Annotated in this window: 54 protein-coding genes (1 of these 54 only partly in view); 28 read left to right on the top strand and 26 right to left on the bottom strand. The window is 69.3% G+C overall.

Translation table 11 applies throughout. From position 1 onward, the window contains the following. Positions 1-281 carry the 3' portion of a redox-sensitive transcriptional activator SoxR gene (gene soxR / locus AB0K12_RS45220; RefSeq protein ID WP_364574970.1) on the top strand. Its footprint begins 229 nt before the window's first position, so only the last 281 of its 510 coding nucleotides appear in the window; the start codon falls outside the window, past its left edge; it ends in the stop codon at positions 279-281. A gap of 93 nt (positions 282-374) precedes the next feature. On the opposite strand, the gene AB0K12_RS45215 is transcribed toward soxR, so the two are convergent. Continuing rightward, positions 375-509: a hypothetical protein gene (locus AB0K12_RS45215; protein ID WP_364574968.1), complete on the bottom strand. Its 135-nt coding sequence runs from the start codon at positions 507-509 to the stop codon at positions 375-377. 271 nt (positions 510-780) lie between these two features. Between AB0K12_RS45215 and AB0K12_RS45210 the strand changes: the two genes are divergently transcribed. Beyond that, positions 781-1,278, top strand: coding sequence for a hypothetical protein (locus AB0K12_RS45210; RefSeq protein WP_364574966.1), 498 nt, complete (start codon positions 781-783; stop codon positions 1,276-1,278). Between the two features lie 258 nt (positions 1,279-1,536). Here AB0K12_RS45210 and AB0K12_RS45205 read toward each other — a convergent pair whose 3' ends face one another. Both AB0K12_RS45205 and AB0K12_RS45200 read right to left on the bottom strand, forming a co-directional pair. Then, on the bottom strand, positions 1,537-2,508 hold the full coding sequence (locus AB0K12_RS45205; RefSeq protein ID WP_364575024.1) for an IS256 family transposase: 972 nt from the start codon (positions 2,506-2,508) through the stop codon (positions 1,537-1,539). A gap of 391 nt (positions 2,509-2,899) precedes the next feature. Further along, positions 2,900-3,415, bottom strand: a complete 516-nt coding sequence (locus tag AB0K12_RS45200; RefSeq protein ID WP_364574964.1) for a hypothetical protein — start codon at positions 3,413-3,415, stop codon at positions 2,900-2,902. A gap of 221 nt (positions 3,416-3,636) precedes the next feature. Between AB0K12_RS45200 and AB0K12_RS45195 the strand changes: the two genes are divergently transcribed. Beyond that, complete coding sequence (locus AB0K12_RS45195) at positions 3,637-4,320, top strand: DUF6461 domain-containing protein (protein ID WP_364574962.1); 684 nt, start codon at positions 3,637-3,639, stop codon at positions 4,318-4,320. 285 nt (positions 4,321-4,605) lie between these two features. Beyond that, positions 4,606-4,758 (top strand): hypothetical protein, encoded by a 153-nt coding sequence (locus AB0K12_RS45190; RefSeq protein ID WP_364574960.1) that lies wholly within the window; start codon positions 4,606-4,608, stop codon positions 4,756-4,758. Between the two features lie 318 nt (positions 4,759-5,076). Here AB0K12_RS45190 and AB0K12_RS45185 read toward each other — a convergent pair whose 3' ends face one another. The 7 genes from AB0K12_RS45185 to AB0K12_RS45155 all read right to left on the bottom strand — a co-directional run bounded on the left by AB0K12_RS45185 (position 5,077) and on the right by AB0K12_RS45155 (position 13,464). Continuing rightward, positions 5,077-5,943: a mycofactocin-coupled SDR family oxidoreductase gene (locus AB0K12_RS45185; protein WP_364574958.1), complete on the bottom strand. Its 867-nt coding sequence runs from the start codon at positions 5,941-5,943 to the stop codon at positions 5,077-5,079. A gap of 283 nt (positions 5,944-6,226) precedes the next feature. Then, positions 6,227-6,517, bottom strand: a complete 291-nt coding sequence (locus tag AB0K12_RS45180) for a hypothetical protein (protein ID WP_364574956.1) — start codon at positions 6,515-6,517, stop codon at positions 6,227-6,229. After that, complete coding sequence (locus AB0K12_RS45175) at positions 6,514-7,722, bottom strand: NAD(P)/FAD-dependent oxidoreductase (RefSeq protein ID WP_364574954.1); 1,209 nt, start codon at positions 7,720-7,722, stop codon at positions 6,514-6,516. Before AB0K12_RS45175 ends, AB0K12_RS45180 begins: the two co-directional genes overlap by 4 nt. 37 nt (positions 7,723-7,759) lie before the next feature. Next, positions 7,760-8,635, bottom strand: coding sequence for an alpha/beta hydrolase (locus AB0K12_RS45170; protein ID WP_364574952.1), 876 nt, complete (start codon positions 8,633-8,635; stop codon positions 7,760-7,762). A gap of 24 nt (positions 8,636-8,659) precedes the next feature. Further along, positions 8,660-10,024, bottom strand: a complete 1,365-nt coding sequence (locus AB0K12_RS45165; RefSeq protein ID WP_364574950.1) for an MFS transporter — start codon at positions 10,022-10,024, stop codon at positions 8,660-8,662. A gap of 257 nt (positions 10,025-10,281) precedes the next feature. Further along, positions 10,282-11,835 carry a mycofactocin system GMC family oxidoreductase MftG gene (gene mftG, locus AB0K12_RS45160; RefSeq protein ID WP_364574948.1) on the bottom strand — a complete coding sequence of 518 codons (1,554 nt, stop codon included), beginning with the start codon at positions 11,833-11,835 and terminating at the stop codon, positions 10,282-10,284. Between the two features lie 48 nt (positions 11,836-11,883). After that, the gene (locus AB0K12_RS45155; protein ID WP_364574946.1) at positions 11,884-13,464 is read right to left on the bottom strand and encodes an acyl-CoA synthetase; all 1,581 of its coding nucleotides are present in this window, start codon (positions 13,462-13,464) and stop codon (positions 11,884-11,886) included. Positions 13,465-13,788: 324 nt separating this feature from the next. Between AB0K12_RS45155 and AB0K12_RS45150 the strand changes: the two genes are divergently transcribed. The 12 genes from AB0K12_RS45150 (at position 13,789) to AB0K12_RS45095 (ending at position 24,971) form a co-directional block, all read left to right on the top strand. After that, positions 13,789-14,934, top strand: coding sequence for an NDMA-dependent alcohol dehydrogenase (locus tag AB0K12_RS45150; RefSeq protein ID WP_364574944.1), 1,146 nt, complete (start codon positions 13,789-13,791; stop codon positions 14,932-14,934). Positions 14,935-15,151: 217 nt separating this feature from the next. Beyond that, the gene (locus AB0K12_RS45145) at positions 15,152-16,369 is read left to right on the top strand and encodes an FAD-dependent monooxygenase (RefSeq protein WP_364574942.1); all 1,218 of its coding nucleotides are present in this window, start codon (positions 15,152-15,154) and stop codon (positions 16,367-16,369) included. A 118-nt stretch (positions 16,370-16,487) separates the two neighbouring features. Then, the gene (locus tag AB0K12_RS45140) at positions 16,488-17,039 is read left to right on the top strand and encodes a flavin reductase family protein (protein ID WP_364574940.1); all 552 of its coding nucleotides are present in this window, start codon (positions 16,488-16,490) and stop codon (positions 17,037-17,039) included. Between the two features lie 33 nt (positions 17,040-17,072). Further along, positions 17,073-18,161, top strand: a complete 1,089-nt coding sequence (locus AB0K12_RS45135; RefSeq protein WP_364574938.1) for an LLM class flavin-dependent oxidoreductase — start codon at positions 17,073-17,075, stop codon at positions 18,159-18,161. Positions 18,162-18,203: 42 nt separating this feature from the next. Next, positions 18,204-18,545 (top strand): cupin domain-containing protein, encoded by a 342-nt coding sequence (locus AB0K12_RS45130; protein WP_364574936.1) that lies wholly within the window; start codon positions 18,204-18,206, stop codon positions 18,543-18,545. Between the two features lie 46 nt (positions 18,546-18,591). Beyond that, positions 18,592-19,356, top strand: a complete 765-nt coding sequence (locus tag AB0K12_RS45125; protein ID WP_364574934.1) for a glucose 1-dehydrogenase — start codon at positions 18,592-18,594, stop codon at positions 19,354-19,356. Between the two features lie 247 nt (positions 19,357-19,603). Next, positions 19,604-19,723, top strand: coding sequence for a mycofactocin precursor MftA (mftA, locus tag AB0K12_RS45120; protein ID WP_364574932.1), 120 nt, complete (start codon positions 19,604-19,606; stop codon positions 19,721-19,723). Between the two features lie 18 nt (positions 19,724-19,741). Further along, on the top strand, positions 19,742-21,253 hold the full coding sequence (mftC, locus tag AB0K12_RS45115; protein WP_364574930.1) for a mycofactocin radical SAM maturase: 1,512 nt from the start codon (positions 19,742-19,744) through the stop codon (positions 21,251-21,253). Next, positions 21,253-22,422 carry a pre-mycofactocin synthase MftD gene (mftD, locus tag AB0K12_RS45110; protein ID WP_364574928.1) on the top strand — a complete coding sequence of 390 codons (1,170 nt, stop codon included), beginning with the start codon at positions 21,253-21,255 and terminating at the stop codon, positions 22,420-22,422. Before mftC ends, mftD begins: the two co-directional genes overlap by 1 nt. 1 nt (position 22,423) lies before the next feature. Then, positions 22,424-23,158 (top strand): mycofactocin biosynthesis peptidyl-dipeptidase MftE, encoded by a 735-nt coding sequence (mftE, locus tag AB0K12_RS45105; RefSeq protein ID WP_364574926.1) that lies wholly within the window; start codon positions 22,424-22,426, stop codon positions 23,156-23,158. After that, complete coding sequence (gene mftF, locus AB0K12_RS45100; protein WP_364574924.1) at positions 23,155-24,606, top strand: mycofactocin biosynthesis glycosyltransferase MftF; 1,452 nt, start codon at positions 23,155-23,157, stop codon at positions 24,604-24,606. The genes mftE and mftF overlap by 4 nt, the downstream gene beginning before the upstream one ends. Beyond that, positions 24,603-24,971, top strand: a complete 369-nt coding sequence (locus tag AB0K12_RS45095) for a response regulator transcription factor (protein WP_364574922.1) — start codon at positions 24,603-24,605, stop codon at positions 24,969-24,971. Before mftF ends, AB0K12_RS45095 begins: the two co-directional genes overlap by 4 nt. A gap of 29 nt (positions 24,972-25,000) precedes the next feature. On the opposite strand, the gene AB0K12_RS45090 is transcribed toward AB0K12_RS45095, so the two are convergent. Continuing rightward, on the bottom strand, positions 25,001-26,311 hold the full coding sequence (locus AB0K12_RS45090; protein ID WP_364574920.1) for an aminotransferase class III-fold pyridoxal phosphate-dependent enzyme: 1,311 nt from the start codon (positions 26,309-26,311) through the stop codon (positions 25,001-25,003). A 116-nt stretch (positions 26,312-26,427) separates the two neighbouring features. After that, positions 26,428-27,375: a helix-turn-helix domain-containing protein gene (locus AB0K12_RS45085; RefSeq protein ID WP_364574918.1), complete on the bottom strand. Its 948-nt coding sequence runs from the start codon at positions 27,373-27,375 to the stop codon at positions 26,428-26,430. 230 nt (positions 27,376-27,605) lie between these two features. On the opposite strand from AB0K12_RS45085, the gene AB0K12_RS45080 reads away from it, so the two are divergent. From AB0K12_RS45080 to AB0K12_RS45065, 4 genes are all read left to right on the top strand, one after another. Further along, positions 27,606-28,226 (top strand): TetR family transcriptional regulator, encoded by a 621-nt coding sequence (locus tag AB0K12_RS45080; RefSeq protein WP_364574916.1) that lies wholly within the window; start codon positions 27,606-27,608, stop codon positions 28,224-28,226. Positions 28,227-28,324: 98 nt separating this feature from the next. Then, a complete protein-coding gene (locus tag AB0K12_RS45075; protein ID WP_364574914.1) occupies positions 28,325-29,860 on the top strand; it encodes an MFS transporter in 1,536 nt (511 codons plus the stop codon). Then, entirely contained in the window at positions 29,844-30,413 is a 570-nt protein-coding gene (locus tag AB0K12_RS45070; protein ID WP_185107600.1) for a TetR/AcrR family transcriptional regulator, read from the top strand. Before AB0K12_RS45075 ends, AB0K12_RS45070 begins: the two co-directional genes overlap by 17 nt. Before the next feature lie 310 nt (positions 30,414-30,723). Beyond that, positions 30,724-30,894, top strand: coding sequence for a hypothetical protein (locus AB0K12_RS45065; RefSeq protein ID WP_364574911.1), 171 nt, complete (start codon positions 30,724-30,726; stop codon positions 30,892-30,894). Between the two features lie 25 nt (positions 30,895-30,919). Here the strand turns inward: AB0K12_RS45065 and AB0K12_RS45060 are convergent, their stop codons facing one another. Beyond that, positions 30,920-32,473, bottom strand: a complete 1,554-nt coding sequence (locus AB0K12_RS45060) for an APC family permease (RefSeq protein ID WP_364574909.1) — start codon at positions 32,471-32,473, stop codon at positions 30,920-30,922. Between the two features lie 281 nt (positions 32,474-32,754). On the opposite strand from AB0K12_RS45060, the gene AB0K12_RS45055 reads away from it, so the two are divergent. Together AB0K12_RS45055 and AB0K12_RS45050 are read left to right on the top strand one after the other, a co-directional pair. Next, on the top strand, positions 32,755-32,892 hold the full coding sequence (locus AB0K12_RS45055) for a hypothetical protein (RefSeq protein ID WP_364574907.1): 138 nt from the start codon (positions 32,755-32,757) through the stop codon (positions 32,890-32,892). Further along, entirely contained in the window at positions 32,893-33,159 is a 267-nt protein-coding gene (locus tag AB0K12_RS45050; protein WP_364574905.1) for a hypothetical protein, read from the top strand. Positions 33,160-33,450: 291 nt separating this feature from the next. Here AB0K12_RS45050 and AB0K12_RS45045 read toward each other — a convergent pair whose 3' ends face one another. From AB0K12_RS45045 to AB0K12_RS44995, 11 genes are all read right to left on the bottom strand, one after another. Beyond that, positions 33,451-34,941 carry an aldehyde dehydrogenase family protein gene (locus tag AB0K12_RS45045; RefSeq protein ID WP_364574903.1) on the bottom strand — a complete coding sequence of 497 codons (1,491 nt, stop codon included), beginning with the start codon at positions 34,939-34,941 and terminating at the stop codon, positions 33,451-33,453. A gap of 254 nt (positions 34,942-35,195) precedes the next feature. After that, positions 35,196-36,281 (bottom strand): LLM class flavin-dependent oxidoreductase, encoded by a 1,086-nt coding sequence (locus AB0K12_RS45040; protein WP_364574901.1) that lies wholly within the window; start codon positions 36,279-36,281, stop codon positions 35,196-35,198. Positions 36,282-37,206: 925 nt separating this feature from the next. Continuing rightward, a complete protein-coding gene (locus tag AB0K12_RS45035; RefSeq protein ID WP_364574899.1) occupies positions 37,207-38,085 on the bottom strand; it encodes a 2-hydroxy-3-oxopropionate reductase in 879 nt (292 codons plus the stop codon). 79 nt (positions 38,086-38,164) lie between these two features. After that, positions 38,165-38,974 carry a TIM barrel protein gene (locus AB0K12_RS45030; protein WP_364574897.1) on the bottom strand — a complete coding sequence of 270 codons (810 nt, stop codon included), beginning with the start codon at positions 38,972-38,974 and terminating at the stop codon, positions 38,165-38,167. After that, positions 38,971-39,693 carry a GntR family transcriptional regulator gene (locus AB0K12_RS45025; RefSeq protein ID WP_364574895.1) on the bottom strand — a complete coding sequence of 241 codons (723 nt, stop codon included), beginning with the start codon at positions 39,691-39,693 and terminating at the stop codon, positions 38,971-38,973. Before AB0K12_RS45025 ends, AB0K12_RS45030 begins: the two co-directional genes overlap by 4 nt. Before the next feature lie 50 nt (positions 39,694-39,743). Then, the gene (locus AB0K12_RS45020; protein ID WP_364574893.1) at positions 39,744-40,670 is read right to left on the bottom strand and encodes a D-2-hydroxyacid dehydrogenase; all 927 of its coding nucleotides are present in this window, start codon (positions 40,668-40,670) and stop codon (positions 39,744-39,746) included. Beyond that, entirely contained in the window at positions 40,667-41,554 is an 888-nt protein-coding gene (locus tag AB0K12_RS45015) for a carbohydrate ABC transporter permease (protein WP_364574891.1), read from the bottom strand. The genes AB0K12_RS45020 and AB0K12_RS45015 overlap by 4 nt, the downstream gene beginning before the upstream one ends. Beyond that, a complete protein-coding gene (locus AB0K12_RS45010) occupies positions 41,554-42,438 on the bottom strand; it encodes a sugar ABC transporter permease (protein ID WP_364574889.1) in 885 nt (294 codons plus the stop codon). Before AB0K12_RS45010 ends, AB0K12_RS45015 begins: the two co-directional genes overlap by 1 nt. A gap of 8 nt (positions 42,439-42,446) precedes the next feature. Continuing rightward, positions 42,447-43,736 carry an ABC transporter substrate-binding protein gene (locus tag AB0K12_RS45005; protein ID WP_364574887.1) on the bottom strand — a complete coding sequence of 430 codons (1,290 nt, stop codon included), beginning with the start codon at positions 43,734-43,736 and terminating at the stop codon, positions 42,447-42,449. Between the two features lie 86 nt (positions 43,737-43,822). Continuing rightward, positions 43,823-45,706, bottom strand: coding sequence for an alpha-amylase family protein (locus AB0K12_RS45000; protein ID WP_364574885.1), 1,884 nt, complete (start codon positions 45,704-45,706; stop codon positions 43,823-43,825). Beyond that, positions 45,703-47,781: an alpha-amylase family protein gene (locus tag AB0K12_RS44995; protein WP_364574883.1), complete on the bottom strand. Its 2,079-nt coding sequence runs from the start codon at positions 47,779-47,781 to the stop codon at positions 45,703-45,705. Before AB0K12_RS44995 ends, AB0K12_RS45000 begins: the two co-directional genes overlap by 4 nt. Positions 47,782-47,871: 90 nt before the next feature. Here AB0K12_RS44995 and AB0K12_RS44990 point away from each other — a divergent pair, with 90 nt between their 5' ends. Next, the gene (locus AB0K12_RS44990) at positions 47,872-48,027 is read left to right on the top strand and encodes a hypothetical protein (protein ID WP_364574881.1); all 156 of its coding nucleotides are present in this window, start codon (positions 47,872-47,874) and stop codon (positions 48,025-48,027) included. Between the two features lie 308 nt (positions 48,028-48,335). Here the strand turns inward: AB0K12_RS44990 and AB0K12_RS44985 are convergent, their stop codons facing one another. Further along, entirely contained in the window at positions 48,336-49,466 is a 1,131-nt protein-coding gene (locus AB0K12_RS44985) for an NAD(P)/FAD-dependent oxidoreductase (protein WP_364574879.1), read from the bottom strand. A 131-nt stretch (positions 49,467-49,597) separates the two neighbouring features. Here AB0K12_RS44985 and AB0K12_RS44980 point away from each other — a divergent pair, with 131 nt between their 5' ends. Then, positions 49,598-50,296: a helix-turn-helix domain-containing protein gene (locus AB0K12_RS44980; RefSeq protein WP_364574877.1), complete on the top strand. Its 699-nt coding sequence runs from the start codon at positions 49,598-49,600 to the stop codon at positions 50,294-50,296. Between the two features lie 49 nt (positions 50,297-50,345). Continuing rightward, positions 50,346-51,869: an FAD-dependent monooxygenase gene (locus tag AB0K12_RS44975; protein WP_364574875.1), complete on the top strand. Its 1,524-nt coding sequence runs from the start codon at positions 50,346-50,348 to the stop codon at positions 51,867-51,869. 131 nt (positions 51,870-52,000) lie between these two features. Here the strand turns inward: AB0K12_RS44975 and AB0K12_RS44970 are convergent, their stop codons facing one another. After that, positions 52,001-52,591, bottom strand: coding sequence for a helix-turn-helix domain-containing protein (locus AB0K12_RS44970; RefSeq protein WP_364574873.1), 591 nt, complete (start codon positions 52,589-52,591; stop codon positions 52,001-52,003). 279 nt (positions 52,592-52,870) lie between these two features. Here AB0K12_RS44970 and AB0K12_RS44965 point away from each other — a divergent pair, with 279 nt between their 5' ends. From AB0K12_RS44965 to AB0K12_RS44955, 3 genes are all read left to right on the top strand, one after another. Further along, the gene (locus tag AB0K12_RS44965; RefSeq protein WP_364574871.1) at positions 52,871-54,070 is read left to right on the top strand and encodes a GDSL-type esterase/lipase family protein; all 1,200 of its coding nucleotides are present in this window, start codon (positions 52,871-52,873) and stop codon (positions 54,068-54,070) included. 56 nt (positions 54,071-54,126) lie between these two features. Next, the gene (locus AB0K12_RS44960) at positions 54,127-55,344 is read left to right on the top strand and encodes a pectin acetylesterase-family hydrolase (protein WP_364574869.1); all 1,218 of its coding nucleotides are present in this window, start codon (positions 54,127-54,129) and stop codon (positions 55,342-55,344) included. A 276-nt stretch (positions 55,345-55,620) separates the two neighbouring features. Continuing rightward, positions 55,621-56,496 (top strand): serine hydrolase domain-containing protein, encoded by an 876-nt coding sequence (locus AB0K12_RS44955; RefSeq protein ID WP_364574867.1) that lies wholly within the window; start codon positions 55,621-55,623, stop codon positions 56,494-56,496. The last annotated feature ends 81 nt before the right edge of the window (positions 56,497-56,577 follow it).

Below are 56,577 nucleotides of genomic sequence, written 5' to 3'. Positions count from 1 at the left end.
TCCCCACCGATCGCGCCCCCGCCCACAAGGACTGGCAGCGCGTTTCCCGTACGTGGAAGAAGCAACTCGAGGAACGCCGTCGAGCCATCGAGAAGCTCGAACACGAGCTCACCGGCTGTATCGGCTGCGGTTGCCTGTCGATGAAGGCCTGCCTGCTGCTCAACCCCGACGACGCACTGCGTGACCACGGCCCTGGACCGGTGCGGCTCCAGGAGCCGGCCGCGCCCCCACCCGGCGACCTGACGGGACGTTCCTCAGACGGACGGAGCACCCGACGATAGACAATGTCCGGCCGATCCCTTACGCCTTGAACAATTCCTGGTACGTGCCGGGAACGCGGCCGAACAGCCGGGATCTGCGCCCTGGGCGTCACGTCAGCCGGGGATGCCGGTCAGCCGGCGCAGCGTGAACGGCTCGGCCAGGATCTCCTCCAGCACCGCCGCGACGTGTGTGAAGTGCGGTAGCGAGAAATGATGGTCCAGCGCCGCGGCGTCGGCCCAATCCTCCACGCAGACCCTGCGGATGGCTCGACGGCGGTGCCACCCCATGGACTCAGTAAGATCGCAACCCGCATATTGCAGCATGAGGATGGGCCGTCGCCAGCGAAGCAGGCAGTCCGTGAGGGTGATCAGGATTCGGGAAGGCCCACGCCGCCTTGGCCGAGCTGATCATTGCGCCTGGGCGGCCTATCCGGCGGGCGACTTGGTGGGCACCGAGCTCCATCCCTGCCGCTGGATGGAACGACGTTGACAGCCGGGACAGGGGAGAACGAGAGAGACTATGGGCTGGTGGGATGTGAAAGACGATGCGGAACGGGAACAGTGGCAGTTTGTGCCGCTGGTGGGCGTCGGACCGCTGAGATTCGGGATGAGCCACACCGACGTGGCACGGGCGCTCGGCAGGTCCCCGGAGGATCTGCGGCGACGCAGCAGTGCGCTCGATGTGAAGCACGAGGGAGTGCAGCTGTATTTCGACGTTCAGGAGCTCTTGGCTGGTGTCGCGATCGACATGCGGACCGGTCCGCAGGTGACTCTCGACGGCACTGAGCTGGTGGCGCGGGTGCCATCAGTCATGGAGAAATGGCTGGAGAACTACCTCACCGCGAAGGCACTGCCCTTCTACTACGCGGGCAATTACGAGCCCGGATCAGTGGACCTCGGGTTCATCCTGCGCGTACAACGTGCCGACGACCGACTCCTGACCCGCCCGCTCTTCCTCAACGAGGCATGGGCCGACGACATCGAGCGGATACCGCGGAACGAGTGGGCGATCCACTGACAACGATGGACCTGTGATCTCGAGTGCGGCCGGGCGCGCCCCGAGCGGCTCAACGCCGCCCACCACATCCGGCCACGTCCGCATGTGGGAAACGATCATTCTCCCTTCGGGAAGCGATCTTCCCCACCCCTCTTTCATCCCAGGCCAGCCCTATTCGTGAACACCCCAGGACTGAAGTTGACGGGATCCCGTCCGATCTTGGTGATCGGATGGGATCGGGAGTGTCAACTTAACGGCTGATCTTGGTTGTTGAAGTGGTCAGAGGTTGGCAGGGGTGAGGCGGCCTTCGAAGGCGATCTGGAAGGCGTTCAAGGGCGCTTTCCAGCGCATGGTCCATCTCTTGCGGCCCTGCCCGGTGGGATCGAGGCTCATCAGGGCCATGAACACGTTGAGAGCACGGGCGATCTTGTCCCAGTCCTGCCGGGCGGCGTAGCGGAACGAGTTGCGCAGCAGATGGATCACGCAGGTCTGCACGATCGTGCGAGGCCAGACCGTCTCCACCGCTTGCGGCAGGCCCTTGAGCCCGTCGCAGACCAGCATGAGCACATCGTCCACGCCGCGGTTCTTCAGCTCGGTCAGCACCGCCAGCCAATGCTTGGCGCCCTCGCCGCCGTCGCCGGCCCAGATGCCCAGGATGTCACGGTGCCCCTCGACGGTGACCGCCATCACCAGATAGATGGGCCGGTTGGCGACGTGACCGTCCCTGATCTCCACGTTGATCGCGTCCACGAACAGGACCGGGTACACGCGATCGAGCGGCCGGTTCTGCCATTCGGCCATGCCGTCCATGACCTTGTCGGTGATGGTGGAGATGGTCTGCTTGGACACGTTCGCCCCGTACACCTCGGCCAGGTGGGCGGAGATCTCCCCATGGGTGAGCCCCTTGGCCGACAGGGACAGGACCATCTCATCCACGCCGGACAGCCGGCGCTGCCGCTTGCGCACCAGCTGCGGCTCGAAGGTGCCCGCCACATCACGCGGTACCCGCACCTCGACCGGGCCGACGTCGGTCACCACGGTCTTGGTGCGGCTGCCGTTGCGGCTGTTGCCGCTGTTCTTCCCGGCCGGATCGTGCCGGTCATAGCCGAGGTGATCGGTGATCTCGCCTTCCAGGGCCGACTCCAGCACCCGCTTGGTCAGCTGCTGCAGCAGCCCGCCCTCACCGGTCAGCTGCAGCCCCTCACTACGGGCCCGGGCCACGAGCATCGAGATCAGCTGCTCGTCCGTCATCGATCGGTCCGGCTCGGCAGGCAGTTCGTTCATGGACAGCGACTCCACGGCGGGCTCGGACATCAAGCGTCACTTCCTTGATCATCAGATCCGCCGTTAGTTTTACAGTCCCCGGTCCGGCTGTGGCCGGACACCATCTCGGCGCCCCGGCGACGGCGCCGAGCGCCGTGATGACCTCGATGGCATGGTCGAGCCTTCCCTCCGCCGCTCCCAGAACCCGGAGCATCTGGGCAGAAGCAGCCGTGGCTCGACAGCCTCCTATCGCGTTACGCTCCGAAGGCGCGAGCCTTCAAAGAGTTAGGACTGTTGGGCGCTCACGCAACCCGGTGCCGTCGAGCTGCAACTCGGCGGCACCACTGTTTGACCCAGTCGCCGGACCGGCAAGCCGTACTCAGCTCGTGGCGGCGCTCCCTTCGCCGGTGAACCCGTTCACCCCGGCCGCGATCGTGAACAGACCCTGCTCCCGCTCGGCCAGCCAGCCATCGTCCACCAGCCGCTTGAGCCGCGCGCGCATCCCCTCCACCTGACCGCGGACATCCTGCTGCCCCAGCGCCCGCACCACATCCCGCGCCCGCATCGGAACTGGCCAGCAAGACCACCGCGTCCTTGCCCAACCCCGCAGAACCGGACGCTCCTGGGGAACCTCCGCGTGCCCGGAAGCTCCCGGCGTGGTGTCGCCCGCACCATGAGGATGGCTGTCGGCGGCCGCCCCGGCCTCCCCCACAGCCGACTCGTCGGCCGCCTCCAGCGCGGTCAGCTCCTCACGCGCGATGGACAGCCGTTCCAGACGACGCTCCGCCACGGCCAGCCGCTCCTGCAGCTCCTCCATCTGCCCAGACAGCTCCGCCCATTGCTGCCGCGGGGACTCCTCGGCCCGCTCCAGCTTGGCCAGCAGTGACGTCACCATCGCCTCCCTCGCGGCAATCCCAGACCATCACCATCACTCAACGCATGGCTGCAACTCCAAACTGTAGGCGGCAATGGCATCGCTGACCCCCAAGACTGCAAGATCCCTTACTGAGCCCGCAGAGTCAGCAGAAAGCTCCAGGCACAGATCGCCTGGCCGGTTCCGTCGCGCCTCTGAGATGATCTCCACCATCCGTTCCCGCCGAGCAAAGGGGCCCCTGCTTGAACCCCGGACACCCGCCGACTGCCGACCTGCGCGAGCACTACCGGCAACTGATGAACAGCACGCAGTGGCTCGGCGTAGGCATGTGCTGGACGGTGGTAGCGCCCGACGACGGGCAGGCACTCACGTTGGACCAGGTCGCCACCCGGCTCGCCGGGAACACGCCCTACCGGCTGCACAAGCCGGCGACGCTCAACGCCGTCGGGCCGCCCGAACGCGACGCCTACCCCCTGTTCGTTGACGGGTTCGGCTCGGCCACCGTTCTCTTCGAATCGGACTACCTCGGGACAAGCCCCGCCGTGCTCCGGCGGCTCAGCGAGAGAGCGCGCGTCTACAGCGTCTGGTGGAACGTCAACGCCAACAACCAGCTGAGCTTCGCGGCCGGAGGCGAGCACGTCCTGGCGATCGACGCGCTCTTCCCCGGGCGGCAGGAACACCATGCCGGCCTGACTCAATGGCCCGAGCTGCAGGCGATGACGGACTTCTTCGCCGCACCCGCGTCCGAGGACCCCGACGAGGACGAGGAAGAGGATGAGGACGACCTCGACGACCGCGCCGACTACGACTGGAGGGCCGCCTGCCTCGCAGTCATCGACCGCACCACCGGAGCGCGGCTGACCAGCGAGTGGCTGGAACAGCCGCATCCCTATGTGACGGTCCGCATGCCCGACGCGACCCGCTGACCCCTGAACGGTCAGCACCCGAGCTGCGTACGCGGGAAACGATCATTCTCTTTGCGGGAAGCGATCTTCTCAACCCCTCTTGCGCCCCAGGCCAGCTCTACTCGTGAACACCCCTACCGGGACCGGTTGGAAGCTGCGGTCTCTCAGCTGAGATCGCAGCCCGTCGAGGAAGACCTCGACTCCCTGCCCGGCTTCGATGGAGCGTGCGGTTCTCCCGTCCACTCCGGCCGTGCGGGCCCCCTTGTTCCCCCGGACTCGATCCCACGCCACCAGTAGGAAGGCGGGGTGAGCCACGAGGTTGAACAGATCGTCGAAACTGCGCTGAGCGTCATCGCCGGCCCAACGGTGCAGCTTGGTCTGGATCTCCAGTACCCGGTGTTCGGCCTTCATCAAGACCCATGGAATGTCCTGAAGATCTTGATGGATGAGTCGGCCTGAGCTGGCTCGCCCGCTTGTCATGGGCTGATCCCCTCGTCGGCATGGGCATCTGCCGCTGCAGTTCCTGCCCGGCCAGGGCCCCGACGAGCTCGGCCTGACCGGCCACGAGACCATCACCATCACCGGCCTCACCGGACCGGACATCCCCCCGACCCTGACCGTGACCGCCGACGCCACCACCTTCGACGTCCGGCCCCGCCTCGACACGCCGCGCGAGGCCGCCTACTGCCGGCACGGCGGCATCATGCCCTACGTACTGCGTCACCTGCTTGCAGGCTGAGCCTGGATGCCGGGGGTGAGGGAGCATCCGTCCGTGCGTCAATCCTCGATGGACGGTATGACCGCGCCCAGGTTGGTCCGCGAGAGGACGGAATGGCCCGCATCCACGAAGAAGTGCTGGCCTGTGACATAGGCGGCCAGGTCCGAGTTCAGGAAGAGCGCCACTTTGGCAGTCGACTCCGGCTGCATCATGGGCATCGGCAGTGCGTTGAAGTAGTAGCCGGCCTGATGCATGTGCTCGACGGTCCCGCCCTCGTGGCCGGCGTAGCGGTCCAGCATGCCCTGCCATGAGGTCATCTCGCTGGCGATGAAGCCGGGTTTGATCGCGTTGCAACGGATGCCGAAGGGCGCGACCTCCACCGCCACGTTCTTCATCAGGCCGATGACACCGGCTTTCGCGGCCGTGTAGTGCGCGATGCCGGGATCGGGGTCGTCGGAGTTGGACGAGGCGGTGATGACGATGGAGCCGCTCTTCCGTTCGATCATGTGGGGCAGGACAGCCTTGACCGAGCGCCATACTCCCGTGAGGTTGACGTCGATCATGTCCTGCCAGATCTCGTCGTCCAGCTCCCAGACTTTCCCCTCGGTGAGGATGCCCGCGTTGGCGATGAGGCAGTCGATCTTCCCGAACTCGGCGATGCCTTGGGCGACGGCGTCGTCCAGCGCCTGCTGAGAACGCACGTCCGCGACGACCGGCAGAGCACGCCGGCCCAGGTCCTCGACGAGGCGAACCGTCTCAGCGAGGTCTTCCTTTCCCGCCAGGCCGTACGGCACCGTCCTGATGGGAGCGTCGATGTCCGTGAGGATGACGTCCGCGCCCTCCCGCGCCGACGCGAGAGCGTGGGCGCGGCCCTGTCCGCGGCCTCCGCCGGTGATGAACACCACTTTGCCGTCCAGCAGGCCCATGAGCGTCTCCTTATACGTGAAGTTGGGGCACACCTACTTTCCTGGGCCATCAGCGCGGCCCCATAGGAAATCCGCGCCATGCCATCGCCGCGCGATGCCACCTCACACACGATCAGCGGACTCGCTGACCGAAGCCTGCCGTTCGGAGCGAAGAGTGCCCCGTTGAACTCGGCGCCCCGAACGGCAGGTGATCGATCGGAGGCTGCGGACTCCGATCGACGTCATGGTGGGACCCACGGCTGACCGAGCGAGTCGGAAAGCCGGCCTCCCGTGCGGTGTTCCGTCAGACTCGCAAGGCCCGCTCGTCCCGGCCGTACGCGGCCGGGTCGAAGGGCGCGCACTCGTCCCGGAAGCGGTGGGCGAAGTCCGGCCAGGACAGCGTCGCCCGACCGTTGCGGGGGTCGAGGTACCAGCTGCTGCATCCGCCCCGGATGATCACTGTTTCTGCGGCCACCTCGTCCAGGCGCCTCGCGAAGGCGTTCTCGATCTCGGAAGAGACCTCCAGGACCAGCCCGTCGTGCGCGGAGCGCCAGTCCAGGGCCGCGAGAAGGTGGTCGATCTGGGACTCGATCATGTAGATGACCGAGTTGTGGCCCAGGCTCGTCCCCGGCCCGTTGAGCAGGAAGAGATTGGGAAAGCCGGCGGTGGCGATCGAGTTGTAGGCCTGCATCCCGTTCGACCAGTGGTCGGCGAGGGACCGCCCTGCACGTCCGAAGATCCGGTACGACGACCGAGGTCGTAGGTCTCGAAGCCGGTCGCGACGACCAGGACGTCGAGCTCGAACCCCTGTCCGGAGGCGCTGAACGCCGTCGAACCCGCCACCCGTTCCAGGGCTGCCGCTTCGAGGTGCACGTTGGGCCGCTGGATGGCCGGATAGTAGTCGTCGGACAGCAGGATCCGCTTGCAGCCGATCGTGTAGTCGGGGGTGAGCTTCGCGCGCAGCCCAGGGTCGGGGACCTGCTTCTCGAGGTGGCTCAACGCCTGCCACGTGGCCTCCGCGAGGAAGTCGCCGATGAGACGGCGGGCGGCGAAGCGGGAGTCGTTGTACCAGAACAGCATTTCCCGCATCTCCTCGACCGTGCGCTGATCACGGCGGAAGAGATTCTTCTCCGCTTCGGAGAAGTCGCGGTCCCGGCGCGGCTGGATGTAGGGCGCCGAACGCTGGAACACGACGAGCCGCTCGGCGATCTCCGCGAGCTGTGGAACGATCTGGATCGCCGAGGCTCCGGTCCCCACCACGCCGATGCGCTTTCCGTCCAGCGGGAAGTCGTGGTTCCAGCGGGCGGAGTGGAACAACTCGCCCGTGAAGGTGTCGAGGCCCGGGACCTCGGGCAGCTTGACGTCCGTCAGGTGTCCTGTCGCGGCGACCAGGACGTCACCGTGGAACTCGCCCTGCGGCGTCCGGACCGTCCAGCGGTGGTCGGTCTCGCTCCAGCGGGCCTCGAGCATGTCCGCGCCGAAGCGCAGGTGCGGCTCCAGGCCTTCTTCCCGGGCGGCCGTGCGCAGGTAGTCCCAGATCTCCTGGCCGGGCGCGAACATCCGCGACCAGTCGGGGTTGGTCCGGAAGGAGTAGGAGTAGAGCGGCGAGGGAACGTCACATGCGACACCCGGGTAGGTGTTGTCCCGCCACGATCCGCCGACGTCATCGGCGCGTTCCAGGATGACGAACGAGGTCTCGCCGCGCCGGCGGAGCTGGATGCCGAGGCCGAGGCCGGAGAAGCCGGCGCCGACGATGATCACTGAAACGTTGCGCAACGCGTCTGGGGTGGAGGTGGGCACGTCAGGCTCCTTCGAGGAGAAGTACGGAGGGATGCGGTCAGGGGCGACGGGCCGGCAGGGTCGCGCCCGCGGGATACTCGTTCGGGTCGGCGTTGAACGCGGCGATCAGGTGGACCAGTTCGGCGGGCCGCTCGACGACCATCGCGTGACCGGAGGTGATCTCGGTATATCGGGCGTCCGCGATGGCGCCGAAGAGCCGCTTGGACTGCCTGAACGGCGTCATCAAGTCGTCCGTGCCGGCCACGATGAGGGTGGGACAGGTGATCTTCGGCGCGATCTCCGTGAGATCCACGTGCCGATTGATCTCCATCTGGGCCGCCATGACGTCGTCCGTACGGAAGCTCGAGACGAGAGCTTCGATCTCGCCCTCGCTCAACATCGCCAGGAGAGGTGCGCTGAAGGCGCAGAAGGCCTGGTAGCGCCGGAGCGCTTCGGCGTCCGACTGCCGCAGGGCCCGCCAGACATCGTTGCGTAGTTTCTGCTGCGCGTCGGTCTTCAACCAGCCGGCCATCAGGACCAGTCCGCCCACCAGGTCCGGTCGGGTGCCGGCGGCTGTGGCGGCGACCACCGCACCGAGCGAGTAGCCGGCGAGGGTCACGGGGCGGTCGGGTAGGACCTTCTCGATCACCGCCTGGACCTGCTCCGCCATCCGGGCCGTTCCTTCCTCCGGCGGGCCCTGCGGGGTGGCCAGGTCCACCGCCACCACTCTCTGCCTGGCCGCCAGCATGGGGAACAGGAAGCCGAAGTGGCTGCGGGTGCTGCCGCCGGTTCCGTGGACGAGCACGATCGGAGGAAGATCGCCGCGCTCCTCGGCCGAATCGAAGAAGTTCACCTCAAGGTCGTGGAGGTGAAGTGAACCGTGGTTCTCGTTGACGCCTCCGGCGGTCGCCGCAAGCGTGTTGGCCGTTGACATGGCTCTCCTTACCGGGGTTCATGGTCACGTTCTGTTAGGGGAGGTCCTGACGAGCGCGGCCGCCGCGGCGGCTGCGACGAAGAAGACGGCTCCGAGCAGGAAGATCTCGTTGTAGACGCCCTCGACCGGCACCTCGATCGGCCCCGTACCGGTGACGACCGTCTTGATGTCGCTCACCATCAGAGCCCCCACGACCGCCGCCCCGACGGCTCCGCCGTTGGTGCGGGTGATCGAGTTGATCGAGTTCGCGACTCCGGTCTCTTCGGGCCGCACATGCGCGACGAGCAGCACCGGCATCGAGGCGTAGGCGGCGGCGATGGCGAGGTCGCCGATCACGATGGCGATCACGACGTCGGCGGTCGCGTCATGCCTGAAGGTGAGCATGAGCATGGCCCCGAGACCGGCGAGGCCGCCCGACACCAGAACGATTTTTGGGCCGAATCGCTGGACCAGCGAGCCGAGGACGGGACCGGCCAGGATGGCGGCGATGGCGCCCGGCAGCATGTAGACGAACGCCGTCCTGAGGCCGTCCGCGGCGAAGCCGTATCCCGAGCCGGCCGGCGCCTGTACGAAGTAGGTGGCGCCCATGTAGAGGACCAGCATGGCGAGGCCGACGCAGAAGCCGGCGGCGTTCGCCGCCAGCACGGGGCCGTTCTTGAGCATGCCGACGGCGACCAGGGGGTGCGGCGATCGGGCCTGACGCCATACGAAGGCGCTGAGTGCGAACGCCGCAATGCCGAAGAGCCCGAGCACGGGGGCGGCCGAGGCCCAGCCCCAGCGTTCTCCTTGGGAGATCGGCAGCAGCAGCGCCGAGAGGCCGAGCGCCAGCAACGCGGCGCCTGCGTAGTCCACCCGTCCGCCCGGGCCCCGCCGTCGTGGAAGCCGCGTGGCGAGCAGCAGGACGAGGCAGCACAGCAGCACGCTGAGCCAGAAGATGCGGCGGTAGTCCGCGCCGTTCAGTGTCAGCAGCCCGCCCGCGACGAGGGCGAGACATCCGCCGACGCTCATCGCGGACGCGGTGATGGCCATCGAGCCGGCCAGCCGGTGCGAGGGCATCTCCCGGTGGAGGACGCTCATGGCGAGCGGGAAGAGACCGAGGCTCACGCCTTGGAGCGCCCGCGCCAGGATCAGCAGTCCCACGCTGTGGGTGAGGGCTCCGAGCAGGCTGCCGGCCAGTGTCACGGTCAGCACGCCGACGAAGGCCACCTTGTGGCCGTAGACGTCCCCCAGCCTGCCCATCAAGGGGGTCATGGCGGACGCACTCAGCAGGACGACGGTGGTCGCCCACGCCACCGTGGCGGGCGAGGTGTTCAGCTGGGCGGCCATCAGCGGCAGGGCCGGTACCACGGTGCTCTGGATCATCGACAGGAGGAACCCGGCGCCGGCCATGGTCAGCAGGATCAGCCGAGGAGATCCGTCTTCTGAGCCTTTCCTGCCACGCCTGGGCACGACACCACCCGGGACGGGCTCCTCCGTATCCGTTCCTCTGGCGCCGCTGTCGTCAAGCACTCTCGGTCCCCCTCCGTTGTCGGGCGTGGGCGAACCTCGGCACCGCCCGACATACGTCGAAAAGTCTGGTTGTTGCGGCGATCTACGCATTGCGGCTGCGTGCCACGATGTCGGCGATGTGCGCCGTTCCCGAGTTCTCAGGCCAGCGCTGCCGCGATCACCTCTCCCACCAGCACGGCCGAGTTCGCCGGGCCGCGCAGGGGGGCGGTCGGCAGGATCGAGGTGTCCGCGACGGTCAGATCGGCCACTCCGTGCACCGCGCCGCAGCCGTCCACGGCCGCCGCCGGATCGCCGGAGCGGCCCATCGGGACCGTCCCGCAGGTGTGCTGCGACGTGCCGAGGCGGGCGGCGATCCACCCGTCGAGTGCGGTGTCGTCCAGGCCCGCGGGCTCGGCCGGCCCGGCGGTCAGCTCGGCGAACGCGTGCGATCCCACGATCGCCACGGCGGCCCTGACCGCTTCTCGCATCCGCCGCCGATCCTCCGCCTCGGCGAGATAGCGGTAGCGGATGCGAGGCGGGGTGTCCGGGTCGGGCGAGGTCGCGCACAACCGGCCGAGCGCCCGGGGAGTCTGCACCGAGACGAGGAACGCGTGGGGCGCTCCCGGCACCGTCGTCTCACCCCGGACGAGACCTGCCATAGGCACGAGCGACTGAAGGATCTCCAGGTCGCCGGGCTCGCCTCCGTCCGAACTCAGATGGAGCGCACCGCCCAGCCAGCTCCCCTCGGGCTCCGGCAGCGGACGGCTCGGCGTCCACTCCACGACGACCTGCGGATGGTCGCTGAAGGCGGCGCCGATGGCCGGGAGCTCATGGACGATCTCGATCCCGGCGGCGACCAGTACGCCGGCCGGGCCGATCCCCGACACCTGGAGCAGGTGCGCGGAGCCGAACGCCCCGGCGCACAGAACGACCCGGCCCGCCTCGATCACCTCGGCACGGCCGTCCCGGACCGCGAGAACGCCCGCCGCGCGCAGCTCGCCCGGTCCTCGCCGCAGCACGATGGAGCGCACGGTGCAGTCGCCGTGCACGGTGAGGTTCGGGCGGGCCAGGACGCCCAGGAGGTAGGCGGCCCCGGTGTTGATCCGGACGCCGCCGTCCGCGTTGACGGGGACCGGCCCGAACCCCGGCGAGCCCTGGGCGTTCTTGTCGGGTTCCGCGGCGTGGCCCAGTTCCCGTGCGGCCTGCGCGAAGGCGCGTGCCGCGGGGTGGGTGAGGGAAGTCCGCCGGACCTTGATCGGCCCGGCCCTGCCGTGCAGGTCCGGATCTCCCATGTCGAGATCGTTCTCCAGCCGGCGCAGCAAGGGCAGCGCCGCCGCGTAGGACCAGCGGGCATCTCCGGACGCCGCCGCCCAGCGGGTGAAGTCGGACTCCCGGGCCCGGATGAAGTAGCCGCCGTTGACGGTCGTCGAGCCGCCGAGCACCTTGCCGCGGACCGCGAGATAAGGCCGTCCTGGCGTGAGCTCTGCCGGATAGACGTTCGTGGCAGGCAGGTCAGGCCGTGCGCCGGGCACCAGCCGCGCGTCGAGCAGGCCGGCGGGAAATCCGCCGGCCGGGACCGGCCCTGCTTCGAGGACCAGCACCGACCGGCTGGGATCGGCGCTGAGCCTCGCCGCGAGCACCGCACCGGCTCCGCCGGCGCCGACGATCAGCACGTCCGGACGGCTGCCAGGCTCGCGGGATGACCCATGCATGCCATTCCCTTCCTTGGCCCCCGAGGCGTTCGACAGCGCAGAACCGGATCAGCCGAAGACGGAGGCGGCCCATCTGTAGTCGGGTTTGCCGACGGCCGTGCGTTTGACCTCGGTCACGAGCTTGAGCTCGCGAGGCAACTTGAAGCCGGCGATCCTGTCGGCCAGGAACGCGTGGAGATCCTCCAGGAGGATCTCCTTGCCGGGATGAGAGGAGATCACCGCCGCGACCTTCTGGCCGAACCGCTCGTCGGGCACGCCGACGACGATCGCGTCGCAGACATCGGGATGCTCCTTGAGGGACGCCTCGACCTCCTCCGGAAAGATCTTCTCGCCGCCGCTGTTGATCACCAAGGAGCCGCGGCCGAGCAGCACGATGGTCCCGTCAGGTTCGAGGGTGGCGAAGTCTCCGGGGATCGACCAGCGGGTGCCTGCGCTGTCGGTGAAGAAGGTGGCCGCGGTCTTGACGGGGTCGTTGTAGTAGCCCAGGGGGATGTGCCCGCTGCGCGCCAGCTTGCCGATCTCACCGGGTGCGACGACGCGCAGATCGTCGTCGAGTACGGTGCAGTCGGGGCCCATCGTGAACCTCGCGGTCCCGGTGCTCCTGCCCGCGGCGGAGGCGCCGCCGACCCCGGTCTCCGAAGCGCCGTAGCTGTCGACGAAACGGACGTGAGGCAGCTGGTCGCGGAGAGCGTCGCGGACGGCGGGGGTCAGCGGCGCTCCACCGGACGAGAGCGCGTACAGCGGACCGGTGTCATGCCGGCCCTTGGCCAGCTCGGAGGCGATCGGGCGGCCCATGGCGTCACCCACGATCATCACCACGTTCGCCCCCTCCGCGCACAGCAGGTCCAGTGCCTGCTCGGGATCGAACGCCCGCTCGGTGTAGAGCACGACCTTGGCTCCGATGAACAGGCCCATGAGCGTCATCCACTGACCGGCCCCGTGCATCACGGGCGCGCAGTTCAGGATGACGGTGCCGGGTTGGTCCGCGGCTTCCGCGATCTCAGCGGGGCGGGATATCGGGGTGTTCCCGGAGCTGCCGCCTCCGAGAGCGCCGAAGAAGATGTCCTCGCAGCGCCATTCCACGCCCTTCGGGTAACCCGTGGTGCCGCCCGTGTACATGATGTAGCGGTCATCGCTGGAGCGGGGCGGGAAATCGTCGGCGGGCGAGGCCGCCGCGAGTGCCTTCTCGTAGGGCATCCCGCCGGGGATCGTCTCCTCTCCGCCGTCCTCGAGGACGATGACGTGGCGCAGCTTCGGCAGGTCGCCGCGGACCTCCTCGACGCGGGCCAGCAGCGAGCGCTCCCCGATGATCGCTGCGGAGTCGGAATCAGCCAGGACGTGCCGGAGCTCCGCCGCGACGTAGCGGTAGTTGACGGGGATCGGCACAGCTCTGATCTTGTGTATCCCGAACATCGACTCCAGCCACTCGGCCCGGTTGTACGCCAGGATCGCCACGTGATCGCCCGGCTCGATACCCACCCGCTCCAGGTGGTGGCCGACCCTGCTCGCCCGCGCGTTCAGATCGCCGTAGGACAGCCGCACGTCGCCGGCCACCAGCGCCGGCCTGTCCGGGTCCGCTGCCGCGAGGATCTCCAGGAGGTCGGCCAGGTTGTAGGTGCGCTCGGTCAAGGGGGACTCCTCGTCTTCGTTCCGGGCCGCTTCGGTGGGGTTCGAGGTGGTGTGAGGACAGCGTCGCGGTCACCATCGGCGGTTGACTTGCCGGTCCGTGCCGACCGGTGGAACCTCAGCGTCATTCGCTTCCCGAGGTGCCGCGACCTGTCGCATGCGTGCGATCCGATGGCGCTGTAAGCCAATGGACGTCGCGTCGCCCGCGCGCAGAATCGCCTACGACACCCTCCCGTCCCCGGCAAGGGTGAAGAGAACTCTCCATCGGGGCGGCCGTCTCGAGGACGAGCGCGACTGCCGCGATGGTCCTACCTCAAAGGTGAGAGCATGCAGACTCGGGCAGCGATCGTGTGGGAACAGAACAAGCCCTGGCACGTCGAGGACATCGAGCTGGACGACCCGGAGGCCGGCGAGGTGAAGATCAAGCTCGCGGCCTCCGGGTTGTGTCACTCCGACGAGCACATCCTCACGGGTGACATGGTGCTCAGCCCGGAAGTCGCGGCGCTGACGGGCGTCAAGCAGTTCCCCGTCATCGGGGGTCACGAGGGCGCGGGCGAGGTCGTCGAGGTGGGGCCCGGGGTGTCCACCTTGAAGGAGGGCGACCACGTCGTGCTGTCCTTCATCCCGGCGTGCGGCCGATGCCCGTCCTGTGCGCGCGGCCAGCAGCATCTGTGCGACCTCGGCGCGTTCCTGCTGGCCGGGCGTCAGGTCACCGACATGACGGCCCGGCACCACACGGCGGACGGCGTCGATTTGGGCATCATGGCCTGCGCGGGCACGTTCGCCCCGTACACGGTCGTGGCCGAGAGTTCCTGCGTCAAGATCGATGACGGGGTTCCGCTGGACAAGGCCGCGCTCGTCGGGTGCGGCGTCACGACCGGCTGGGGTTCGGCGGTCAACGCGGCCGACGTACGCGCGGGAGAGACCGTGGTCGTCATCGGGCTGGGCGGGATCGGTATGGGCGCGGTGCAGGGTGCCGCGCTCGCCGGCGCGCGTCACGTGCTGGCCGTGGACCCGGTCGGCTGGAAGCGGGACAAGGCCGCCGAGTTCGGCGCCACCCACACGGCGGCCTCCGTGGAGGAGGCCACGGCCAAGGCCGGCGAGCTGACCTGGGGAGCGATGGCCGACAAGGCGATCCTGTGCACCGGCGTCGCGACCGGCGACCTCATCCAGCCGATGATGAACATGGTCACCAAGGGTGGCCGGGGCGTCGTCACCGCGGTCGCCCCGATCCACCAGGAGGACGTCAAGCTCAATCTGTTCGATCTGTCGATGCAGCGCAAGGAGCTCGTCGGCTGCATCTTCGGCAACGCCAATCCCCGCCGCGACATCCCTCGCCTGCTGCGCCTCTACCAGGAGGGCAGGCTCAAGCTCGACGAGATGATCACCGCGACGTACTCGCTGGACGAGATCAACCAGGGCTACCAGGACATGCGGGACGGCAAGAACATCCGCGGTCTCATCACCTTCTGACAGTTCGCCTTCGGCCATCGGCCTCCTTGTGCAACTGGGCGACGCTTTCGTCCTATGGCGGACCGGGCGCCGGCTGGCAGCCTCTTCCGGAGGCGGGGGCGTCTTCCAACGGCAAGGGGTGAAGTGCGTCCACGCCTACCTAGCGCATGAGAAGGCAACACGGTGAGCCCCGATACGAGGCCCAGGCCCGTCGGGATCGCACCGAAGGAGGCTGCATATGTCGAACCGGGCGCGTCGCCGGGCACTTGTCGTAGGACTGGGCATCGCCGGAATCGCCACCGCCCTGCGGTTGCATCAGATCGGCTGGACACCGCTTCTTGTCGAAAGGGCCCCCGCGCGTCGCTCCGGCGGCCATTTCATCGCGATGTTCGGCGCCGGCGCCGCTTCCGCGCGGCGCCTGGGCGTGCTGGACGCCATCGGGGATCGCACCCACCAGGACTTCACCGCGTACGAGGTGAACCGCGCGGGACGCCGTCGCCCAGGCGTGGGTTTCGCCGACCTGCCCGGCAGGCCACGGACCCTGTTGCGCGGCGATGTGGAGCGGGGGCTGTTCTCCGCACTGCCCGGCGATGTGGAGATCCGCTATTCCACCGTGCCGGCGCAGCTGGTTCAGGACGACCAGGGCGTCGAGGTCACGCTGCGCAACACCGCCACAGGCGCCACGACCACGGATCGGTTCGACCTGGTCATCGGCGCCGACGGGACCCGCTCCACCATCCGTCAACTGGTCTTCGGCCCGCACCCTGCATACCTGCGCCCGCTGAAGTACATGATCGGTACGACCACGTTGAACGAGCCAGTCGAAGGCTTCTCCCTGAACGAGGGGCTGGTGCTGGCGGAGCCGGGACGTTCGGTATGGACCTTCCCCTTCAGCGACCGTGGACCGGGCCTGATGTTCTCCTACCGCACCGCCGATGTCGATCGCGAGTTCACCCGGCCGCCGGTCGAGTCCATTCGGGCGGCCTTCGGCCCTGAGCCACCGGGGGCTCTGCTGGAGCACCTGCTGGTCGCGTTCGGAGAAGCCAAGGAATTCCTGTTCGACTCGGTGAATCAGGTCAAGATGCCACGCTGGCATCGAGGCCGGATCGTCCTGGTGGGCGACGCCGCGTGGTGCCTGTCCCTCTACTCGGGGATGGGCGCCTCCACAGCCATCGCCGGGGGCGAACTGCTCGGCACCATGCTGGACCGTCACCGGGGGGATAGGGCGGAAGCGCTCGTGAGGTGGGAGGAGCGCATGCGGCCATTCGTCCTGCACGAGCAGAAGGGCGCTCTGGAGCTGCGCACACTCTTCACTCCCCACGACCGCAAGGAACACCTCTACCGCAGCCTTTGGCTGCGCCTCATCCACACGCCGGTGCTCGGGTCCTTCATGGGCAAGGCCATTGACAACGGCAGTGAGATGGCGAACAAGAATTTCGACGTCGCCGCGGCCTGACCAGCGGGCTGGCACTCGCACACACCCTGACGGCGCTCAGGCTCAATGCCCGCCGAGCCGTTCGGAGGACCCTGGGACGAAGACAAACGTCTGCATCGTACGGCTGAGGAGTCACCACATGGCGAACGGCTACGCTCAGGCCCCCCTGGACGGGCGTCTTCTCAGGACGGCGTTCGGGAAGTTTCCCACGGGCGTGGTCGCGGTTTGCGCGATGCACGGGCAGGAGCGCGTGGGCATGGCCGTCTCGGCGTTCATGCCGGTGTCGCTCGATCCGCCGCTGCTCAGCGTGTGCATCCAGTTGTCGTCGACGACCTGGCCGCGGCTGCGGGAGGCAGGCGTGGTGGGGGTGAGCGTGCTGAGCCGGGCGCAGCAGGCCCACGCGCGGCGGCTCGCCTCGAAGGAGGCCGATCGGTTCGCGGGTCTGGAGGTCACGCGGCTGGCGTCCGGGGCCGTCGTGGTGGACGGCACCCAGGCCTGGTTCGAATGCGCGGTTCGTGAGTCGCACGAGGCAGGGGACCACGAAATCGTCGTCCTGGACATCGTCCAGCTCCATGTGGAGTCGCACGCGGACGATCCCATGGTCTTCTTCGCGAGCGGTTTCCGTGGTCTGCGGCACGTGCAGGGCGGGAGTGCCGACGGTCGTGCCGGTCTTGAAGTCGCGCATTGGTGAAAGGCCTTTTCCGTCGATCTATGGAGGGTAAGAGTGAGGTTCGCGGTCTTGTGCGTCCCGTACGCGTTGGATTATGCGGCCGGTACGGACAGCGTTTCCGACGTCATCGCCTGGGACCTGCAAGTCGCCTCATGGGCCGATCAGTACGGCCTCGACGAAGTCTTCTTCGCCGAGCACCACACCCTCGGCCACGAGCCGGGTCCCGCCCCTGAGCTGATGATCGCCGCGGCATCGCAGCAGACGACTCGCGTCCGGCTCGGAGCCCTCGGACATCTCGTTCCCTACCACAACCCGGTGGCACTGGCGCACAGGATGATCTGGCTTGATCACCTGACCGGTGGACGATACGTCGCGGGCGTCGCGCCGGGTGCCTTCCCGACGGACGCGCAGCTCTTCGGGACAGGCGTGGAGAACGCGCGCATGCTCGCCGAGGGCCTCGACATCATCCAGGCGATCTTCACCCAGCCCGGACCGTGGCGTATCGACGGGCGGTACTGGACCGCCGACATGCCCGAGTTCTCGTCCAGCGTGAACGGTCCGCATCTCAAACCTCTCCAGAGGCCGCATCCCGAGATCCTGATGACGGGCATGCAGCCGAAGTCGCCGACTCTCGCCGAGGCCGGCAGGCGAGGCCACAGCCCGGTCAGCCAGGAGGTGTCGAGCCAGACGCTCATCCGGCACTGGGAGACCTACGCCGAGGCGGCCGAGGCCGCCGGGCACACTCCACGCCGATCGAGCTGGCGCGTCACCAGGGACATCTGGCTCGCGGACACCGACGAGAAAGCCCGCGAGCAGGTGCTGAGCGGCCCCCTGGGCGAGGTCTGGTCCAAGGTCAACCTCCCCCTGTTCAAGGACCTCGGACTGGGCTCCCTCCTGGCGGGAGCCGACGTGCCCGAGCACGATCTCTGCCTGGAGTGGCTCGTGGACAACTTCTTCCTGATCGGCTCGCCGGAGACGGTCGCCAAGAAGATCGAGGCGCTTCATGCCGAGGTGGGCGGCTTCGGCACGCTGCTCATGGGCGCTCCCGGCCGCGGCCGGGAGCCGGACACCTATCGGCGCAGCCTCGAGCTTCTCGGCTCAGAAGTGGCCCCCCGACTGTCCCACCTGGTGGCGGGCTCCTAGAGGGGCCCCACCTCCATCAGCCGACAACATGGGAGTGCCGTCATGGTGAGTGCGAGATTCCAGCCGACCGGCGTGCGTATGGACCCGTACCCGGTCGCCCCCGAGCGCTTGACACCGGGAGCGGAGGTCACGGTCTCCATGCTCTGGGAGCGGGAGGACGGGAGCGAGGTCGGCGCGGTGTGGGAGATGACGCCCGGCGTCCTCGACGACGTCCAGGGCAACGAGTCGTTCGTCATCGTCAGCGGACGCTCGCGCGTGGACTTTCCCGACGGACGGGTCCTCGAGTTCGGGCCCGGAGACGCCGGCGTGCTCGCTCCTGGAGACACCTGCCGCTGGACGACGCTGGAGACGGTGCGCAAGGTCGTCGTCTTCCGCCTCGCATGAACCGCCACATCCGATCTGAATCGGACTGAAATAGGAGGTCAACGCCATGCTGCTTGAAGGCAAGGTCGCCATCGTCACGGGAGCCGCCCGCGGACAGGGCGCGTCTCACGCGAGCCACCTCGCGGAAGAGGGAGCGTACGTGCTCCTCACCGACATCCTGGACGACCAGGGCAAGGAATTGGCGCAGGAGCTCCGGGACAAGGGTCACGGCGCCGGCTACGCACGGTTGGACGTGCGGGACAGCGCAGCGTGGAACGAGGTCGTCACGGAGCTCGTCGACGACAAGGGCTCGCTCGACATCCTGGTCAACAACGCCGGCGTCTGCGAGGTCTCGGCGGTGGAGGAGTGCTCCGACGAGGAGTGGGCGTTGATCATGGAGACCAACGCGGCCGGCATCCTGCGGGGTTGCCGCACGGCGATTCCCGCGATGAAGGCCACAGGCGGTGGTGTGATCGTGAACACCTCCTCGGTCCAGGCCCTCAAGGGCAGCTGGGGGTACGCCGCGTACCAGGCGAGCAAGGCCGCCGTGCTGGGACTGACCCGATCGATGGCCATCACCTACGCCAAGGAGAACATCCGCGTCAACGCCATCGCCCCGTCAGCGGTGAACACGGCGATGCTGGAGCACGAGAAGGAGCACTTCGCCACGAACGAGTACTTCGACTTCGACACCTGGTTGTGGTCCCAGCCGATCAGCCGCGTCGCGGAGCCGGAGGAGGTGTCGAAGCTCGTGGTGTTCCTCGCCTCCGACCTCTCCTCCTACTGCACCGGCGGGGTGTTCCCCGTCGACGGCGGCCTCTCCGCCGGCTGACCGGCGAGGGCGGCCGGCCGGCACGCCTGTGCTGGCAGTTCGGTGCAAGCGGGTGGCACTCGGGCTCAATGCCTCGGGCGGCCGAAATGACAGGGTCGGTGTGACGGTGCCTCGTGGCCGTCACCACGAGGCACACCCCCGGCCGTCGTCCCCTTGCGCACGCCTCGACGTTGTCGCTGCTCGTGGCGCTCGCCGAACGCGTCGAACACCTCAACCCCACCACCTGAAGCACAACGGAGGAGGAGTCATGAACGACTCGACCATCGCGAACGGCCAGCCTGACCAGAGCGCTCAGGAGCCCGAAGTGCTCACCGAGGACATGCTGCTCGAAGACGTGTCGATCGATGGCATGTGCGGCGTCTACTAGTTAAGATCGGAACACGCGATGACAAGCTTGCTGAATGACGCATGGGAGCTTTCTCCCAATGTGGCATTGCGGCCGGAACCCTTCGGCGCGCTGGCCTACCACTTCGGCAACCGGCGTCTGTCCTTCATCAAACGCCCGGAGCTGGTCTCCGTCGTCCGCGCGCTCGCCGGCCAGCCCGACGCTCGTGCCGCACTGGTCCTGGCGGGGGTGTCCCCGGAGCAGTGGCCCGCCTACTCCTCCGCGCTGAGCGCCCTGGCCGACGCCGACATGATCAGACGGCGTACGCCGGGAGCGGCGCTCACGCCGCAGGCCGCACAACCGGCCGGAGGCCGTGCCGGTACGGCCGGCGGAGGCCTCGTCAAGCGGTTCGAACACGGCCTCGCCGCCCCGATCTGCCTGACCTGGGAGCTGACCTACGCCTGCAACCTGTCGTGCGTGCACTGCCTTTCCTCGTCCGGACGGCGCGATCCTCGCGAGCTGAGCACGCGGCAGTGTGAAGCGGTGATCGACGAGCTGCAGGCGATGCAGGTCTTCTACGTCAACATCGGCGGCGGGGAGCCGACGGTCCGGCCGGACTTCTGGCACTTGCTGGACTACGCGGTGAGCCGCCGGGTCGGGGTGAAGTTCTCGACCAACGGGGTGCGCCTGACGCCCGAGCGGGCCCGGCGCCTGGCGGCCACCGACTACGTCGACGTGCAGGTGTCCCTGGACGGCGCCACGGCCGAGGTGAACGATCGGGTGCGCGGCCCCGGTTCGTACGCGACGGCGATGCGCGCGCTGGACAACCTGGCCGCCGCCGGATTCGAGAACGCGAAGCTGTCGGTGGTCGTCACCCGTGAGAACGCGGGCCAGCTCGATGACGTCAAGGCGATCGCGGACGCTCACGGAGCGACGCTCCGGCTCACCCGGTTGCGTCCCTCCGGGCGCGGCGCGGACGTGTGGGACGATCTGCACCCGACGGCCGAACAGCAGCGCGACCTGTACGAATGGCTGCTGCGATCGGGTGAGGACGTGCTGACCGGCGACTCGTTCTTCCATCTGGCCGGCTACGGCGAGTCACTGCCGGGGCTGAACCTGTGCGGTGCGGGCCGGGTGGTGTGCCTGATCGATCCGATCGGCGACGTGTACGCCTGCCCGTTCGCGATCCACGACCGCTTCCGCGCGGGCAACCTGCTGTGTTCGGGAGGTTTCGCCCGGGTGTGGCGTGAGTCGGAGCTGTTCGCGGAGCTGCGTTCGCCGCAGACCGGCGGCGCCTGTACGGGGTGTGCCTTCTTCGACTCCTGCCGGGGCGGGTGCATGGCGGCCAAGTTCTTCACCGGCCTGCCGCTGGACGGCCCCGACCCCGAATGCGTGCAAGGCCACGCGGCCGACGCCCTGGCCGCGGCCGGGCGGACGGTGCCCCGGCCCAGCCAGGATCACTCCCGCCGCGTCCCGGTGCGGATCGGCCCGCGCCCCGCCGCTCCGCCGGTGCGCGCCTGCGCGGAGAGCCCGCTGGCCGGACTGGCCGTATCCCCGGAAAGAGGTCTGTGATGCCCGCTTGGTTCGAGACGGTGGCCGCGGCGCAACGCCGGGCCCGGCGCCGCCTGCCCAGGTCGGTGTACGCGGCCTTGCTGGCCGGCTCGGAGAAGGGCGTGACCTACCGCGACAACATGGGCGCGTTCGCCGAACTCGGCTTCGCGCCCCATGTCGCGGACCTGCCCGCCAAGCGTGACCTGTCCACCACCGTGATGGGCCAGCCGGTGTCCCTGCCGGTGCTCATCTCACCGACCGGCGTGCAGGCCGTGCATCCGGACGCCGAGGTGGCCGTCGCGCGGGCGGCCGCGGCCCGCGGCACGGTCATGGGGCTGAGCAACTTCGCCAGCAAGCCGGTCGAGGAGGTCGTCGCGGCCAACCCGCAGACGTTCTTCCAGATGTACTGGATGGGCACCAAGGAGTCCATGACGGCGGAGATGGAGCGCGCCCGCGCCGCCGGCGTCAAGGGCCTGATCGTGACGCTGGACTGGACGTTCTCCCACGGCCGCGACTGGGGCAGCCCGTGGATTCCCGACCGGCTGGACCTCAAGGCCATGGTCAAGCTGGCGCCGCAGGCCCTGGCCCGGCCACGCTGGCTGCTCGGCTTCGTCCGATCCGGTCGTCTGCCCGATCTGACGGTGCCCAACGTGGTGCCGGCAGGGCAGCCGGCTCCGACGTTCTTCGGCACGTACGGCAAGTGGATGCAGACGCCGCCTCCCACCTGGGAGGACGTCGAGTGGATGCGGGAGCGGTGGGGCGGCCCGTTCATGGTCAAGGGCATCAGCCGGCTGGACGACGCCCGCCGGGCCGTGGCCGCCGGAGCCACCGCGATCTCGGTGTCCAACCACGGGGGCAACAACCTGGACGGCATCCCGGCCAGCATCCGGCTGCTGCCGGCCATCGCCGAGTCGGTCGGCTCGCAGATCGAAGTGCTGCTGGACGGGGGCGTGCGGCGCGGCGGCGACGTGGTCAAGGCGCTGGCGCTCGGTGCGCGCGCCGTCATGATCGGGCGGGCCTACCTGTGGGGGCTGGCCGCCAATGGCCAGGCCGGGGTGGAGAACGTGCTCGACGTCCTGCGCAACGGGATCGACTCGGCGCTGCTGGGCCTCGGCCACGCCTCCGTCCACGACCTGGCCGCCTCCGACGTAGTGATCCCGCCCGGCTTCACCCGGGAGATCGGCACCTGAGGTGTCAGCAGACCTGCCCTGGCCCGCGCTGCCGTCATCACCCACCGTCCTGATCCCCCTCGGATCGACCGAGCAGCACGGCCCGCACCTGCCGCTGCACACCGACACCACGATCGCCGTCGCGGTCACGCGGGCCGCCTCGGCTCGCCTGGCCGCTCCGGTCGTGGTCGCGCCCGCCCTCGTCTATGGCGCCAGCGGCGAGCACCAGGGCTTCCCGGGCACCATGTCGCTCGGCACGGAGGCCCTGCGGTTCCTGCTGGTCGAACTGGTCCGGTCCGTGTCGTTGTGGGCTGAACGCACCGTAATCGTCAACGGGCACGGTGGCAACGTGCGCGGCTTGGCCGACGCCGTCACGCAGTTGAGAGCCGAAGGCCACCAGGTGGCGTGGGCGCCGTGCGCCGCCGACGGCGGCGACGCGCACGCGGGACGCAGCGAGACCTCGCTCATGCTGCACCTGGCCCCCCACCTCGTGGACCTGACCCGGGCGAGGCCCGGCAACCTCACGCCCCTCGCCCAGCTCATGCCGGACATCCTCGCCAGAGGCATAGCCGGCGTGTCGCCCTCAGGGGTGCTCGGGGACCCCACCGCCGCTTCGGCGCAGGAAGGGCAGCGCGTGTTCGGCCGCATGGCGGAGGACGTGGCGGCCAGGGTGACTGAAGGGCACGTGGGCCCGGACGGGTGCCTGATGCGCCCCCGGGCGCCGAGCGCCGCGAGAGGAAGAGGAACCGCCCCATGACCAGCACCCGCGACGCCGGTCCGTTGCCGATCGGCTTCGCCGTCCGGCTGAATCGGCACGTGCGAGTCCGCGACCAGGGCCGCACTCTGGTCGGCGGAGCCCCGACCCGCATGATCCGCCTGTCCAAGGCCGCCACCGCTCACCTCGACGGCCGTACCATCCGCGTCCGTGACCGCGCCTCCGCCCTGCTGGCCGACCGACTGCTCGAAGGCGGCCTGGCCGATCCCGTCGTGGCCGACCTGCCCGGCCTCGACCCGGCGCTCATCACCGTCGTGATCCCCGTACGCGACCGGCCTGAAGCTCTCGACCGACTGCTCACCTGCATCGGAGACCGGCACCACGTGATCGTGGTGGACGACGCGTCACAAGCCCCTGCCGCCATCGCCGGCATCGTCTCCCGCCATGGTGCCGAACTCGTCGCGCTGAAGCGGAACGCGGGCCCCGCCACCGCCCGTAACGAAGGGCTGAAACGGGTCACCACCCCCTACGTCGCCTTCGCCGACGACGACGTGGTCCTCGAACCCGACGCCCTGCCGCTGCTGCTGCGGCACTTCAACGACCCGCGCGTGGCCATGGTCGCCCCGCGCGTGCTGGGGCTACGCCTGCCCGGCCGGGACCGGTGGGTCGGACGCTACGAGGATGCCCGCTCCTCCCTCGACCTCGGCGTGCATCCGGGCATCGTCCGCCCTCGCGCGCCCGTCTCCTGGGTGCCCAGCGCCTGCCTGCTCGCGAAGGTGGACGCCCTCGGATCCGGCTTCAGCGCCGGCATGCGCGTCGGCGAGGACGTCGACCTCGCCTGGCGGCTGGCCGGCGAAGGCCACCGGGTCCGCTACGAGCCGGCCGCCACCGTCTATCACGAACACCGCACCGCCATCCCCGACTGGCTCAGGCGCAAGGCCTTCTACGGCACCGGAGCCGACCTGCTCGCCCAGCGGCACGGCCGTGATGTGGCCCCGGCCCTCGTCACCCCCTGGAGCGCCGCCTTCGCCGCGGCTCTGCTCCTGCAGCGCCGCTGGTCGCTGCCGGCCGCCGCGCTCATCTTCGCCGCCGCCACCCTGCGCCTGTCGCGCAAGGTCCGCAACACCGAGCACCCCGTCCGGCTCGGCGCCATCCTCACCTTCGACCGCGCCCTGGCGGCGACCTGGCAGCTCAAGGCCCTGCTGCTGCGCCACTGGTGGCCGCTGGCCGCGATCGGCTGCCTGTTCTCCCGCCGCGTGCGCCGTGCCGTGGCCGTCGCCGCCCTCTTCGACACGGTCGTCGATCTCCGCCGCACCAAGGCCCACCTCGACCCGTTCCGCTTCGCCGTCGCCCGCCGCCTCGACGACCTGGCCTACGGGTCCGGCGTCTGGTACGGCGCGTTCAAGGGCCGCTCACTGCGGGCCCTGCTGCCCGACATCCGGTGGACGGGAACGCGCGGCCACGACACGAGGACGGAGGCCGATGGATGACCGCCATCCGGGTGCTCATCGCCGACGACCAGGCCGACGTCAGGGGCGCGATCATGATGATCCTCAACGGGACCGACGACATCAAGGTCGTAGGTGAGGCCGGCGACGGTGAACAGGCGGTCACCATGGCCCGGGAGTTGCGACCCGACGTGGTGTTGATGGACGTGCGGATGCCGCGGCTCGACGGCATCTCCGCCGCCGGGCGACTGACCAGGCTCTGCGCCGTGCTGATCCTGACCACGTTCGCCACCGATGAGGACGCGTCCCGGGCACGGCGGGCGGGCGTGGCAGGCTTCCTGCTCAAGGACACCGAAGCCACGGCTCTGGTGGAGGCCGTCAGGGCAGCGGCTCGCGGTTCCGGCTGAATCCGCGAGCCGCTGCCCTTCCAAGCAGGTCAGCTGTCGCCGTTCTCCCTGACCCGAGGCGCCGGCAGCGAGTCGAAGACGTCCGCGAACGCTTCCGTCGTCGCGTCCACATCCGCCAGGGTGTGCTGGGTGGACAGGAACAACCGCCCTCCCGGCAGCAGATAGACGCCGTACTCGAGCATGGCCGGGACGACGTGCTTGCCCCAGTGCTCCCAGTCGGCTTCGGCGTAGTCATCCGGGCCGGTGAGCCGGAGCACTCCCGGAGCGACCATCGCCGTGGCCCCGAGATGGTGCGCGGCCACCACGTGCCCGGCCTCGATCGCCGCCATGCGCACCCCCTTGACCAGGGCCTGCCCCAGCGCGTCGATGTGGTCGTACACCCCTGGCCGGGACAGCACGTCGAGAGTGGCGGTCAGGACGGTCATCGCCAGCGGGTTACCGTTGAACGTGCCCGAATGCACCGCACCTTGTAGTACGAGGTCGATCACCTCGCCCCGGCCGGCCACCGCGGCCACCGCCATGCCGCTGCCGATGGCCTTCCCGTACGTCGCGAGATCCGGGGTGACACCGAAGCGGCCGGCGGCGCTGGACAGGCCGAGTCGCAGCCCGGAGACCACCTCGTCGAAGATCAGCAACGCGCCGTGTTCGTCGCACAGCCGCCGCAGGCCCTCCAGGTAGCCGGGCTCGGGGGCGACGCTGCCGGTGTTCGACGAGGTCGGATCGACCAGAACGGCGGCGATCCGCCCGGGCTCGGCCTCGAAGGCCGCCGCGCAGTTGTCCAGGTCGTTGTAGAGGCCGACACGCAGGTCGGCCAGTGAGGAGGCGGGCTGTCCCAGGGAGTGCGGAACAGGCTCTCCCCCCTTGCCGTAACCCATGTAGCTGGCCAGCACGGTGTCGTGCCATCCGTGGTATCCGCCGCCGAGCTTGACGACGATGTCCCGTCCCGTGTGCGCACGCGCCAGGCGCAGGGCGATCTGGACGGCCTCCGTGCCGGTGTTCGTCCACAGCAGGCGTTCAGCCCATCCGAGGGCGCTCAGGAAACGCTCCGCGGCGACGACCTCGTGCATGTTCCCGCCGCCGAACATGATGCCCCGGTCCAGCTGGGCGTGCGCGGCTTCCAGGATCGCCGGGTGGCCGTGCCCCAGCAGCAAGGGGCCCCAGCCCAGCACGTAGTCGATGTAGCGGTCACCGTCGATGTCGACCAGGTGGGCGCCCTTGCCGGACTCGAAATACAACTGGTGCGGATACACCCCGCCACGCACGCTGGAGGCCACGCCACCGCCGATGCTTCGGCACGCGCGCTCCCACAACGCCTTCGAACTGCTCCACCGTGGCTCCATCGACTGCCTCCTGTACGGCCGGTCCAGACCTCACCACGGTGCCGCACCGGCGCAGGACGCTCATTGGGCCAGCGCGCCAGCCGATCGACCGCCTGCGTCACGCCCCGCGGTCGCGGTCAGGGCGCCTTCCGCAGCCCTTTGCGGTAGGTGGCCGGTGTGCTGCCGTACACCCGTTTGAAGTCGTTGATGAAGTGGCTCGCATCGGCGTAACCCCAGCGCATGGCGATGGTCTGGACCATGTCGTCGGTGTGCAGCAGGTCGCGGCAGGCCCGCTCCAGCCGGCGCCGGCGCACCAGGGAGCCGAAGCTCTCGCCCGAGTCGGCGAACAGACGGTGCAGCGAGCGCACCGAGATTCCGTGCTGCTCGGCGGCCTGGGCCGGCAGAACCTGGCCGAGATGGAGATGGTCGTCGATCCACCGGCTCACGGACAGGCGCATGCCTTCGCTGACTGCCGCTCCCGATGGCCGGCGATGCTCCTGCACCACGCTGAGCAGGAGTTCGACGACGATGTTGCGCGCCACACCGATGGCCGTGGGGCTGAGCCGGTCCGCTTCGGCCGCGATGGTGAGGAGCACCCCGCGCAGGAGGCGCAGCGAGGCATGGTCCTCCTCGAGCACCGCCTCGTCCAGAATCAGGGAGTTGCTCTTCGCCATGTGCAGCGCCGGTTTCGGCACGAGCACCACGGTCTGCGACATCGGGTCGAGAATCTCGGACTCCACCAGCGTCGTGGCGTCCCAGACCTCGACCGGTGCCGACAGCACGTACTCACGGTGGTCGCCGAACACCACCCGCTCGGTGAACCTGCGTGTGTTCACCGACACGCCGATGTACTGCGTCACCGGCGAGTCACTCGCGTAGCGGGTGCCGAAGGGGTCGGCTTCGACGTCGACCAGAACGAGGTCCTGCAGCGTGCGCCGCCGGAACCGGCCGCGAAACGACGTGAGCTGCTCCGGGAACCACACCGAATCGGCCATGCGGCTGGACACGTAGGCGTTGTTCCACGCTCGCACGCACTCGGGGGTGATCGGCCCGTCCATGTGCAGGCGCCCCGCGGTCTCCGCCATCACGGCGAGACCTCCGGCGCGGCGGGCTGCGCGGCCGTTGGGTACGGCGTGAACCGAGCGGGACGGGCAGCGGATCGAATGCTCTTCACGCGGTGCTCCGGGTCGTCACGGGTCAGCGAGCCAGGGCTGACCGGTCGTTGTGGCCCCACCGTAGACGCGATTTGTTCACCTGACAATGTCACTTGAACAACTTCTGCCGTCGGGGGTCTGCGGTCCTCTACGATCAGACCGTGGCACACGTGAGCGCCGCCGAGCGCCGACCACAGCTCATCCGCGCCGCCATCGCAGTTATGCGCCGGGAGGGCGTGGCCGCCGCCAGCACGCGGGCGATCGCCGCCGAACTCGGCATCGCGCAGGCGACGGTGCACTACGTCTACGGCGCCAAGGACCAGCTGTACCGAGCGGTCATCGAGCAACTGACCGCCGACATCGCCGAGCAGGTCAGGGCCATCGACATACCGGCGGGCCCGGACTTCCACGCCATCCTCGGCGCGTTCGCCCAGCGGCTGTGGCGTACCGTCGTCGAACAGCCCCACGTCCACCAGTTGATCGCCGAGCTGTTCGTCATGGGGCTTCGCTCCCCGTCGTTGCGCCCCACCATCGCCGCGTATCAGCGGCGGCTCGACGCCGTCTTCGAGGACGCGTTCCGGGAGGCCGCGGCATACGCGGGCCTGACCTTGGCCCATCCGGTCGAGGAGGTGGCCCGCTTCTTCTTCGCCGGGCTCGACGGGCTGATCCTGCAGCGGCTCGCCCGCCCCGACGACCTGGCCGACGAGCGCTCGCTCGTCCAGATCGTGGCGGCCACGACGGCTCTGGCGGAAGGGCGCCTGCCCCTCACACGGTCCCGGTAGCGGCGATCCCACCTGCGACGATCGGCATCCGTGCACAGCCACACCCTCCTAACTGACCAATTGGTCTGTTGTACCGTTCAAGAGGTACAGTAGATGTCATGGCGACGATCATCACTCGAACACGCGCCGGACGGCGCGAATGGCTTTCCCTGGTCGTGCTCACGCTCGCCGTCGTGCTGCTGGCAGTGGACGGCACCGTGCTCGTCCTGGCGATCCCGGCGATGACGGCCGACCTCATGCTCACCTCGACGGAGGTGTTGTGGACAGGCGACATCTATTCGTTCATGATCGCCGGACTGCTGGTGACGATGGGCAACCTCGCCGACCGGATCGGACGCAAGAAGCTGCTGCTGATCGGTTCGGTCGGTTTTGGGCTCACGTCGGTGGTCGCCGCGTTCGCGCCGAACGCGGAGATGCTGATCCTCGCGCGGGCGCTGCTGGGCCTGTTCGGGGCGACGATCATGCCGTCGACGCTGTCGATCCTGCGCAACATTTTCGAGGATCCGAAACAGCGGGCGAGCGCGATCGCGGTATGGGCGGCCGGCGCGACCGGAGGCGCCGCCGTGGGCCCGCTGGTGGGCGGAGCGCTGCTGGCGAACTTCTGGTGGGGATCGGTGTTCCTCATCAACGTGCCGGTGATGCTGCTCGTCGTGGTGTGCGGGATCACGCTGCTAAGGGAGTCGAAGCACCCCGCCGGCAAGAGGATCGACGTGGCCTCCGCGGTGCTGTCGGTCCTGGCCATCGTCCCGATCGTGTACGCGATCAAGCACGTCGCCGGCCACGGCCTGGACTGGTTCGTGGCGGTGAGCGCCGTGCTCGGTCTGGGGGCGGGCGCGCTGTTCGTACGCCGCCAGCGCCGGCTCGAGCATCCGCTGGTGGACATCTCGCTGTTCCGTGTCCCCGCGTTCGCGGGCGCGGTCGCGGCGGAGACGATCGCGGTCTTCGCCTTCATCGGTCTGCTGTTCTTCTTCTCGCAGTACCTCCAGCTCGTACGCGGTCTCGGCCCGCTCCAGGCGGGCCTGGTGGAGCTGCCGGCGACCATCGCCTCGATGCTCGTCATCGCCATCGCCAGCACCGTCCTCACCTATCTGGGCCGCGGCCGCGCGATCGCGATCTCGATGATCGTCTCCGGGTCCGGGCTCGCGCTGCTGGCGGTCGCCGAGGCCGCTCCCGGTTACTGGCTGCTGTGCCTCGCACTGTCCATCTGCGGGCTCGGCGCGGGCCTGAGCATGACGCTGTCCACGGACGCCGTCGTCGGCGCCGTCCCCAAGGAGCGGGCGGGAGCCGCCTCGTCGGTGTCGGAGACCGCCTACGAACTGGGCGTGGCACTCGGCATCGCGGTGCTCGGATCGCTGCAGAACGCCCTCTACCGGGCCCACCTCGATCTGCCCGGCGGGCTGCCGGAGGACGTGCGCGGCGCCTTCCACGACTCGCTCGCCACCGGTGCCGCGATCGCCGAGCAGGCAGGTGGCAAGCTGGCTGCGATCATGGAGTCCGCGCGGCACGCCTTCACCGGCAGCATGCAGGTCACCTCCCTCATCGCCGCCGCGCTCCTGCTCGTCGCCTCCGGCGTCGCATGGCGCTTGATTCCCTCGATCAGAGAAAAGGAGCCCCAGCATGACGGCCACCACTAAGCGGCCCACGAGCCGCGACCGCGAACGCACCCGCCAGGCGATCATCGCCGCCACCGGACAACTCCTGCAGGAACGCGGGATGCGGTTCAGCCTCGCCGACGTCGCCACCGTCGCCGAAGTCTCCAAAAGCGGCCTGCTCTACCACTTCTCCAACCGCGAAGCGCTCCTTGTCGCGGTGGTCGACCACGCCATCGCCCGCTTCCGCGACGAGGTGATGGAACACACCGACATCTCCGAGAACCGCGCCGGCAAGCTCCTTCGCGGCTATGTCCGCGCCCTGTGCGGGGGCAGCGAAGACGCGATCCGGACCTTCGCCCCCTCCACGCACTGGGCCGGCATCGAGGAGGTCCCTGAGGTCGCCGAGCTGCTGCGCGCGGACGCCGAATGGTGGCGGGCCGCCTTCCTCAAGGACGGGCTGCCCGCCGCCCGGACCCACGCCGTCCGCTTCGCCGCCGAGGGCCTCGCCGCCGCGCTCGCGTTCGACGTCGCCTACGTCACCCAGGAGGAGCTCGTGATGACCCGCGCCGCGCTCCTCGAACTCGCCGAACCATGACCCACGCAACGGCCACACCCGGGATCAGAGAGGACGCCACGATGACCGGTGAACCGCTCACCACCGCAGGGAACTCCGAAGATCCGTTGTTCGACCCGTTCGCTGAAGGGTTCACCGACGATCCCTGTCCGCAGTACGCGCGGCTGCGCGAGACCGCGCCCGTGCACGCGAACCCGTTCGGTTTCTGGGTGGCCTCCGGCCATGACGACGTCTCGGCGTTGCTACGCTCCGGCGCCTCGGTCGGGTCCGGGCGCTGGAGCCCGCGGACGACCTGCTCACCGCGCTCATCCACGCGGAGGAGGGCGGTGACATGCTCAGCGAGGACGAGCTCGTCGCGCAGGTCCTGCTGCTCTACATCGCCGGCCACGAGACCACCGTGAACCTGCTCTCCGGCGGCACCGTCGCCCTGCTGCGGCATCCGGACCAGCTCGCCGGTGGAACGGCCGGATCAACCTGCGCGGACCCGCCTCGGTCCCGGTGACCGTGCGCCCCTGATGACACCCGGCTCAGGTGCCGGGGACGTCCTCGGGTCTCGCGGTCACCTGCGGGGTGAAGTCCTCGTCCTCCTCGATCGCCGGAGGGTGTTCGAGCGGGACGAGGGCGCCGTTCTCCTCCTGGTCCCCGATCCGCTCGTACACCTCGGGACGCCTGGCCTTGAGCCAGCGGGCGTACAGGGCGCCGCCCAGGGCCACCAGGATGAGGAAACCGATACCGAGCGCCCCGAGCTCCGCCGACCCGAACAGGGCTTCACGCTGCACCGTGGCCAGGTAGAGCACGACCGACATCCCGCACAGCGCGACGACCGGGGCGACGAGACGCTTCCAGACCGATACGTGCAGGTGCCTGTTGCGGGCGAAGAACACCACGGTGGCCAGTGCCGTTCCCGCGAACAGCGCCACCATGCACCAGCTCGCCAGGCCGTACTGCATGGTGTAGCCGACGACGGGGTCCAGCTGGAACGTCGCGGGAGCCAGGGCGACCACCAGGAGCGTGACGGACACCGCCACGGCAGCGGTGGACGGGGACTTGTACCGCGGGTGCACCCGGGCCAGCCATCGGGGGAACACCCCGTCCCGCGCGAGGGCGAAGACGTAGCGCGCCGCGATGTTGTGGATGGCGAGCAGGGCGGCGGCTGCACTGGACCACGTCAGCACGTAGCCGAGCTGCTGCATGAACGTGCCGGTGTAGGCGGCGATGCTCGCCATGAACGCGTTGGTGGGGTCCGCCGCGGTGGCCATCGCGGGGCCGGTCCCGTGGGCGATGAGGTAGACGTACGAGCCGATGCCGTAGAACCCGGCCAGAAAGACGACCGTCAGGTACGTCGCGCGCGGGATGGTCTTCACCGGGTTGCGGGTCTCGTCGCGGTACACCTGGATGGACTCGAACCCGCCCAGGCAGGACAGCCCCATCAGCAGGGCGAAGCCGAGGGAGCCGGTCGCCAGTTGCCCGTCCAGGTCGAGCGACCGGCCTTCCGGGCCGCCGTTGACCACGACGGCGAGGCTCCAGACGGCGACGATGAGGACTTCGACCGCCAGGGCGACGCCGAGGACGCGTACCGAGATGTCGATGTTACGCAGGCTCAACCAGCTGATCACGGCCCACTGGACGAGCACGATCACCCACCACGGGATGTTGGGACCGCCCAGGTTGTTGTGCAGGAGGCTCTGCTCGGAGAAACCGGCGACCACGTAGGTCGAGGCGCCGAGCCCCAGGTAGGTCAGGATGGCGAGGAAGCCGCCGCCGAGCCCGACGGTGCGGCCCAGTCCCGCGATGATGTAGGTGTAGAAGGCGCCCGGTTTCTCCATGTATCGGGCCATGGCCACCAGGCCCACGGCGAAGACGAGAACCAGCGCCATGATCGTTAAGTAGACTACGGGCGTGCCGGCTCCGATGCCGCCGTTGATGACGATGGGGACGGTCGCCGCCATGACGGTCAGCGGGGCGTTGAAGGCGAGGGCGGTGAAGATCAGGCCACCGGTGCCGAGATGGCCTTGCAGGTGCTCGCGGCCGTCCTGCTGTCTCTCGAGCGATGGCGCGCTGTGCGAAGTCGTGTCGTCCACGCCTCTCCAATCGGGGTAGTGCGAGGAAGGCGTCACCCGGGCTCACCGCACCGGACGTGCCGCTCTGGCCGATGCCGTGATACTCCCTGCGCGGCAGCGGCACGGATTGAACCGGCGCGCCATGCGATGCTCGTGCAGCGACAGCCGCGCTGCGGTTCCTGGACGGCGCTCCCCACTCGGCACCAAGGCGATGCGAAAGATCGCGGGCCGCAGGCGCCCTTGTGGGCCGGGACGACCGGCTTCGTCACGGGCCTGCTCCTCGCGGGGCTCCGGCGACCTCGATGGAGGTGCTGATTGCGGGCCGGGTGGTGCGGGGCTTCGGCGGCGCCCTGGTCGGCGTGGCCGTGTACGTCGTGGTGGCCAAGGTGTATCCGGAGGAGCACCGCCCGAGGATCTTCTCCTCGCTCGCCACCGCCTGAGTGCTGCCCTCGCTGGCCGGCCCGATCATCGCCGGCGTCATCGTGGACACGGTCGGCTGGCGATGGGTGTTCCTGTCCGTGCCGGCGCTGATCACCGTGGCGGCACTGGCTCTGCTGCGCGGCCTGGCCGGCCACCCTGTCTCCGGCGGGCAGGTCATCGCCGCCCCAGGCCTGCATCGCGAGGCCGGTTGGGCCGCGCTGACCGCCGTCGGTGCGGTCCTGACGCAGTACGGCAGCGGTGCCGGGCCGCTCGTTCCGAAGGACTGATCGTGCTCGCCGCGGCACTGCCCCGCCTGTTACCCAGGGCCACCTTGAGGGCGACGGCCGGCCTGCCCGCCGTCGTGGCGCTGCTCGGGCTGACCACCGGCGCCTTGCCTTCTACGCCGCCGAGGCCATGGTGCCCTTGATGCTGGCCAGCGAGCGGGGACTGCCGGCCGCCACCGCCGGCATCGCACTCACGGGCGGGGCGCTCACGCGGGCGTTGGGTCGTGGCCGTCGCCGGCATGGGTAAGGGCGGGCGCCGGGCGCCCGCCCTTCAACCTGCTCGATGACCCACAGTCACTGGAGCTGGGTGCAGACCGACTTGACCTCGGTGTAGGCCTCCAGCGCCTCGTGACCCATCTCCCGGCCCCAGCCGGACTGCTTGTAGCCGCCGAACGGCAGAGCGGCGTCGAAGACGTTGTAGCAGTTGATCCACACCGTACCCGCCCGGATCTTGCTCGCGAGCGCGTGCGCCTTGGAGATGTCGCGCGTCCAGATGCCGGCGCCCAGCCCGTACGGGGTGTCGTTGGCCTGGGCGGCGATCTCGTCCAGGTCGGAGAATGGCGAGGCCACCACGACCGGGCCGAAGATCTCCTCGCGGACGACCCTCATGTCGGGGCGGATGTCGGTGAGCACGGTGGGCTCGACGAAGTAGCCTCGCTCGCCATGCCGCGCACCGCCGGCCACCGCTCGCGCGCCCTCGTCCCGGCCGGAGTCGAGCAAGCCGGTCACCCGGCGCAGCTGCTCGTCGGAGACCAGCGGCCCCATCTGGGTGTCCGGCTCCAGGCCCCGGCCGAGCTTGATGCTGCGGGCGATGCCGGCCACGCCCTCGATCACCTCGTCGAACCTGCTCTGATGGACGAACAGGCGCGAGCCCGCCACGCAGCACTGGCCGTGGTTGAAGAAGATCGCGTTGGCCGCGCCCTCGATGGCGAGCGCCGGGTCGGCGTCGTCGAAGACGATGTTGGGACTCTTGCCACCGAGCTCCAGGGTCACCTTCTTCAGGTTGCCGGCCGCGGCCCGCACGATGAGCTTGCCGACCTCGGTGGAGCCGGTGAAGGCCACCTTGTCCACGCCGGGGTGCGCGGCGAGCGCGGCCCCGGCCGTCTCCTCGTAGCCGGGCAGCACGTTGACCACGCCATCCGGGATGCCCGCCTCGGCGATCAGCTCGGCCAGCCGCAACGCCGACAGCGGCGTCTGCTCGGCCGGCTTGAGGATCACCGTGTTGCCGGTCGCCAGCGCGGGACCGAGCTTCCAGGCCGCCATCAGCAGCGGGAAGTTCCACGGGATGATCTGGGCGACCACGCCGACCGGCTCCCGGAGCGTGTAGGCGTGGAACGCGGCGCCGGGCGCGGTCGGTGCGGAGATCGAGATCGTGTTGCCCTCGATCTTGGTGGCCCAGCCCGCCATGTAGTGGAACAGGTCGGCGGCCAGTGGCACGTCGGCGAACCTGGCCACGGCCAGCGGCTTGCCGTTGTCCAGCGACTCCAGCTGGGCGAGCTCCTCAAGGTGCTCCAGGATGAGGTCACCGATCCGCCAGATCATCCTGCCACGCTCGGACGGAGTCAGTCGCGACCACGGGCCTTCGAAGGCTCGCCGGGCGGCCTTCACCGCGCGTTCGACGTCCTCGGCGTCGGCCTCGGCGATGCGGGCCAGTGTCTCGCCGGTGGCCGGGTCGGGGGTGGTGAAGGTCTTGCCGGAGGCGGCGTCCACCCACCGGCCGTCGATGAAGAGCTGCCGGGGCTTCGCGACGAAGTCCTCGACCCTCTTGTCCAGGGTGACCGTCATCGGCGTCGTTCCTTTCGTTCAGGACTCCGGCGGTTCGGCGACCTCGTCGTTGAGGGCCGGCCGGACGTGTCCAGGGGTGCACAGCTGGGGGGTCGGAGCAGGCGGCACGAGACCACACGACGGTCCGCTGCCCGCATCGCTGCTGCGGTGAAACCGGCCTGGCGGCAGGTCCCTGCCCGAACGATCCAGCAGGGGCCGGCCGCGGCCTTCTCGTGAGCCGTCCCGAGCGACGGCTGCTGATGCCCGAAGGCTGTTCAGGTGGTGGGGTTGAGGTGCTTGACGCGTTCGGTGAGCCGGGGGGCGACTTCCGTGCCGAGGAGCTGCAGGTGGCGGCGGAAGGCGTCGGGCTGGCTGTGGAAGTCGTAGTTGTAGACCAGCAGGGTGCCCCACCCGCCGCAGCGTTCGTACTCGGTGGCCAGCCGTTCGACGACAGTGTCGACCGAGCCGACGATCCACATGTACTGGGCCAGGAGGTCGACGGTGACGTCTTCCGGCTTGATGCCGTCGGGGAGTCCCATGGCGCGGATGTTGTGCGGGATGACCCATTCCTCCTGCTGGCGGCGCAGCGGGGTGGAGGTGGCCAGGGCGAAGGCCTCTTCGTCGGTGTCGGCGACGATGACGTCCCGGACCACCCGCCAGTCGGTGCGGTCGGGGGTGCGGCCAGCGCTGCGGGCGCCCTCGGCGTACACCTCCCAGTGCCCGGCCAGGTATTCGTCGGTCATGGCGATGCTGAGCGGGATGTCGCCGCGGGCGCCGCCCTGGCGGATGGAGGAGGAGCGGGGGGAGAACCCGGCGCAGGCGATGCGAGGGCCGCCGTCCTGGTAGGGGCGCCAGTGGTTGCCCAGCAGCAGCGGGTTGTCCAGGGGCGGGATGTCGAGGTTGTAGTACTTGCCGGTGAGGGTGAGCGGCTCGCCGGTGTTAGCCCAGATGCGGCGGATGAGGTCCTGAGCCTCTTCCAGCATCGCGTGGTTCTGGGCGGGCAGTTCGGTGCCGAACAGCTGGGCGTCGGTGGGGTAGGCGCCGGCGCCGAAGCCGACCATCAGCCGGCCGCGGGTGATGTGGTCCAGGGCCATGAGCCGGTAGGCCAGCGCGATGGGGTTGTGGTAGGGCAGCAGGTTGGCGGCGGTGCCGAGCTTGAGCCGGGAGGTCTGCTGGGCGGCCGCGGCGATGTGCAGCTCGGGAGAGGACCAGCGCTCGTAGCCCTCGGTGAAGTGCTCGGAGAACCAGGCCTCATTCAGCCCGTACTCCTCGGCCCATCGAACCACCTGCATATCCCAGTCGAACCCGTCGGCCGGGGAGGTGTCCGGCAGCTGATGGGCATAGAACAGACCGACTTCCATGAAACCTCCGGCGACAACGTCGAGTTGCGTGCACGTGAAAGAGAGCGGCCGACAGCCGCGGATCAAGGCGCTGAAGCGCCCGCATTCCGAGCCTGTCAGGCGGGTGACGTGAGGCATCGAGCTTGAGTGCCATCCACTTGGGAAGGGGTGCCAGCCGCTCACGGCACATGGTCATGACCGACGAGCCCGCTCCTCGGCCGCGCCCCGCGGGCCTTGTCAGTCGGTCATGGGCTGCCGTCGGCGTGCGCCTGCGTGAGCGCCTTCCGCAGCAGCGCGGGCACCGGCTGCTTTCCCGCGCCGTCACTGCTGATCGAGACATACACGATTCGATCAAGAGCTTGAAGCCGTTCTGCCCTGGCTGATGCGGCTTCCCGCCGCCGTCCCTTCTGCGGGAGACGGCACCCCTCGGGGATAGGATGGACCGCTCAAGCCCCGCACGGTCGGCTATCTCTGCGGCCGCGGTGGGCAGCCCGCCCAGCATACGGATCCCCCACCAGCAGGACCGCCCTGGCAAGATCTTTTGCATCCCCGAGGTGTGCCAGATGTGTTTCAAGAACAGCTAGTAGCGGTGTGACTGCTCCGAGCAGGCAATGTGATCAACCGGGCCACATGGATGCTGTCTGGTGCGGTGTCGATGAGCGCTGCCGTTGATTCGGCGGCGGCTCGCGCCACTTCCGGGTAGACGCTGGTGTAAGTGAACGCCGAAGAGATCACCTGCCCGACGTCATCGGTGACGCTTCCGCCACCATGCGGGTCGGCCGCCGGAACCAGGGTCAGGAAGGTGACGGCTGCCGCGTACGTGGGCCATGATCGCAAAGAGAACATGGCCCACGACTACGGGCACAATCCCCCTAAGTGGCCAGAAGGCGTGCGCCCTTGTCGCTTACGGTGTCGGCCATGGAGCTCCCCATGCCGGGAGCTTCAGCTACGCGGTGCCGGAGAGGCGCTCCACGCCGCGCAGCAGCGCCGAGTGGTCGAGCCCGCCGTCGCCGCTCGCGTTCGCGGAGGCCACGAGCTGGGCTACGAGCGCCCCGAGCGGCAGCACCACGCCGGCCTCGCGGGCCGCAGAGGTGACGATGCCCATGTCCTTGTGGTGCAGCGCGATGCGGAAGCCGGGTTCGAAGGAGTGCCCGGTCATGTTGGCCCGCTTCTGCGTCAGTACGGCGGAGCCGGCCAGGCCGCCGCCGAGCACGTCCATCGCGGCCTCCAGGTCCACCCCGTACGCCCGCAGGAACACCACGGCCTCGGCCAGCGCCTCGATGTTGGCCGCCACGATGAGCTGGTTGGCGGCCTTGACCGTCTGGCCGGAGCCGCTCGGCCCGACGTGGACGACGGTCTTGCCGACCGCCTCGAAGATCGGCCGCGCGGCCTCGAAGTCGGCGGCCGCGCCGCCGACCATGATCGACAGGGCGGCGTTCCTGGCGCCGGCCTCGCCGCCGGAGACGGGGGCGTCGAGGTAGCGCAGGCCCCTGCGGTCCGCCTCCTCGGCCAGCTCGCGGGTGACGTCGGGGCGGATGGAGGAGAAGTCGATGATCAGCGTGCCGGGGGCGGCGTGCGCGAACACGCCGTCGTCGCCGGTCAGCACGTCCTGGACGTCGGGCGAGTCGGGCACCATGAGCGCGACGACCTCGGCGCCCGTCACGGCGTCGGCGACCGACCCGGCCACCCGCCCGCCGGCCTCCGCCAGCGGCTTCGCCTTGTCCGGCGACCGGTTGTACCCGGCCACGGCATGCCCGGCCTTGACCAGGTGGACGGCCATGGGCGAGCCCATGATGCCGAGGCCGATGAAGGCGATGGCGCTCACGTGAAAGATCCTTCCGTGTCAGGTACGGCGTCGCGGGTCGCGTTCAGGGTGGCGTCGCGGGCCGTGTGCGGGGTCGCGTTCATGGCCGCGTGCCGGGGGCCGGGTCGGCGGCGCGTTGCTCGCGGGGCAGCCAGGCGAAGGCGCCGGGCCCTTCCGCGCGGTATTCCAGGCCGATATATCCGTCATATCCGGCGGCGTACACGTCGTCGATCCACTGCCGCAGCGGCAGCTCACCCGAGCCGGGCGCACCGCGGCCAGGGGCGTCGGCGATCTGCACGTGGGCGATGCGCGCGGCGTGCCGGTCGATGACGGCGGCCACGTCGTCGCCGTTGACGGCCAGGTGGTAGAAGTCGGCGAGCAGCCCGAGGTTGGGCACGTCGGCCAGCCGGTCGAGCACGGCCACGGCGTCGGCGGCCGTCAGCAGCGGGTAGCGCGGCGCGCCGCTGACCGGCTCAAGCAGCACCGTGCCCGAGACGCCCCTGGCGCAGGCGGTCAGCAGCTCGGCGGCCAGCTCGTCCTGCTCGGCGGCGCCGGCGCCGTCGATCCGGTTGCCGTAGAGGGCGTTGAACGCGCGGCAGCCGAGCCGCTCGCCGATCGCGGCGACCACGGGGATGTTGTCGAGCAGCTCGCGCGAGCGGCCCGGCCACGACACGACGCCGCGGTCACCGCCCGGCATGTCGCCGGCGAAGAAGTTGAGCCCGGTGAGCCGCACGCCCGCGTTCTCGACCGCGGCGACGAACGCGTCCACCTCACGGTCGTCCGGCACCGCCACCGGCCACGGCCACCAGAACTCGACGGCGGTGAACCCGTCGGCCGCCGCCGCGGCGGGCCGCTCCAGCAGCGGCAGATCCGTGTAGAGGAGGGAACAGTTGACGCTCCACCTGGTCACGTGTGGGCCTCTTCCGATCGTTCGCGGCGCAGCTGGCCGAGCAGCCGCCCCTGGGCCTGGTCGAGATGGTGGGCCAGGCACTGCTGCGCCCGCTCGGGATCGCCGTCGCCGATGGCCTTGAGGATGTCGTCGTGCTCGTGCGCCACGTTCATCGGGTCCGTGGTGCGGTGGGCCTGGAACTGGCCCATGGTCAGGTGCACCTCGCCGAGGATGACCTCGTGCATCCGCGCCAGGCGGCGGCTGCCGACGGCGGCCACCAGCGCGGAGTGGAAGGCGATGTCGGCCTCGACCTGAGTGGCGAACGCCCCGGCATGGGATCCCTGGTCGGAGCCGTGCTGGGCCGCGTCGCCGGCCGCCGCCCTCATCGCCGCCTGGGCGCGCACCGCCTCGGGCGGCACCGTGCCGGCGCGGGCCAGCGCCACGACCGCCGCCCGTTCGACGGTCTCGCGGCTGAAGTAGAGGTCACGGATCTCCGCCTCGTCCAGCTTGGGGACGACGGCGGTCTTGTGCGTGGTACGGCGCAGCAGCCCGAGCGCGGTCAGCCGTTCGAGGCAGGCCTTTGCGGTGGGGCGTGCGACGCTGTACTCGTTGGCGATCCGGATCTCGGTGAGCTTCTCCCCCGGGGCGATGTCGCCGTTGACGATGCGCTTGCGGACCGACTCGTAGAGCGCTTCCGTCAGTGATGATGGTCCGAGAGGAAAGCTGGCCTTACCGTCCATGGAACTCCTCCCAGAAAAGGCAAAATCGTCAGACAAGTATACTCAGAACCTCAGTAGCCGGCGGCCTTGTCGACGACGTTGCGCAGCGGCTCGCCCCTGACGAAACGGCCCAGGTTGTCCAGCAGGATGTCCAGGCCGCGGCCCGCGGTCTCGCGGGTGGTGGCGCCGTTGTGCGGGGTGACGATGACGTTCGGCAGCGACCAGAACGGGCTGGCCGGCGGCAGCGGCTCCACGCCGTGGGCGTCCAGGCCCGCGCCGGCGATCTCACCCCGGCGCAGCGCGTCCAGCAGGGCGTCGTCGTCGGCGATGCCGCCGCGTGAGACGCAGACGAAGCAGGCCGTGGGCTTCATCGCGGCGAACTCCGCCCGGCCGAACCGTCCCGCGGTGACGGGGGTGAGCGGCGCGGTGACCACCACGTAGTCCGACTCGGCCAGCAAGCGCGGGAACTCGTCCTGGCCGAGCAGCTCGTCCACGCCGGGCGCGGGGGCGTCCTTCCTGCGCACGCCCAGCACCCGCATGTGGAACGCCTTCGCCTTGGCGGCCAGGTCGAGCCCCGCGTGGCCCAGCCCGTACAGGCCGATGGTCTTGCCGGCCAGCTCGCCGTGCGTGTAGCGCTCCCAGCGGCGCTCGGACTGGGCGCGCAGCCAGCGCGGCACGTCCCTGTCGAGCATGAGGAGCAGCAGCATCGCGTGCTCGGCCAGCGGGATCGCGCCGTTGCCGGTGGCGGAGGTGAGCGTGACGTCGCTCGCCAGCAGCCCCTCGGACAGGACGCCGTCCACGCCCGCCGCCGGGCTGTGCACCCAGCGCAGCCGGCCCGCCTTGGCCAGCAGCGGCTCGGGCACCTTCCCGACGACGGCGTCGGCCAGCTCGATGCCGTCGCCCGGGTCGGCGGCGAACTCGACGTGCGCGGCACCGGCCGCCCTGCGGATGCGGCGGCGGGCGAGCTCGTCGTGGTCGCCGGTGATGATGATTCTCATTTGAGCCCCGTGGTGGCGATGCCGCGGATGAGCTGTTTCTGGGCGATGGCGAAGAAGATGAGCACCGGCAGCAGCGACACCAGCGACATCGCGAACAACATGCCCACACCGCCCTGCGTCTCGGAGTCGACCATGGAGTTCAGCGCCACCGGCACCGTGAACATCTTCGGCGAGGTGAGATAGATCAGCGGGACGAAGAAGTCGTTCCAGGTCCAGATGAAGGTGAAGATCGTGGTGGTGACCAGGGCGGGCCGCATCAGCGGGAGGACCACGTACCAGAAGGTGCGGAACGGGCCCGAGCCGTCGATCCAGGCCGCGCGGTCCAGGTCACGCGGGATCGTCCTGATGAACTGGACCATCAGGTAGATGAAGAACGCGTCGGTGGCCAGGAACTTCGGGATGAGCAGCGGATAGTAGGTGTTCACCAGGTCGAGCTGCGAGAAGAAGATGTACTGCGGGATCACCAGCACGTGCATCGGCAGCATCACCGACAGCAGCGTGATGGCCAGATAGACCCCACGCATCCTGAACTCCAGCCGGGCCAGCGCGTACGCGGTCAGGGAGCAGGAGAACAGGTTGCCGATGATCGAGCCGACGGTGACCAGCAGCGAGTTGAGGAAGAAGACGGTGAACGGCCGGTTGAGCGCGTTCCAGCCCTCGACGAAGTTGTCGAAGGTGACCTCGCTGGGGATGAGCCCCGGCTCGGTCAGGATGAGGTGGTCGGGCTTGAGCGAGCTGACGATCATCCAGATCAGCGGATAGAGCATCAGCAGCACGAAGACGCCCAGGCCGAGGTGCTTGAGCAGGTCCCGGCGCCCGCGCCGGCGCAGGACCGCCGTGGTGCGGGCGCGCGAGGAGTCGAGCGAGGTCGTCGCGGTCGTCATCAGTCGTCTCCGTAGAAGACCCAGTACCTCGACAGGACGAAGTGCACGGCGGTCACCAGGCCGATGGCCGCCATCAGCACCCAGGCCAGCGCGGAGGCGTAGCCCATGTCGAAGTTCGTGAATCCCTGCTGGTAGATGTAGAGCGTGTAGAACAGCGTCGAGTTGGCGGGGCCTCCGGTGCCGCCGCTGACGACGTGGGCCTGGGTGAAGGTCTGGAACGCGCCGATCGTCTGCAGGATCAGGTTGAAGAAGATGATCGGGGTGAGCAAGGGGATCGTGACCGCGGTGAACTGGCGCACGATTCCGGCGCCGTCCACCTTGACGGCCTCGTACAGCTCCTCGGGAATCTGGCGCAGTCCGGCCAGGAAGATCACCATGGGTGAGCCGAAGGTCCAGACGTTCAGCACGATCAGGGTGGACAGCGACAGGCTGGGGTTCTGCAGCCAGCTCCCGAGTTCGAGGCCGAAGACTGACAGCGCCCGGTCGACCAGGCCGTTGTCGCCGAAGATCTGCCGCCACAGGATGGCCACGGCGACGCTGGTGCCGAGCAGCGAGGGCAGGTAGAAGGCGCTGCGGTAGAAGGCCAGGCCGCGCAGGCCGCGGTCGAGGATCAGGGCGAGCAGCAGCGCGAAGCCGAGTTGCAGCGGGATGGAGACGACGACGTAGACCGCGGTCACGCGGACGGCGGCCCAGAAGTAGTCGTCCTGGAACATGCGCTCGAAGTTCTCCAGGCCGTTGAACTTCGGCGAGCTGAGGATGTTGTAGTCGGTGAAGGCCAGGTAGAGGGAGGCGATCAGAGGTACGGCCGTGACCAGGACGAGGCCCAGCCACCAGGGGATCAGGAAGACGTGTGCGGCGCCGCCCTGACGATGGAGCTTCGACATGGGTGTTCCTACTTGGCGCGGGCGATGCCGGCCGAGATCTCGTCGAGCAGTCGTTTGGCGCCGTCGGCGGTGCTCAGGCGGCCGAGTGAGATTTCCTCGGCGGGCCTGGCCATGGCGGTGCGCCAGGTGCTGGTGCCGGGGGGCGCCTCGAAGCGGGGGCGGCGCTCGGCCTTGCGGCTGACCTGTACGGCGTCGAGCGACTCCTTGTCGTCGCCCTGCGCAGCGGCCAGCGTCTGCTCGAAGACCTTGGGGTTGACCGGCGCGCCCATGGTGAGGCCGACGGTCTTGATCATCGCGGGGTCGTTGGTGTTGTAGCTGATGAGCTTGCCCGCGGCCTCCAGCTTGTCGTCGTCGATGCCCTGGTAGATGGCCATCCGGGGGTAGTACAGGAACGGGTGCCCGGCCTGCGCGTCCTTGGCCACGGGAACGCTGCGCAGCTTGAAGGAGTAGTCGGGGAACATCTTGGCGTCGTCGATGATGTGGTTGGAGTTGCCGACCTTGGCCAGCACCTTCTTGCCGACCAGGGCCCAGTCGGGGCCCATGCCCTCCTGCTCGCTCAGCGTCAGCACCGCGCCGGCCTTCTGCATCTTGTCCCACCAGTCGAACCAGGCCCGGACGCTGTCGGCGGTGAAGCCGGGCCTGCCGTCCTCGCTCCAGAGCAGTTCGCCGCGCTGGCGCAGCCAGGCCTCGAACACCATGTCGGCGTCGGCCTCGTACGGCATGCCCTTGCGCTGCTTCGGGTTGTCCTTGGAGTAGTCGATGAGGAACTCCGACCAGGCGTCCCAGTCGGCGTCGGCCGGCGGCAGCTTGACGCCGTCCTCCTCGGCGAACGTCTCGTTGTAGCGGAAGACGGGGACGAAGATGCCGAACGGCATGGTGTTGAGCTGCCCGCCCAGCTTGAACGACTCCAGCTCCTCCTTGGAGTAGTCGGCCAGGTCGACGCTGGGCACCTCGTCGAGGCGCCGGTAGATGTTGCTCTTGTGGTACGTCATGACCTGCGCCGAGGCGATCCAGAAGATGTCGGCCACGTCGCGGGCGGCCATCTGAGTGGTCATGCGCTCCTGGAAGGCGGTGTAGTCGGCGAACTCCGGTTCGACCTGGATGCCCGGGTTCTTGGCCATGAACTCCTTGAGTGCCTTCGTGTAGTTCTGCTGCCGGACGTTGTTGCCCCACCACGCGTACCGCAGCGTGGTGCCGTCACCGCCGCCCGAGTCGCCGGCGCCGCACGCCGTCAGGCCGGCCCCCAGTGCCCCGGCCGCCGCCAGCTTCAGAAACCCCCGCCGATCTAGTCCGCTCATCACGTTGTTCTCCCGTCGTTCTCACAGGGGACCGGCTACCCCGGTGATGGTCCAGTGTTCATTTGTCTAACGAGACCGTCAATAGGTCATGAATACTTGTTTGACAATTTCACGACTTCGAAGAGGCCGATCTCCGGCAGCCGCACCCGGCCGCCGTCCACCTCCAGAGGGCGGTCCGCGCGCAGCGCGTGCGCCTCCCACTCGCCCGGCCAGGGCAGGTCGAGCCACGATTCCGCGATCGGCAGCGGGCGGCGGAAGCGCTGGTCGGCGTCGCCTGAGCGGTTCAGCAGATGGATCACCCGGAGGTCCCCGGCGCGGGCGGGCACGATCTCCGCCTGCTCGGGCAGCCCCGTCCCGACGGCGAGGCCGGCGGGCAGGCGGTCGGCGAACAGGTCGCGATGGGCGCTCAGCCCGGTCTCCCGGTAACCGCGCCCGACCGTCCACGGCATCAGCACGCCCCTCCCCCGGCCGTAGGGGGCGCTCAGCCAGCCGGGATGGCCGGTCTCCAGATGGCCGTGACACTTCTCCGGCGGGCCGTACCTGGCCCTGGAGAGCGCGGGCAGGCCCGTCTCCGCTCCCGGCGCGGGCTCGACCACGTGGAAGGCACCGATCACCGGCACCATCCCGCGGTCACCGCGCAGGTGCAGCGAGCGGACGGACTCCTCCGTCGTGTACGCGGCCAGCCGGCGGGCGACGGGCAGGCAGGCGAGCCCGGCGTCGCTCGACCCGGTCGCCAGCACGGTGCCGCCCGCCTCGGCGTACGCGTCCAGCACGCCGGGACGGCTCAGCGCGCCGGCGTCGGGCAGCACGACCAGCTCGTACCTGGACAGGTCGCTCGCCGCCAGCTTCTCCTCGGGCAGCACGTCGAAGGGCACGTGCCGCTCCAGCAGCGCCAGGTAGAGCCCCTGGAACTCGGCCCGCTCCCCTTCGGGGCGGACCAGCAGCGTGCGCGCCTCGGAGACCAGGTCCCGGTAGACCTCGGCGTGGTCGCGGTGGAACCGGGTCAGCTCGCCGGCGATCTCCAGGCACTCGTACGGGCTGTCGTCCGGCGTCCCCATGATGTACGTGGACGGGATCGCCCCCCGCGAGATCGCCTGCAGCAGATACTGGGCGAAATGGTGAGGCTCCTCCCCCGCCATCCGGTACGGCATGTCCACGAACCCCACCGAGTTGACCAGCACCGGCACCTCGGGCCGATACGCCTTGGCGGCGCTGACGTGCTCGCTGGTCCTGTGGTGCCAGAGTGGCCGGCCGACGGCGTTGTTCGCCTCGTGGAAGACGATGTCGGCGTGCTCGCCCAGGATGAGCGCCGCCTCGGGCCTGCGCCCGGCGATCTCGGCCCGGATCCTGGCGTGCAGGTCGTCCAGCGTCGCACGCGCGAACGCGCGCCACCGGGCGTCCGCCCGTTCCGGCAGCTCACCGTCGTAGCGGCGAGCGCAGGCCAGGCAGTGGCAGACACCCCAGTATCTGCGGCTGTAGTCCACTTCGTTGAACGACATCCAGTTGAGGAAGAAGCCGTCGATCTCGTAGCGGTCGAGCACCTCCCCGATCACCTCGAACAGCTTGACCTGGTAGTAGTCGCCGCTCGGGCACACGCTGGTGAGGCCGTTGTAGACCTGCCGCTCGCCGGCGGGCGAGACGAAGCACCACTCGGGATGCCGCTCGGCCCGCCGGTGGTCGATCTTGGAGAAGTCCATCCTGGCCAGCACGCGCACGCCCCTGCGCCGGGCCGCCGCCACCGCGTCGCCGATCAGGTCGCCGGACGGGCGCTCGGCCAGGTGCGGGTTGCGCGTCTGGAAGTCCAGGCCGGTCGGATAGTTCGACAGGATGCCGCCGACGCTGATCAGCCAGGCGTTCGCGCCGAACTCCTCCAGCCGGTCCAGCACCCGCTCGACGTCCAGCCCGGCGTCCACCTCGCGGAGGTTGGTCTGGAACATCCGGAACGGCTCGCGCCACCAGACCCGGCTCACCTCGGCTCCCAGGTCAGGTGCACGACCTCGATGAGCCCGGCACCGGTCAGCTCCACCTCGGCCCGGCCGTCGCGGACGGCGACGGGGACCTCGCTCCCGTCCACCAGCAGCCGGGCCGTGGCCCCCGCCGCGTCCGGCGGCAGCGCGACGGAGACCGTCTGCGGCGGCAGCGGGATGGTCTCCCTGATGGCGCCGCGCATCGCCATGGGGTTGGTCAGGTTGACCACGGTGACCGCGAGACTGTGCTCGTCGCGGCGCACGGCCAGGTCGACCAGCCCAGGCCCGCGTACGGTGGCCTCGGGCTCGCCGCCGAGCGCCCAGCGCACCGCGTTGGCGATCAGCCGGCCGTGATCGGCCTGGAGCGTCTCCCAGAAGATCGCCCCGAGATCGAACGGGATGTAGACCACCCGGCCAGGCCCCTCTCTGGTGATCACAGCCGGGGCGTCGGGGTCCTTCCTGGCGTACAGCTCCTCCATCGGCAGATCGGGAAAGTCCGGCACGAACCGGAACGGCACCTGCGTGCCCGGCCTGGCCTCGACGCCGAGCAGCCGGGTGCCGCCGATGATCCGCCTGGCCGGGCCGAAGCCGCCGCTGACCGGGTGCTCGCCGGTCAGGGCGATGTAGTTGTTCTTGATCGGGCCTCTGAGCGGGCTGACCAGGTCCGCGCCGAAGACGTCGGCCAGGCCGAAGTTGGCCCGGGGCTCGCCGTGCTCGTCGTACAGGGAGGACTGGTGCGCGGCGACCAGGCCGCCGCCGGCGGCCACGTAGTCGCGGACGGCCGCGCACTGCTCGTCGCTGAGCTGCTCGGCGTTGGCCAGCACCAGCACCTTGTACGGCCGCAGCCGCTCGGCCGACAGCACCTGGTCGGCCAGCAGGTCGAACGGGATCCGCGCCTCGACCAGGGCCTGGTAGAAGCCGTCCTCGTCGGGGAAGGAGTGCGCCGCCCCGCTCCTGATCCGCCCCGCCCTGCTCGGGTCGACCAGCGCCACCTCGGCCGTGACCGGCATCGGCGCCAGCACCGGCTCCAGCTTCGCGTGCAGCCCGAACGCGTCCACCACGGCCGGCACCCAGCGCGGGTCGGAGACGGTGGCGTTGAACTTGGTGAACCAGGGGAACGCGCCTTGCGCGAACCCGTCCACGATCCACGTCCGGACCTCCTCCGGCGGGGCCACCGAGTCCTTCCACCGGTGCTGGTGGTACTCGGGCCCGACCGAGGTGATGAGCCCGACCGGCCGGTCGGGGAACAGGCCTCTGCTGCGCTTGGCCACCCGGCCGGCCGCCCACGGCGCCTCGATGCCCGAGCGTCCCTGCTTGTCCACCACGAACAGCGGGTAGACCCGCTTGACCAGCTCGGGCTCCAGGTCGCGGGCGGCGAAGGCGCCCAGGTTGGGGATGAAGCGGGCGTGCGGCCGCAGGTCCTTGACCGCCGCGTCCCAGATCGAGACCAGCTCGCTGAGCCGGCGCCGTCGCCAGGCCACGTACGCGGTCCACGCCGGGTCGGTCGTGTCGTGCTCGCGCTTCGGCAGCTCGAACCCCGTGTCGTCGCGGAACGAGCGCCGCGCGGCCTCGCTGTAGGAGATGCCGTAGTAGCCCTCCCACCGGTTGGCGAAGATCGCGTCCACGTCGTACTCGCGCACGATCTCCCTGGCCACCTCGGTGACGAACTCGCGGTGGTAGCCGGTGAAGGCGCAGGTCAGCCAGATGCCGGGATGTGACCAGTGCTCGATCGGCGCCCCCTCCTGGTCGCACGCCAGCCACTCGGGATGGGCCGTGGCCGCGTCGGCGTGCACGGCGTGGGGGTCCACCCTGGCCATGACGTGCATGCCGAGCCCCCTGGCCGCCTCCACGAGCGCGCCGAACGGGTCGGTGTCGCCCATGAAGGTGCTGCGGTGGTGGTACGGGATGCGGGTCGGATAGTAGGCGATGTAGCCGCCCGCGCTGACGCAGACCGCGTTCGACCTGCTGTCCCGCATGACCGAGGTCCAGAAGTCGACGTCGAGGTGCGCCGGGTCGTCCTCGGCCAGCGTCAGTTGCGTCCAGCGGGTCGCCGTCAGGGGCCAGTCGGGTGTTCGCATGCGGCAGCGCACCTCTCGTCAAGCTCACTTGTTAGACGCGGAATATTGTCATACAAGAATGCAAGACGTACAAGGGGGAAGGTGTGTCGCGTGGGCAAGATGTACCGATTCGACGGCTTCGAGCGCCTGCGCATCAGCAAGGGAGCCAAGGGCGGCGGCCATCAGAAGCCGAGCGCCGCCAACGCCATCGCCGACGGCGCGCGAGGCCTCTGGGTCTACCGCTACCCCGAACCGCTGCGGTCATAGAGCACGGCGCGGCTTCTCGCCTGCAGCTCACGTCCTCCGGCGTTCAGGTTCTCGCGGGCGTGCTGATCCTTTCCAAAACGATCACTGGAATCCGGCGGTCGAGGTTCTGGTAGCCGTCGGCGCCTCGGCGGCCCGCGCCTGGTTCGCCGGCTGTGACCGGCGCCTGTCGATGATCGGCGGTGCGGGCGGCATCGCGCTGATCGGCCTCGGGCTCACCGTCGCCACCGCTCGGTGAGACTGGAGGCGAGCCCGACGCCGGTCAGCGCCACGTCGGTGCCGAAGATGCGGCCCCATCAGCCTGGTCCTGCTCAGTTGTCCTGCTGGCGTTCGGGCATCAGCTCCCGCAGGGTTTCCGGGATGTCATCGCCGAAGGTCTCCTCGAGGTGCTGGTTCATCACGTCGTCGGCCTGGCTCATGCGGGTGAACAGGGCCTGTTCGTAGGCTTCGAGGCCGGCTTCGAAGTCGTCGGGGTGAGCGGCGAGGGCGCCGGCGAGTTCGGCGCCGTCGCACATGGCCCAGTTGGCCCCCTCGCCGTTGGGGGCCTGCAGGTGCGCGGCGTCGCCGATCAGGGTCACCCCTGGCGTGCGCTGCCAGCGGTGCCCGTCGGGCAGGGCGAAGTGCGGGCGCAGGACCGGCGGGGTGTCGCTGTCGGTGATCAGTGCGGTGATCTCTGGGGCCCAGCCGTCAAACTCGGCGGCGATGTGGGCGGCGGCCGCGGCGGGCTCGGTGAAGTCGATCTGGTCGAACCAGTCCAGCGGCCTGGTGAGGGATATGTAGGCGTGCAGGGTGTCGCCGCGTTCGCGGTGCGCGGTGATCTCACGGTCGGGTGCAGGGACGAACATCGAGCCGCCGCCGACCGCCTTCGCGGCGCCCGGGTGCCGCGTGTCGGCCTCGTACAGGTAGGTCTCGACGAACGACGTGCCGGCGTACGCCGGTGTCGCCGCCGACAGCAGCGGGCGGATCTTCGACCAGGCGCCGTCTGCGCCGACGAGCAGGTCGGTGACGAGCGTGCGGCCGTCGGCGAAGGTGACCTCGTGGCGGCCCTCGCCGAGGCTGCGGGCACCGGTGACCTTGGCGCCCCAGCTCACCGTGCCAGCGGGGAGTGCGTCGAGCAGCATCCGCCGCAGGTCCGCGCGCTGGACTTCGGGCCTGCCGCCCTGCCCGTCGTCGGCCTTCTCGAACAGCACGGCTCCGTCCGGGCTCAGCACCCGCATCGCCTGGCGACCCTCCAGCACGATGGCGCGGAAGGCGTCCTGCAGGCCGGCGGCTTCGATGGCCAGCTGGCCGTTGTAGTCGTGGATGTCGAGCATGCCGCCCTGCGCCCGCGCATCAGGCGAGGCTTCGGCTTCGTAGACCTCGGCCGGTATGCCGTGCACATGCAGGACGCGGGCCAGGGTGAGGCCGCCGAGCCCGGCGCCGACGATCGTGACAGTTTTCATGACGACTCCCTGGAACTGGATCGATGCAGCCGCGCACTCCATTTGGTGCGGCGTGCCAAAATAGGACGCTACACCACTGTGGTACGTCGCACCAAATTGGCACAGTGCGCTAAATGTGTCACCATGGAGGCATGACAACGCCAACCCGCCGCCCAGGGCGGCGTAATCAGGTGCTTTCCAGGGATCAGATCATCGCCGCCGCCATCGAGTTGCTCGACGGGGGCGGCGAGGGTGCGTTGACCGTGCGGGCCCTCAGTGAGCGCCTGTCGACGGGGGCGGGGGCGATCGCGTACCACGTGGGCAAGCGGGACGATCTGCTGGACGCGGCGACCGAGACGGTGGTGACGGCGGCGCTGGCCGCGGCGCCCGCTCCCGCGGCGTCCACACCGGCCGAGGAGATCCGCGTGGCCGCCCTGGCCCTGTTCGATGCGATCACCGCTCACCCGTGGCTGGCCACGCGGCTGACCCTGCAGATCGTCCGCAACCCTGTCGGGCCGGTCACGGTCGGCATCTTCGAGCGCATCGGCCGGCAGGTGCAGGCACTCGGTGTGCCACAGGAGCGCTGGTTCGACGCGGCCTCCACGCTCAGGGACTACATCCTCGGCGCGGTCAGCCAGAACGTCCGCATCGAAGGGGACACCTCCGGCATCCACGGCGATGCCGACCGCGAGGAGTACTTGAGCGCGGCTTCAGCGGGCTGGCAGGAACTCGCGCCCGAGAACTATCCGTTCATGCACGCCATCGTCGGCCAGATGAGGGATCACGACGACCGCGAGCAGTTCCTCACGGGCATCGCCGTCATCCTCGACGGCCTCACCCGTCTGCGCTGACGCCCTGGCCGGGCAGTCCCAGCCAGGGCTTTGAGAAAGGACACCTCCCATGCATGACGTCATCGTCGCGGGGGCCGGCCCGGTCGGGCTGTTCACCGCCAACGAGCTGGCCCTGGTCGGCTGTTCCGTCCTCGTCCTCGAGCGGGACCAGGACCCGCACCCGCCGCTGAAGGAGCTTCCGCTGGGGCTGCGGGGCCTGAACGCCGGATCCGCCGAGACGTTCTACCGGCGCGGCCTGCTCCAAGCGGTCATGAAGGCGTCCGGCGCCGATCCGTACAAGGTCGGCGCGGAACCGGAAGCGGTCGAGGCGCCCGATCCGCGGGAACTGAGCCACTTCGCGGGCATGACGCTGGACGCGGCCGATGTCGACACCGCCGTCCTGCCCTACCGGCTGCCCAGCCCCGCGATGGAAGGTTTCATGACGAGCCTGGACGCGGTCACTACCGTGCTGGCCGAGCAGGCTTCCGTACTCGGTGTGGAGATCGTCCGGGATGCCCCGGTCACTGCGGTGAGCCAGGACGACGAGAGCGTCGTCGTCACCGCGGGCGGGCACCAGTATCAGGCGCAGTACCTGGTGGGCTGCGACGGCGGCCGCAGCGCGGTGCGCCGGCTGGCCGGGTTCGACTTCGTCGGCACCGACCCCCTGTTCACCGGCTACGTCGCCAAGGTCACCTTCGCCGACCCCGACCGGCTGCCCATGGGCTTCAACCTGACCGAGACCGGCATGTTCCTGCGCACGCCCCTCGAAGGGCACCTGGGCATGATGGACTTCGACGGCGGCACCTTCGACCGCTCCAAGCCGCTGACCCGCGAACACCTGCAGAGCGTGCTGCGCCGCGTCTCCGGCACCGACGTAACCCTGGACGAAGTGCACCTCGCCTCCAGCTTCACCGACCGCGCCATGCAGGTGACGACCTACCGCAACGGCCGCGTCCTGCTCGCCGGCGACGCCGCCCACATCCACTCACCGCTGGGCGGCCAGGGCCTCAACCTCGGTATCGGCGACGCCATGAACCTCGGCTGGAAGCTCGCCGCCACCCTGCACGGCACCGCGCCCGAGGGCCTCCTCGACACCTACACCACCGAACGCCACCCCATCGGCGCCGCCATCCTGGACTGGTCCCGCGCCCAGGTGGCGACCATGGCCCCGGGACCCAACGCCCCTGCCCTGCGCCGGCTGGTCCACGACCTGATGCGCACCACCGACGGCACCACGCACGTCTACCGCCGCACCTCCGGCCTGTTCCACCACTACGACCTGGGCGAAAGCCACCCGCTGGTCGGCAGCAGCGCCCCGGACTTCTGCTTCGAGGACGGCACCCGGCTCGGTGAGCTCCTGCAGACAGGCCACGGCGTCGTGCTGGACTTCACCGCCGATCAGGCACTGCGCCCCACGGCGCAGCAGTGGCAGGGCCGCATCCGGTACGCCACCGGCCCGGTGCGCAACAGCCTCGGCTTCACCGCCCTGCTCGTGCGCCCGGACGGCGTCGTGGCCTGGGCCCCCGAACACGCCCCGGCCCCTGCGGGGTTCGAGAACGCGGCCGCACGCTGGTTCGGCGCCACAAACCGGTAGAGCCCACGGCATCCCCTGCGCACAGGCTGCGGCGCCGCCCTGAGAACAGGGCAGCGCCGCAACCGAGCACTCTGCACCACGCAGGGCACCCGACAGTGCAGCGGCACACGGAAGTGCCGGTACAGGCTGAACTAGCGCCCGCCCTTGCCGTAGTGGGCCCAGCCCTGGTCGAGGAACCGGAAACCGGCCTCGACGAACGCCTCCGGATCAGGTTCGCGAACCGCCATGAGCTGGATCTGCAGCGCGAAGCGCACGTAGAAGCGGATCTCCTCACTCGGCTCGGCGAGACCGAACTCCTCGGTGAGCGTGGCGATCAGCGCATCCTCGTGACGCAGCCACATCTTCTCCGCGTAGTCGATCAGCGCCGGCGTGCCCTCCATCAGCGCGAGGATCCGGCTTTGCGGCTCCGTCCTCAGCGCGGCGATCTCCGCCAAGTAGTGCGCTTTGAGCGCGTCAGAGACCGAAACACCCCGGCGGCGGTCCCGGACGGCGGCCACCAACCGGTCGTGCCGCTCCTTCTCGTCCGCGAAGACGAGCGCTTCCTTGTGCGGGAAGTGCGTGAAGACCGTCTTGGGGGTCACGTCGGCCTGATCCGCGATCTCACGCACCGTCACCGCATCGAAACCCCGCTCCAGGAACAGCGCCGTCGCCGCTTCCAGGATCGTCGCCCGCGTCGCCGCCTTCTTGCGCTCACGCCGCCCTAGGGGCTCTGCGTTTACCATCCCCCCATCATACCCTCGGACTCTTTCTACCTTGATGTTAAAAGTAATCTCGGTATAGTAAGAGTGCGAGTGAAGTTAACTCGGCTGTCCTCGCGAGTCCTGTGCCGTGGACATCGGCTGATCTATTCCGGCGGCGGCAGCGCACCGTTCCCCGCGGGCCCGCCCGACTCGGACACGACGACTGCTGCACCCCAAGACATCAACCCCGGCAGCCGAACTCACCTGTCACAGGCGGCCTTCGAACACCTCCATGCAACCGTCCAGCGAAGGGAAACGACCATGAACACCACCCTCTATACCGCCGCCCCTCACGCCCCCGCGTGGGTGCGTACCTGGGGTGCTTCGCCGCAGGCCCCGGACAACTCCGTCAGCTCACTGGAGCCCTTCGCCGACGCCACCCTGCGCCAGCTCGTTCGCATCAGCGGCGGCGGCCGGCGCCTGCGCATCCGCCTCAGCAACGAATACGGCACCGCGCCCCTGACCGTCGGCGCCGCCCGCGTCGCTCTCTCCACCGACAGCGAGGGCGCGATCCAGGACGGCAGCAGCCAGGCCCTGACCTTCGGCGGCCAGCCGGCCATCACCGTGCCGGCCGGCGCCCCGGCCCTGAGCGACCCCGTCGACCTGGCCGTGGACGACCTGGCGCAGCTGGCCATCAGCCTCTACCTGCCCGGCCGCGTTGACACCGCCACCTGCCACGGCACCTTCCACACCCTCGGCTGGCTCACGCCCGGCAACACCACCGAACACGCCGCACTGCCCGGCGACGCCACGCCTCTTGCGGCGCAGGCCCTGCTCACGGCCGTGGAAGTCCAGCCCGAGACCCCCACCCGGGCCATCGCCGTGCTCGGCGACTCCCGCGTCGACGGCATCGGCTCCAGACCCGGCACCGACCGGCGCTGGACCGACCTGCTCGCCGCACGCCTGCACACCCACAACAGCCCGACCCGGTGCGTGGTCAGTCAGGGCATCGGCGGCAATCGCCTGCTCACCCACGGCATCGGCACGGGCGCCCTCGCCCGCTTCGACCGTGACATCCTGGCCACCCCGGGCCTGGCCCATGTCGTGATCGCCGTCGGCGGCGACCTCGTCTTCTCCTACGCCCCGCGCACCGAGGAGAACGCCGCCTTCCTCGCCATGTTCCCCGGCGAGCCCGTCGGCGTTGACGACATCATCGCCGCCTACCTCCAGGCAGCAGCCCGCGCCCACGCCCACGGCGCGAAGGTGTACGCCGCGACCATCGCCCCCTACGGCGGCTCCGACATGTACAGCCCCGAAGGCGACAAGGCCCGCGAGCAGATCAACACGTGGATCCGCACCAGCGGCGCCTTCGAGGCCGTCCTCGACTTCGACGCCGTCTGGCGCGACCCCGCCGACCCCAGCCGCATCTGCGACGACCTGCACATGGGCGACAACCTCCACGGTAATGACGCCGGCTACGCCGCCCTCGCCCAGTCCATCGACCTCACCCTCTTCGACTGACCTTCTGCCGAATATCACCGAGCACGCACCCCACGACACGGACAGGCAGTAAACGCATGAAAGCAGCAAAGTGGGCCGTCGCCGCAGTCATCTGCGCCGCGGTCGCCCTCGGCCTCTACACGAACCCGGCGGCGACCGCGGCCACGATCGGTGCCGTACTCGTTCTGGGGCTCCTCTACGTGTACTTCATCTACTTCGGCCGCCCGAGCCACGTGGCCAGCCTCAACGAGGTCACGGACACCAAATGGCACACCGTCGACCTGGGGAAGACAACCGTGAGCGCCGACGGCTCCGCGTACGCGATGTTCGTCCGGCGCGGCACGTCCAGCAACCTCGTGATCCACTTCTCCGGTGGCGGAGCCTGCTGGGACGGTGAAACCGCCGCCCATCCGATCACGCTCCTCGGCCTCGTGCGCGGCTACACGCGAGATCTGCAGATGTTCTACTTCAACTCGCTGACCCGGCTGTTCCCCGCCGCGCTCGCCGGAATGGCCAACCGCCGCGACACCACCAACGCTTTCCGTGACTGGAACTTCGTCTTCGTCCCCTACAGCACCGGGGACTTGCACGTCGGTGACACCATCAACACCTACTCCCACAACGGCACGATCATCAAGGTCCACCACAACGGGCGCAACAACGTAACGGCCGTACTCGACTGGGTCTACGCCAACTTCCCGGAAGCCGACAAGGTTCTCGTCTCCGGCGAAAGCGCCGGCGCATGGGCCTCCGCCTTCTACGCCCCGCAGATCGCCGACCACTACACAGACTCGAAGCTCTACTGCCTCTCGGACGGCGTCGGAACCGTCACCGAGCGCTGGCGCGAGATCGTGGACACGACCTGGAAAGCCGACAGCGCAAGAACCCTGGGCTTCGACGTCGGCACCGACCTCTACGAGGACGCGCTCCTTCACCGCTCCGACGAGGCTGCGCGCGATATCAAGTACCTGCACGCCAACACGCTCTACGACGACACCCTCACCCGCTTCGGCGCCGCACTGAACCGCACATCAACCGAGACCCACGCGTTCATCGACGACTGGGCAGCCAGCACCAAGGCATCGATCGCACGCCTCAACCAGTCCGGCCTTCACTACAACTTCTTCCTCACCGACTGGGGCCACAACCCGAAGAAGCACACCACCGAACACACTCTGACGACCAACGCGTTCTACAACACGTGCACGGCCGACGGGGTCCTCTTCTCCACATGGATCAAGCGCAACGTCATCGACGACGAAGATCTCTCGCTCGGACACGAGTTGCTTCTCTGACGCCCCTTCGCCTTCATGAGCACGGCGGCGCTCGGGTGTGTCCAGTCAGTTTTACAGTCCCCTTCGTGGGCTTCGGACCCCATCCTGCACCCGCGCCCGCCTTCGCAGGTGATCCGCCGAACACACGCTCTCAGACGCCGCCGCGGGCTGCGCGAGATCTGCAGGCCGCGGCGGCGGAAACGGCCGGGAAACGTCGCCAGGACTAGAAGCCACCACGCGCCGAGACCGATATGACCACTCCATGGCGGTGCGTCTCAACAGAAGGGAACGCTCATCGTGAAGCGGGCGAAAGCGGCCGGCCTGGCCGGTGTGGCATGCGCGATGCTGACGCTCGGCACCACAGCACCCGCCACCGCCGCCACCGGCACGGATCGTCCCGAGTTCGGTGACGTACAGAAAGCGCTCACCGAGCTGGCCGCCAGCTCCAAGATCGTGGGCGCGATCGGCGCCGTCCACATCGACGGCAAGCGGGCCGCCCAGGGTACGGGCGGCACCCGCCTGCTGGACGACAAGGGCGGCAAGATCCCGCCCAGCGCCCGCTACCGGATCGGCTCCCAGACCAAGCTCATGACCGGTGCTGTGATCCTCCAGCTGGTCAAGGAGAAGAAGCTCACCCTGGACGACAAGCTGAGCGACCTGCTGCCCATCGTCGTCGAACAGGACCTGGTGAAGCTGGCCGACCAGATCACCCTCCAGCAGCTGCTGCAGCACACCTCCGGCATCCCCAACCTGCCGGCCGCGGACGTCTTCGACATGACCTACCACACGCCGCTGGAGATGGTGAAACAGACCAGCGACCTGAAGCGTACGGGAGAGCCCGGCGCCCAGTTCAACTACTCCAACACCAACTACTTCCTCCTCGGCCTGATCATCGAGAGGTACACCAAGCACACCGTGTCGGCGGAGTTCGAACGGCGCCTGTTCGACAAGCTCGACATGGACAGGACCTACCTGCCCACCACACCGCCCGGCGGTATCAAGGGCCCGCACGGTCACGGCTGTATGTGCACATGGGCGACCCATCGCAGGCCGCCACCGTCGCCTTGGAAGCTATCGGCCTCGCTGGATCGCTCAAATCAGAACGCTATCTGCGGTACGTCCGCGACCTTCAAGCAGACCTCTCCAGTACTACATCCGGAGATCGCGTGGTAACGGGTCGCCTCGTCGGCGGTAGTGGCTGATCAGAGCACGGGTTTGGTGCGTTTGCCGGAATCTGGACCAGGTCAGGACGTG

Source organism: Nonomuraea sp. NPDC049419, from assembly GCF_040676995.1.
Lineage (GTDB): Bacteria > Actinomycetota > Actinomycetes > Streptosporangiales > Streptosporangiaceae > Nonomuraea > Nonomuraea salmonea.
Note: the sequence above shows the minus strand (reverse complement) of the source record. Positions and strands in the feature narration are given on the sequence as shown.

Excerpts from the sequence above, each read along its gene's own strand:
- AB0K12_RS45210 (WP_364574966.1), top strand. The coding sequence starts at position 781 with ATGGGCTGGTGGGATGTGAAAGACGATGCGGAACGGGAACAGTGGCAG.
- AB0K12_RS45205 (WP_364575024.1), bottom strand. The coding sequence starts at position 2,508 with ATGACGGACGAGCAGCTGATCTCGATGCTCGTGGCCCGGGCCCGTAGT.
- AB0K12_RS45200 (WP_364574964.1), bottom strand. The coding sequence starts at position 3,415 with ATGGTGACGTCACTGCTGGCCAAGCTGGAGCGGGCCGAGGAGTCCCCG.
- AB0K12_RS45185 (WP_364574958.1), bottom strand. The coding sequence starts at position 5,943 with ATGGGCCTGCTGGACGGCAAAGTGGTGTTCATCACCGGCGGAGGCCGC.
- AB0K12_RS45180 (WP_364574956.1), bottom strand. The coding sequence starts at position 6,517 with ATGATCGAGTCCCAGATCGACCACCTTCTCGCGGCCCTGGACTGGCGC.
- AB0K12_RS45170 (WP_364574952.1), bottom strand. The coding sequence starts at position 8,635 with ATGTCAACGGCCAACACGCTTGCGGCGACCGCCGGAGGCGTCAACGAG.
- AB0K12_RS45165 (WP_364574950.1), bottom strand. The coding sequence starts at position 10,024 with ATGGCCGGCGCCGGGTTCCTCCTGTCGATGATCCAGAGCACCGTGGTA.
- mftG (WP_364574948.1), bottom strand. The coding sequence starts at position 11,835 with ATGCATGGGTCATCCCGCGAGCCTGGCAGCCGTCCGGACGTGCTGATC.
- AB0K12_RS45150 (WP_364574944.1), top strand. The coding sequence starts at position 13,789 with ATGCAGACTCGGGCAGCGATCGTGTGGGAACAGAACAAGCCCTGGCAC.
- AB0K12_RS45145 (WP_364574942.1), top strand. The coding sequence starts at position 15,152 with ATGTCGAACCGGGCGCGTCGCCGGGCACTTGTCGTAGGACTGGGCATC.
- AB0K12_RS45140 (WP_364574940.1), top strand. The coding sequence starts at position 16,488 with ATGGCGAACGGCTACGCTCAGGCCCCCCTGGACGGGCGTCTTCTCAGG.
- AB0K12_RS45130 (WP_364574936.1), top strand. The coding sequence starts at position 18,204 with ATGGTGAGTGCGAGATTCCAGCCGACCGGCGTGCGTATGGACCCGTAC.
- AB0K12_RS45125 (WP_364574934.1), top strand. The coding sequence starts at position 18,592 with ATGCTGCTTGAAGGCAAGGTCGCCATCGTCACGGGAGCCGCCCGCGGA.
- mftA (WP_364574932.1), top strand. The coding sequence starts at position 19,604 with ATGAACGACTCGACCATCGCGAACGGCCAGCCTGACCAGAGCGCTCAG.
- mftC (WP_364574930.1), top strand. The coding sequence starts at position 19,742 with ATGACAAGCTTGCTGAATGACGCATGGGAGCTTTCTCCCAATGTGGCA.
- mftD (WP_364574928.1), top strand. The coding sequence starts at position 21,253 with ATGCCCGCTTGGTTCGAGACGGTGGCCGCGGCGCAACGCCGGGCCCGG.
- mftF (WP_364574924.1), top strand. The coding sequence starts at position 23,155 with ATGACCAGCACCCGCGACGCCGGTCCGTTGCCGATCGGCTTCGCCGTC.
- AB0K12_RS45095 (WP_364574922.1), top strand. The coding sequence starts at position 24,603 with ATGACCGCCATCCGGGTGCTCATCGCCGACGACCAGGCCGACGTCAGG.
- AB0K12_RS45090 (WP_364574920.1), bottom strand. The coding sequence starts at position 26,311 with ATGGAGCCACGGTGGAGCAGTTCGAAGGCGTTGTGGGAGCGCGCGTGC.
- AB0K12_RS45085 (WP_364574918.1), bottom strand. The coding sequence starts at position 27,375 with ATGGCGGAGACCGCGGGGCGCCTGCACATGGACGGGCCGATCACCCCC.
- AB0K12_RS45075 (WP_364574914.1), top strand. The coding sequence starts at position 28,325 with ATGGCGACGATCATCACTCGAACACGCGCCGGACGGCGCGAATGGCTT.
- AB0K12_RS45070 (WP_185107600.1), top strand. The coding sequence starts at position 29,844 with ATGACGGCCACCACTAAGCGGCCCACGAGCCGCGACCGCGAACGCACC.
- AB0K12_RS45065 (WP_364574911.1), top strand. The coding sequence starts at position 30,724 with ATGCTCAGCGAGGACGAGCTCGTCGCGCAGGTCCTGCTGCTCTACATC.
- AB0K12_RS45055 (WP_364574907.1), top strand. The coding sequence starts at position 32,755 with ATGGAGGTGCTGATTGCGGGCCGGGTGGTGCGGGGCTTCGGCGGCGCC.
- AB0K12_RS45045 (WP_364574903.1), bottom strand. The coding sequence starts at position 34,941 with ATGACGGTCACCCTGGACAAGAGGGTCGAGGACTTCGTCGCGAAGCCC.
- AB0K12_RS45040 (WP_364574901.1), bottom strand. The coding sequence starts at position 36,281 with ATGGAAGTCGGTCTGTTCTATGCCCATCAGCTGCCGGACACCTCCCCG.
- AB0K12_RS45025 (WP_364574895.1), bottom strand. The coding sequence starts at position 39,693 with ATGGACGGTAAGGCCAGCTTTCCTCTCGGACCATCATCACTGACGGAA.
- AB0K12_RS45020 (WP_364574893.1), bottom strand. The coding sequence starts at position 40,670 with ATGAGAATCATCATCACCGGCGACCACGACGAGCTCGCCCGCCGCCGC.
- AB0K12_RS45015 (WP_364574891.1), bottom strand. The coding sequence starts at position 41,554 with ATGACGACCGCGACGACCTCGCTCGACTCCTCGCGCGCCCGCACCACG.
- AB0K12_RS45010 (WP_364574889.1), bottom strand. The coding sequence starts at position 42,438 with ATGTCGAAGCTCCATCGTCAGGGCGGCGCCGCACACGTCTTCCTGATC.
- AB0K12_RS45005 (WP_364574887.1), bottom strand. The coding sequence starts at position 43,736 with ATGAGCGGACTAGATCGGCGGGGGTTTCTGAAGCTGGCGGCGGCCGGG.
- AB0K12_RS44995 (WP_364574883.1), bottom strand. The coding sequence starts at position 47,781 with ATGCGAACACCCGACTGGCCCCTGACGGCGACCCGCTGGACGCAACTG.
- AB0K12_RS44985 (WP_364574879.1), bottom strand. The coding sequence starts at position 49,466 with ATGAAAACTGTCACGATCGTCGGCGCCGGGCTCGGCGGCCTCACCCTG.
- AB0K12_RS44980 (WP_364574877.1), top strand. The coding sequence starts at position 49,598 with ATGACAACGCCAACCCGCCGCCCAGGGCGGCGTAATCAGGTGCTTTCC.
- AB0K12_RS44975 (WP_364574875.1), top strand. The coding sequence starts at position 50,346 with ATGCATGACGTCATCGTCGCGGGGGCCGGCCCGGTCGGGCTGTTCACC.
- AB0K12_RS44970 (WP_364574873.1), bottom strand. The coding sequence starts at position 52,591 with ATGGTAAACGCAGAGCCCCTAGGGCGGCGTGAGCGCAAGAAGGCGGCG.
- AB0K12_RS44965 (WP_364574871.1), top strand. The coding sequence starts at position 52,871 with ATGAACACCACCCTCTATACCGCCGCCCCTCACGCCCCCGCGTGGGTG.
- AB0K12_RS44960 (WP_364574869.1), top strand. The coding sequence starts at position 54,127 with ATGAAAGCAGCAAAGTGGGCCGTCGCCGCAGTCATCTGCGCCGCGGTC.